The following is a 57,671-nucleotide window of genomic DNA, read 5'->3' on the forward strand; positions in this document are numbered from 1 at the left end:
CAACCTCTGAGAGAGATAAAGCGATTCATAACCCGAGAAGACACTTCAAAAAAACTGGTCTATATTCATATTGGAAAATGTGGAGGCATATCTTTATGGGAAGCTATTAAGAAAAGCAAGATCATTAATCAAAATTTTTCTAAACTCATTCGAATACATGACAGTCCACCACCCTACTATAGAAATGCAAGATATATAGTCGTCATAAGAAATCCAATTAAAAGAGCTATATCAGCATTCAATTGGCGATATAAATTAGTTGTGGAAGAAAAAGTACAAAAGAACAGATTTAAAGGTGAGTATGAAGTACTAGATAGATATCAAAGTATTAATAACTTGGCTGAGGCACTATATAGCGATAATGAGATTAACAATAAGGTCGCGAAAGACCTAATAAAAATCCATCACTTAAGAGAAAATATCGCATATTATCTGACTGATTTACTACAATGGGTTAGAGACGAACAAATCCTTTTTGTATTTGCAACTGAGACGTTAAATGATGACATAAGTAAAAACTTGGGCATAGACAAAATATCTCGCACTCATGAAAACGCATCTCTTTTACCCCAAAGCAAGAAGGAACTAAGTAGCCTAGGCTATGAAAATTTAAAGAAATTTTTAAAGTCAGACTACGATTCTGTTGAAAAAATTTTAAAAATAAAAAACTCCTCCTCAGTTGATGTAGAAACATTACTTAAGTAATTACTAGATAATTGAAGGACTAATGACTATTAGGTTACAAAAGGAATGAAAGACTTCAATCACCAAACACTTTAAAAACAAAGTCTTCAATTGAATTAGTCTCGACTTAATCTGACACTTCTTCTTGAAAAGATGAGAGTTACCCGTTTTGATAAAGGTGTCGAATCTTTAATCAAAACAAAATAGGTAACTCTCATGTTGCATACTAGCAATCCAATCATCAAACACAAAGCAGGACTGTTAAATCTGGCTGAAGAGCTGGGCAATGTATCGAAGGCCTGTAAAGTAATAGGCGTATCCCGCGACACGTTTTATCGGTATCAGTGTCCACTTCCCCTAAACTTAGACAGCTTCGATTGGAGTTCCTAGATGCCTACTTTTTTGCAATATCAACTAGGTCTGAGAAATGGCCTGGGTCTGGCGACTGGACTACTGCAAAGAAAGAACTCATGAAATTCTCGACTACCCGTCTCCGGTAACCTACCGAGCGAAATTTGAAAACTCAGCAGGCAAAGGAAGTACCTTGTCCTTTTCTAATAAACTGTAACCATACCTAATAGCTCGCCTTTCTACTTTACCTGAAACATGAAGAGCAATTTTATTTCTAAGTTTTCTTCTTTCTTCCATCCACATATCAAAATACTTATCATTAACATTTTTCTTGACATCATGATTTACAGAAATAGATTTTAATCCAAGAAAATCAAAAACTGCATCTATTTCGACCTGTGGATTCTTAACGAAATCTTCATACCTTAAAACATATACATTATTTAGCTTTTTCTTGTCTTCCATAAACACTTCATATCCCAAAACAGTATGCTCTATAAGAGACTTAACAGATGTCTTTGACCATTTTTTAGTTGCATAACTTACTGCTATAGGGTGCCTCAATATCACAATGAATTTAGAATTTGGAAATATTTTTTGAAAAAATCGAGTTCTTATAAGGTTCGGAGGGCTTTTCTCAATAAAATGCGACTTAGAATTATCGTAATACTTTCCCCACTGAGCAAGTAACAACTCTGCAGATTTTGACGTGGCAAGCGGGTGTTCTTCTGTCATTTGTGACGCTGGGTTAAATATGTATTTACCTGGCCCACCAAATTCTGTTGCAGGTTTATATACTGTCTGCAAATGCTGCCCTTCGTCTTCAGGCACACCAGTATTGGAAAATCCGCTAATTTCAGGGTGCTCTTTAAGTATCTCATGCAACAACGATGTACCACTTCTATGGTGTCCAGCTAGGAAAATAAAATTCTTATTGCACATAAAACTACTCCACTAGAAGATAGGGCAAAACTTTAATGAAATCAAATAATTAAATTTTAAAGAGTATAGTACATAGTAGATCTTCAACACAGTATGATACTACCTTTATAAAGGTGAATCGTAGTTAATCCCCTTTTCTCTAAAAATATCGAACATCGCCTTTTCTTTATGCTTTACATAGCTCAGTGTTTTAGGCGTCCAAACTGCACCAGCAACTTTTTCTGAGTTTGTCGTATTAATCTTTTTCATATTCAGAATAAAGTTAACATCATCTGCACTAAAGCCTTTTTGTATCAGAAATTCTGCCAAATCTTCGTTTAATGTCTCTTGTCTCAAGAATGTTATAGCAGGAACGTCCTTCAAATACTGCTGGTTTTCAAGATATTTATCATCTACCTTTTCCAAGGTACTCTCAGGATTATTAAAAAACATCTGTATAAACTGTACAGTCTGACTGCCAAGGTTTCCTGGAGGTCGACCTAACCTTCCATGTTCTACACCAAGTTCTGTCAAATCGACATACTCATCGAAACTTAAATCGGGGAAGTGTGGAAAGTGCTTATCTAGCAGTAGTTGTGATACAGGGGGATACTTCTTCCACCAGCCATATTTATAGGCTGAAAGAAAGCGCGTAAAGGGGTTTCTTACTACTGTCACAACTTCCCTATTCTTATAGCGACTAGGAATTTGACAGTAGCAGCCATGTTGATCACGTGGTCTTGATACGCCTTTTACTTTTATATTTGGGAGCATTAACTCCTGAATAGCAGGCTCCCTTACTTTCAGCTTTCTTAGTATTTTGCTTACAACTGGATTCTCTCTATACTTTTCACTATAAAGCTTTTGAATCGCTTCTCTGGCAAATGTACTCCCAGTTTTAGGGTAATTTAGTAAAACGAATTTTTTTGTTATAAGCACAATAAAGTCACTCCAATAACTTACTAATCGCTAATTATTAACACCATTAATCCTTTTTAGCAGAAAAACTAAAAGTAATATCTCATTTTTATTTATTCGTAAGGTCATATTAAATTATTATCTTTTGAATAGAAAAATTAACTCTTTCAAACTTTTTCGATTGAACAAAAAAGAAGTAAGCACATAAGTTAGCGCACCGATGCCAATCTGCAAAAACATATTACATATACTTACGTTACCTATAACTAATTTCATAGAAAAAATAGTAGCAACCATTACGCCCCCACAAACTATCGGCTTTATCAAACACACCCCGACAGCTTTGAGGGAAACATTTAACGCATTGCAGTTGCGCGTTACATTTATGGTATATACACATGGAAAGCTGACTAACCACGCCAACGCTAAACCCAACGCACCATAGCCTACAAGCAATAGTAAACTGATTGTTAATGCGGTCGTAGCTATCAGTGTATTGACAATAAGGTGTCCCACTTTGCGCTGACTTTTCAATGCAGGAAAGAAGAGTTCATCGCTGAATCGTAATGGCATCATAAATAAAATAATTATGCATGGGTAAATAGCATCTATCCACTTTTCTCCTAATATAATAGGTATAGCTAAATCGACAACACTCGCCAAGCCCCAAAAAATTGGTATTGTTAATGTGAAACTTAAACGCTGAACTTTTTCTACGTACCAAGCAAGTTTGGAAGTATTGTCTTGTATCTTTGAAAATGCAGGAAAGGCGATCTGTTTGAGAAGCGGTAATAACTTTTTCTGAGGCATTAGCGCAAACTGCAAACTAAGAGCGAAAAGTCCAACTTCGGCTGCAGAAAGATAACGGCCCGCGATAAAAACGTCTACATGCGTAAAAATATAAAAAATGATGCCATGAACAACAACGATGCCACCGAATTTTAAATACTCACTTGCTGCGCTTAGATCAAACCTAGGAAAAAGAAGAACGGGATTTACTGCTATAACTAGAATTGTTTTAAGGGTAATAGATAATACTTCGCCAATGACTATTGACCAGTATCCGTAATCATTCAACGCCATAAGCAACGTTGTCACTGCCGCCGTTATATTTGAGAGCGCTGAAATGATCGAGATTTTTTTAAACTGCATCTGACGCGTCAACAACGCCTGTGGGATGACGTTAAATGCCAGTATTAAAAAACACCAAGCGTTAACTTTTAGTATATCAGCAACAGCGTCCGCATTGTAATAAGACGCAACAAGGTCTGCAGAAAAGTACTGCAATAAAAATACGCTCGAATGAACAAGTAAAACCCCCCCAAAAAGCCGACTTAGCGTCAAGTTATCTATGTGTTTCGACTGAACGATGGCAGGTGAAAACAATGCGCCTACGATAAGCATTAAAAAACTGAGAAGTACGTCTGCCATTGCAACCAGCCCGTAGTCTTCTGGTGTCAGTAGTCTTATAACCCAGAAGGTCATCACCCATCGGAATACCTGAGTTAAAACTTTTCCTGCAACCACCCACTTCAAGGAGTGAAGAACAGCGACTTTAAGCTTATCTGCTTCCATTTAATCCCTTTACATACTTGCCCGGTTGGACTGTTAATGCTTCATAAGTAATACGAAGCTTTTTATCAATTCGCAGCCATTGTTGACGAAGTTAGTTGCGTTGACTGCGGCTACTGCGATTAGGTATTTATTGCTCCCATCCTTTATTTTGTTCAGATTGCTTGTCGGAAATGCCGATGATGAACGATCAATCTAAATCAGAGCCAAAACGAGCATATCAATGTTGTTCTGTGCGCCTAGCGCCCGACTGGCGGCTTCTGATATTACACGAGTGGTGAAATATGCCAATACGTGTATTACCCTTGGTCGAAGTAAAGATGCTATTTTCGTTTTTTGTTTAATAGTTATAATGATACAAATAGTTATTCAGCCGTATGCTATGACTTTTGCAAGGAACGTATACTGATGTCACTTTATCCTGGTTTATTTCGCACAGTTTTGTTGCCCGCGTTGGACCGGGTTAAAGGCAAAGGCCTTACCCCGCTTCTGAAAGAATACCAACAACACCTGAGTTGGTCGCCTGAACAAATCGAAACGCTTCAGTGGCAAAAAACCAGGGCGCTTTTAACGCATGCATTCGAAACGACAGTCTACTATCCAAAGGTTTGGGCTGAAATTGGTATTGAATCGCCAGAAGACATAAAAACTCGGGAAGATTTCACTCGCCTTCCCCTCCTAACCAAAGACCTTGTTCGCGAACATTACGATGAACTGGTTTCATCAAAGCATCCAGACAACATTAAGAAAAGCACCGGCGGCTCTACCGGTCAGCCGTTTCACTTTGAATTAAACCTCAATAGCAATACGCGTCGGGAAGCGGTTATGTGGCGTGGATATGGGTGGCTGGGCGCAGGCTTGGGAAAAAAAACAATGTACCTGTGGGGAGCAGATTTAGGGCAGCCATCACGCAATAAAAAATTGAAAGACGCGCTGTACCACGGCTTTTATAACCGTACTATGCTCAACTCCTTTAACATGACAAGTGATAATATGCCGGAGTACGTTGACCGCATTAACGCTTACAAGCCGGATGCGATGGTCTCCTACGTAAACCCTATGGTTGAATTGGCGTCATTCATCACAGATAAAAAATTAACTGTACACTCCCCAGGCGTCATCCTTACAGGTGCAGAGCCTTTGCATGAGCATCAGCGCGAAATCATAGAAAAAGCCTTTGGTTGTCCAGTACACAATACTTTCGGTTGCCGCGAGTTCATGTTGATTGCAGCAGAGTGTCGTGAAAACCAAAAGTTGCATATCAACAGCGATCACCTGGTTGTTGAAAGTCTGAACAGTCAGGGGCACCCGGTGATCCAGGAGAGTGGCGATCTCGTTATCACTGACTTGCATAATTACGGAATGCCGTTGATTCGGTATGTGAATGGAGACAAAGCAACGATGAGTGATACTCCCTGCGCTTGTGGCAACCCGTTGCCCGTCATGGAAAGTATTGACGGAAGAAAACTGGATGTAATAAAAACGCGCAGCGGGCGTATGATCGCGGGTGAACTTTTCCCTCATATGTTTAAAGAATTTAAAGCTATTCAGCGCTTTCAGGTCAGACAAAGCGATATCGACGCAGTCACCATCAAGATGATTTGCCCTGATGGACTTAATGTTCGCGACCAGGAAAAAATTAAGTCTGAAATTGATCGGTATTGTCATGGAGAGCTAACGATAAAAATTGAGTTAGTCGATAACATTCCACTCACCCAAAGTGGTAAACACAGAGTGACGATTTGTGAAGTCTAACAAGCCTCATCTACTCATTGTCACAAACCTTTATCCATTGCCGTGGGAACCAAACCGTGCCACGTTCAATCGCCAACAGTTTGCACAACTTAAAGATTCGTACTCTGTATCGATTCTTGTTCCAGTTGCATTTCCCGAGTGGTGGAGGCATAGAAAGGAAATTGAAAATACGGATAACCTGCGCTTCATCCCTCGCCTTTACCTTCCAAAACTGGGTAGGCGGCTTTACGCGTTAATGATGTGGTGGTCACTACGATGGTTTGCCGGGCGCTGGACGAAGCGCAATGCACCCGATAAGGTTTTTGCGAGCTGGGCATACCCGGATGCCGTCGCAGCACGAAAACTGGCGAAGTGGCTCAAGTGTCCTTTCTACTTTAAGGTCCATGGGAGTGATATAAACATGCATGGTGCAGTACCCGCACGCGCCAGGCAAATTACTGCTGCTGCAAACGACGCCCGGGCTATATTGTCGGTTTCACAAGCATTGAAGCATGTTATGTTAAACATGGGCATTGAGCAGAAAAAAGTGCATACAATATACAATGGCGTTGATCACGACTTGTTTTCACAGGAAACCCGCCCGCCCACTGACTCGCCATATGTTCTTTTCGTTGGCAACCTGAAACACGATAAAGGCGTGATGGAGTTGCTTCGGGGCTTTGAGCAAATTAGTGCGTTATACCCGGACTTAACACTCTATTATGCCGGCGACGGGCCGATGCGCGCTAGCCTCGAGTCCTATTGTAAAAACAGCACAACGCTGGCGGCAAACGTGACTTTTCTGGGGCAGATAAATCATAATGCATTGCCTGCCTGGATGCAGCACACCCGATGCCTGGCCTTACCTAGCTATAATGAGGGCGTACCAAACGTGGTGCTTGAAGCTATGTCTTGCGGACAACCAATTCTGGCAACAAAGGTGGGTGGCATTCCTGAAGTGGTCCCTGATTATTGTGGCGTGCTCATTGCGCCGCGCAGCCATGAGGAAGTCGCAACCGGCCTCAGGCAGGTGCTCGACACTTCGTGGAACAGTGAGCAAATCAAACGCCATGCAAGTCAATACAACTGGAAGCGAAACCGCGAACAGTTGTTGCAACTATTATCGCTTTAGGCAACACTCTGTATGCGAATTACAAGAACTGCCTGCGGCATATGAATTACGGTCTACTAAAATAAAATGGCAAGTTACAGGCTATGCTTAGCAACTTTATAACAAGAATAAGAAATGCAGTTCTTGACAGGACATTGCTTGAATTCACTGCGTCTGCAAAAAACAGATCTTTATATCTGACATTTGACGATGGGCCGTCTCCAGAGGTAACACGAAAGCTTCTCGATACTTTGGATAAGTACAACGCAAAGGCGACATTTTTTGTGATTGGACGTGAAGTAGAAAAATACCCGGATATTGCAAAACAGATTTCTGAAGCCGGCCACACTATCGGCAACCATTCATTCTCTCATCCTCCTTTTGGCAGACTTAGTCCCTCACAACAGGATGACGAAGTAGAGAAAGCTCAGCGCGCTATAGAAACACACCTGAACATCTCTTCCCCGCTTTTCCGCGTGCCACGTGGGCGTTGGTCAGTGCCAATGCTGTTACGCATGAAGAAACGTAAAATACGGTGTATTCACTGGGCTGTTGATTCTCTGGATTATGATGACAAAGACGCTGAACGAATTACTCAACGAATCATCGACAATGGCATCAAACCCGGCCAGATTTTGTTATTTCACGATGACTCACCTTTATGCCTGGAGGTTATGGACTTGCTGCTACCGAAGCTTATTACAATGAATTTTAACCTGGCAGCAATGGACTACCATCAATGAATATTCTGTTTCACCACCGGACTCGCGGTAAGGGCGCCGAAGGCGTACATATTCGCGGCGTAGTCAAAGGCCTCAGGCAGCTTGGCCATCAGGTATCAATACTTTCTCTTCCTGGGGCAGAGCCTGAGGCAGAGGAGCAACATCAAAAAACAGCGCAACAGGACTCTGGCCCAGAGAAAAAGCCTGCCGGCCGTAGTCTGGCCTCGCGACTGACAGAAGCCACCAAATATGTACCGGAATTCGTCTTTGAACTTATCGAGATCATGTTTAACCTGGTGTCATTACTGCGCATCCGAAAGGCAGTGAGAACCCATAGCTCGACCATGATTTATGAGCGCTATTCTCTGTTTTTATTTTCCACCGTGTGGTGGGCGCGGCGTCACAATATTCCCGTAGTGCTGGAGATCAATGACTCCTGTCTGGTACACCGCGTACGCCCGCTCTTTTTCAAAGGTATTGCACGCAGGTTTGAACGCTGGATTTTTCAGAATGCCACTGGCCTGGTGTTTATCTCGACGCATTTTAAACAAACTTCTGAAGACGCCTACGGCACTATCGCACCAAGTGTAGTATCGCCCAACGGGGCGGACCTTGACGCATTTCAGCCCGATACCAAGCGGCGCACGCAACTGCGTAAGGAGCTTGGCATTGATGATAAGCTTGTCTTAGGTTACGTCGGCGCCTTCGTTCACTGGCACGGCATTGACTGGTTTGTTGATGAAATCGCCGGCCAGCTCGGCGACTACCCGAATGTGGTGCTATTGCTGGTCGGCGATGGCGTTTGCTTTGAACCTATTAAAGAAGCGGTTGCGCGTAATAATATACAGAGTCAGGTGCTGTTACCGGGCCGGGTTCCTCATGAGCAAATCGCGACCTACATCGATGCTATGGACTATGGGATCCTGCCGGATTCCAACGACTATGGCTCGCCGATGAAACTGTTTGAGTTTATGGCCATGGCCAAAGGAATGGTAGTACCAGACTTCTCGCCGGTTGCAGAAGTAGTGGAAGACAATAAAACCAGCTGGTTGTTTCCCGCCAATGATCGGGAGCAATGCATTAAAACGACGCTGGAGCTGACGCAACGGCCGGATGTACTGAAAACCGTTGGCGAGAATGCCAGACGCTATATCGAAACACAGCGTCAGTGGCGGCATAATGCCGAGCAACTGATGTCACTGGTGACGACAAACCATGCTTAAACAGGACTTCACCCGCAAGCGGGAAATTTTCGCAGAAGATGGCGCTCACGTAGGTAACATCCGACTGCTTATGTCTGACGGCAGTTCAGCCAATATTTTGTACCGTGCCATGCGCTGGTGTGCAAAACGCAGGCTGTCGCCACTGAGCTACCTGTTGCAGTATATCAATAAATTACTGAATAGCTGTGTCATTGGCAACGGTGCACAGTTCGACGCTGGCTTTGTGATAATGCACCCGGTTGGCGTTGTCATTAACAGTAAAGTGCGCGGCGGACGTAACGTTACCCTTGAAAGCGGGGTTGTCATTGGTGATGAAAAAGGTAAGTCACCGGTAATTGGCAACAATGTTTTTGTGGGTGCTGGAGCTAAAATAATTGGGCCGGTGACAATTGGTGACAATGTCAAAATCGGTGCCAACGCGGTGGTCACAAAAGATGCACCCGATGGTAGTACCATGCTTGGCATCCCAGCCAGGCCGTTGCAGAAAAAGCAGGATGTAACAAACTAATGGAAGTGGTTTTCTGGCTATCACTGGTACTGATTGGATACAGCTATTTTGGTTATCCTGTTTTACTGATGCTTATTGCAAAAAACAAACCGGTTGATAAACAGGCAGACAGCCCCTCTGCACTACCTTCGGTTACCGTTGTCATTGCCGCATATAATGAAGAGTCCTGTATTGAGCAGCGTATTAACAATCTGCTGGCACTTGACTACCCGCAGGAAAAGCTCAACGTCCTGATTGGATCTGACGGCAGCACTGACGCCACTGCATCCATCCTCAATCAATTCGTTAATCACCCGGTCATCACACCTGTTGTGTTTACCCAAAATCGGGGTAAAACAAGCGTACTTAACGAACTACTGAGCATGGCCGAAGACGAAATTATTGTTATGTCAGACGCCAATACAGACTTTGCGCCTGATGTTATCCATAAACTGGTAAGGCACTTCGACGATCCTGCTGTGGGCGCTGTATGTGGTGAACTGAATCTGGTCGAGGCGCAGTCAAACAATAACAAAGACGGTATATACTGGCGTTATGAGCGTTTTCTTAAACAGAAGGAAAACCACATTGATGCGGTTCTGGGCGCCAATGGCGCCAATTATGCGCTACGAAAAAGCCTGTTTCGTCCGCTACCCGCTAACACCATTGTCGATGACTTCCAGATTGCCATGAATGTATCCCGTGCGGGCTATCGGGTTGTCTATGACGCTGATGCCAAAGCCACCGAAGAGGTTGCGCCCGATTTACGATCAGAAGAAGGTCGTCGGGTTCGCATTGGCTCTGGAAATTATCAGGCATTTTTTGCCAATTTATGGGCGCTTAACCCAACCCTGGGCTGGCGATGCGTTGCGTACATCAGTCATAAAGTACTGCGCTGGTTCGCGCCCCACCTGCTTATTATTATTGCGTTATCTAATCTGTTTTTAGTCTCCACCCCATTTTATCTGTTAACGCTTCTGGCACAGACAGGCTTTTATTTAATTGCCTGGTGGGGTATAACAAATAAAAAGCGTGGCAGGAAAGTGTCTAATATCATTGCGTTACCAGCGTTTTTCGTTGCAATGAATGTGGCACTGCTTCGTGGTTTTATTCGATTCATTTCCGCCGACTTATCAGGCACCTGGCAAAGGACTCAGCGATGACATTTCTTGTGCTGCTACTTCTTGCAGTAGCTGCTTCATGCATAGCAATCTATTTTGTACTTAAGAAAAAGCATATGACCGGTTGGATGCCGGACTATCTGCGCCAGCGCCTGGGAAAAAGGAATGACGTTGACGGCGTTACCCACGTTATTTTTTCTTTTGTTGATCATTATGAGCCGCAATGGGGTAAGCCAAACAGCCTTGAGGTAGAGCGTCAGCGGGTCGATCGCTGGATGCGGGACTACCCTGCCATGGCATCGAAACACAAAGACGCGGATGGCTTTCATCCTCAGCATACGTTCTTTTTCCCTGAAGAAGAATACCGTTTCGAGCATTTGAATAAGTTAGCAAAATTATGCCGTGATGGCTTTGGTGAAATTGAGGTGCACCTGCACCATCACGATGATAACCGTGAGAATCTGACCAGGCTTATCAACGGTTTTGTCAAAACCCTGCATGAAGACCATGGCGCAATTGGCCGCCACCCGCAAACGAATAAACTTAGCTATGCGTTTATTCATGGCAACTGGGCACTGGATAACTCAGACCCGTCTGGCAAAAACTGTGGGATCAATGATGAATTGCTGGTACTTAAAGAAACCGGATGTTTTGCTGATTTTACCTTTCCTTCTGCCCCCCACCCTACCCAGCCAGATAAGATTAATGCGATTTACTACGCTAAAGACGACCCGAACAAGCCTAAGTCGCATAATACCGGTGTTGATGTAAAAGTCGGTGGCACTGAGTGGGGCGACCTTATGCTGGTCAATGGCCCCTTGATGCTGAACTGGAAAAAGCTCAAGAAAGGAATTTTTCCTCAAATTGAAAATGCGGATATTCGCAAAGGTATGGAGCCTACTAAAGACCGGGTCGATTTGTGGGTAAATGCGAATGTACACGTAAAAGGTCGGCCGGAATGGAAATTCATTAAGGTACATACCCACGGTACCCAGGAACGAGATATGGACGTGTTACTTGGCCAGCAGACTGACGATATGTTCAGTTATCTGGAATCTGAGTACAATGACGGAAAAAAATACAAGCTGCACTATGTTAACTCACGTGAAATGTATAACATGATTAAAGCAGCGGAAGATGGCAAGGACGGCGATCCCAATCAATACCGGGATTATTTCATCACTCGTCCGGTATTTAAGGTAAAAGAGTAGTGGCAGTAACCTCATTCGGAAAACGCCTGTTATGTGAAGTCGGGCTTACGGATCTGTTATGGTCTTTACGTCCGACCGGGCTGTATTGTTTTAACTTTCATCGCATTGGCAATCGTCATGATACCGAGTTCGACCCTTGTGTATTTTCCTGCGACAGTGAACATCTCGAGCATTATCTGCGCTTTATCAATAAGCATTTCGAGATGATCGATATACCTGAGTTGCACGGCATGATACGACAAGGTAAGCCATTGAAAAAACGCTATGCACTCATCACTTTCGACGATGGTTATCGCGATAATTATGAGTTTGCCTATCCTATTCTAAAATCGCTGAATATGCGTGCAGCATTTTTCATTTCCACCAGCCTGATTGGCTCCGCAACACTGCCGTGGTGGGATGAAATAGCCTGGTATGTGAAGAAATGTGCGGGGAAAAACGTTAAGTTACCTGGTTACGATGAGCCAGTTCAGATACCGGCAACCATTACGCCGGATACCATTAAAAGTGTCCTTCAAAGTGTGAAACAAAACTTTGACAGCCTGGAATCACTGCTTGCAAACCTTCACGAGTTAGCCGGTGGCGACACGCCTTCATATCATTCAAAATCGGAACTATTTATGAACTGGCAACAGTTACAGGAACTGGTTGATGCGGGTATGACTATTGGTGCTCATTCACACTCTCACAGAATACTTTCGTACCTGTCTAATCAGGAGCTGGACTTTGAACTTTCGCACTCAAAGGCACTACTGGAATCCAAGCTTGGAATTGATGCAAATACACTGTCCTATCCAGTGGGCGGTGCACATACTTACAATGAAATCGTGTCGCGAAAAGCCAGAGAGTTAGGGTACGAATCAGCGTTTAGCTTTAGTTCTAAAATTAATCACAATATCTTTGAAAACTGTATGGAGCTTGGACGATTTTCGATTGACCGGTCATTCGACCGCACTTTTTTTAAAAAAATGTGTTTAACATCAGGGTAAATTTTACCACTTGATACTGTTTCATGATCGACTAATTAGCCGTTCACCCTATGCTTGTTACTCAGAAAAAAGGCTGTCACACACTATGTATCAACAACAAATTAAGTCGCCTTCTGAATCAACACATTTTAAAGTAGAAGCAGAGTCATCTAAGGCAACTCTGGCCTTTTTCTTTCTTGTTCTATACACCATATCGGTATTAATTCGTCCTCACGAGTTCTCTGTAGCAACTCAGAAATATATTTTTATTCAGATATTTGCCATTCTTTCTTTTATGCTCACCCTGTTGACCCTAAGACCAATCAAGCTACAACCTCAACACTGGTTGCTTATTGGTCTTACTCCGCTGATTATGCTCTCTGCATTTTTTAATGGATGGGGCACTGGCGGTATCTATCAGTCTGAGCGCTTATTTACTGCGTCCATCATCCCGTTTTTTCTTTTTACATCGCTTGTAAATACGCCAGGACGGCAGCGACTTTTGATGTGGGTTTGTCTAATCGCAGCGTGGTTCATGATTTATAACGGCCATATCCAGCAAGCGGCTTTCGATATTACACGAGGCTTCGGTATAGGTATAGGAAATAGCTTCACTGTCGGCGGCCCAGAGATGAGAATAACTTACCTGGGGTTCTTCAGTGATCCGAACGATTTAGGTATGTTTATTGTCATGTGCCTTCCCTTCTCAGTATTTCTATTTTACACCGGTAATATCATTGCTAAATTGGTAACCCTAATGACTATTGCCGCCATTATTTACGGTGTGTATATGACCGGTAGTCGTGGCACTCTGCTTGGCGCAATGAGTGTTATTGCAGCGTACTTTTTTATAAAGCGTGCCGGCGCCAAGCTTATTCTTGTAGGAGCACTGATAGCGCCGATTGCAGCAACACTTCTGGCTGCCTTCGGAGGTATAACATCAGGTGAGTCATCAGCCTACGGCAGACTGGATGCATGGTACGACGGCACACAGATGTTACTGCATAACCCTGTTTTTGGCGTCGGCATGGGTAATTTTATGGACGAGCATGGAAAAGTAGCTCACAACTCATACATACATGTTGCAGCTGAACTTGGTGTAATCGGCTATTCTCTGTGGGGTGGCGCATTAATACTTAATATGCTGGCAGGTTATGACCTGATAAAAAAACACACTGACTGGCAGGCTCCTGATGACAAGACTCAGGCGCTTTATGACAGAGAAATATTGGTTAACAAAGCACTATTTTACGCCATGATCGGATTTATGGTAACAGCCTTCTTTCTGAGCAGACAATTTACACTGACCATGTTCATTTTTATGGGAATGCAAACGGCAAGTCTGGTCAGAATCATAAGAATCCGACCAGAATTAGCATACGTATTTGAGAAGCGAAATATTTTCAAGAGTATCGGGCTGGCATGGTGCATTATCGTTGCTGTTTACCTTGCCTTGAAAGTTGGTCTTTAAAAGTATCAGATTCGCTATCGTTGATGCTGATAGATATTTAGGCAAACTATTGTTGTCTCTTATTTCTGACCGCGACTCCGCGAATTCAACTTTGAAGCGCACCACTCTCTAAATTACGACGCACAACATTAATCCAGGTACACGACGCGTTTTTTGAACCCAGCCACATTCCAAGCCTGGGGAGGCACAAAGTACAGTTGCGAACTCAATCAAGTGCTAGGTATTGTCGGTATTAATACATAATATCCTGCTAGCCGGTACCAAAACCTTTGCTACTTAATAGTAGAAATATTCTGACTCTACCGAAGGTAGGCAGATAAAGGGGTAATTAACTGCAGAACAAACGCGATTTTTCATTCTAAATTAAGTGGGCCTCGCGGCCCTTCGACAAAGTTATTAGCGTCCTTTCCCGAACAGCACAACTTCAACTGTCCTAATCAGGATAAGAATATCCAGCAATAAGCTTTGGTGCTTTACGTAGTACAAATCGAACTTCAGCTTTTCCATTGAGTCATCCACGCTTGCACCATAGGGATAATTGAGCTGTGCCCAGCCTGCCAGTCCAGGCTTCACATTATGTCGCTGGTTGTAATAGGGTACTTCGCGCACCAGCTTTTCGACAAATTCAGGGCGCTCAGGGCGAGGACCAATAAAGGCCATTTCACCTTTAAAAACGTTAAGCAATTGCGGCAGTTCATCAATGCGGTATTTACGAATGAAGTGACCAATCCGCGTGACCCGATCATCGTTCTGTGACGCCCATTTCGCCCCGTCTTTTTCCGCATCCGGGCGCATACTTCTGAATTTAATAATCTTAAACAGTTTACCGTTTAGCCCTACACGCTCCTGTTTGTAGAATACACTGGTTTTGGTTCTGCGGCCGTCATCCAGATATATAATAAGCCCGGTCATCAGCATAAATGGCCACACAAAGATAAAGATAATGAACGCCAAAAAGGCATTCAGACTGTAATCCAGCGCATCACGCAGATAATTATTACTTTGGAAGCCATTGGAATAGATAACCCAGCTTGGATACATGAGATTGACCACAATCTGGCCGGTTTCACGTTCCATAAAGTCCAGCAGATCAGTGACTTCTACACCACGCAAACGGGCCTCAAACAGCACTTCCACCGGCAAGGTCCCTCGGCGCTGGTCACAGGCAATCACCACTTCTTCGATATCATTATCAATAATGAACTGCTGGAAGCTTTCATCCACTTTCACGTGGACAATTTTTTCCTGTTTGATGCCCTCTTCCCGGTTGTCTCCCGGAATTGGCACAAAGCCCAACAGTTCAAAACCTATGCGGTCAACATCGCGGCGCATCCGCTTTTCTATAATGGAAGCACGTTCACCGGCTCCCAGCACAACAATGCGAACTTTGCCTAAGCCCAGTAAACCCAGTCGATTGGTAAAATACCGGAACGTAACCAGCGTAATGATGATGGAGCAGACAGCAACAGGTAAGAAATACCCGTCCATGACAAGTCGGTCAAAAAGCGCTCGGCTAATCACTTCCACTAAGAAGTAACTCAAGCCAACACTGACGAAGATCCTCCTGATGATTCCCCGGAAAGTTTCCCGGAGTTTAGTCTCGTAAAGCCCGACTGAGAGTGAACATAAGAGTATACAGATCGTCATCAGGCCAATATTGACGACCAGGGTTTCAACCGATACCTGTCGGGAAAGCCCCAGATGTATGAGGATGAAATGAGAGAGATACCCTATGTACGCAATCAGTAATGCTTCGGTAATAACAAGAATATTAGACCGTTTACTCTGATTTCTCTTATTTACTGCCACCCCTGGCCCCCTAAACCACAAAAAAACATGATCATCATATAGTGAATTTTTGTAATAGACTACACTTGCTGTTGGCTTTATGATGGTTTCTGCTCAACAGCACCTTTTATAATTTATAAAAAAGCACATTTACTCATAATGAGCGCAGGATGATCTCTTATGCACGGCTTGAAACGTAACCTATTAGTAATAGCAGGATTCACACTTTTTACTTTAGCTGGCTGCAGTTCCAATACTTTGCCCCAGTCTAAAACCCGCCCTTCTCTTACTACAAACGTCGATAATTACCAGTACCTGATTGGTCCCGGTGACACTCTGACTATTTTTGTCTGGCGAAACCCGGAAGTATCAGGACAATTTATTGTACGGCCTGACGGTAAAGTCACCACATCGCTGGTTGAAGACATAGAAGTTTCCGGAAGAACCCCTACGATGCTGGCGCGCGAAATTGAAGAGCAATTGTCGACGTATATCAATAACCCGCGCGTTACGGTTAGCGTAAACAACTTTAGTGGCCCACTTAGTGAGCAGGTTCGTGTTATCGGTGAAGCACTTAACCCCAGCGCCATTAATTACACAGAGAATATGACGCTACTTGATCTTATGATCGCGGTTGGCGGTTTAACTGAGTTTGCTGATGGAAATGGTGCGAAATTAGTTCGAGTGGTCGATGGAAAAGAAAAAACTTACGAAATCAACATCGATGATTTGATCAGAGACGGTGATATCACGCAAAACGTCGACATGCTACCGGGTGATATCGTCATCATTCCAGAAGCATGGTATTAATAAAGCAGTAAACGGAAGTTTTTATTCATGCAAGATTTGCAGCAAACGCTTGTTCAGGCACTTGATTACGTAAAGGGTGTCTGGATAAAAAAGCGCTACGTCATGATATTCTCATGGCTTATTTGCCCTCTGGGCTTCATTTATGTTTACTCATTGCCCGATGAGTATTCATCTGAATCAAGGGTCTACGTTGATACTCAGTCCGTGCTTCAGCCCCTGCTGAAGGGGTTAGCTATACAGAATAATCCAAGGCAAGAAATTCAGATGATGACCAGAACATTACTTAGTCGTTCTAATGTCGAGATGATTGCCCGGGAAAGTGACTTGGATCTGCAGGCCAATACATCTCAAGAATTTGATCTGCTCGTAAAAGAGTTAGGTGAAGAGATAAAGCTATCAGGTACTACCCGCAGTAACATTTACACTATATCTTATACACACCCTTCACCAACAACCGCACAAAAAGTTGTTCAGGAAACTCTAGACTTGTTAGTAGAAGGAACACTGGGTAATAGCAGGCGTGATACAGATACTGCTGAGCGGTTTATCAATGAACAAATCGCTGAGTATGAAAACCGTCTTAGTGAGGCTGAGCAAAGGCTTGCCAACTTTAAGCGACAGTATAATGATGTATTGCCACTGGCGGGCAGCTTTTACGGTCAGATACAAAAACTTGATGAGCAACTTGCAGCCACCCGCCTTGAGATTAAGCAAACGCAAAAGCAGGTGAGTTCTTTGCGTGCACAGCTATCAGGTAGCTCTTCGCCTGATAGCTTTGGCGTAACCAATAATGAAGAAGATCCAATGCTGCGTACACGTTACGATGAACGGATTCGGGCTCTTGAAGAGGAGCTTGATCGCTTGCAGTTAAGGTTCACTGACAAACATCCGGACGTAATTGAAACTAAAGCGCTGCTGGCAAGTTTAGAAGAGTCCAGGAAAAAAGAAATAAACGCTTTTTTACAGAATGATGAGAACGGCACATCACAACCAATGAACGAGCTTAGCCGGCAAATTCGGCTGGAAGTAAGCAGATTGGAATCTCTGATTGCGTCTCTGGAAGTTAAAGAAGAAGATATCATTGCTAAACGAGCTGAGCTGGAATCAAAAATCGATCTTATTCCACAGATTGAGGCTGAGTCTGCCGCACTAAACCGCGATTACAAAATTACTAAGGACAAATACGAGCAGTTGTTGTCGCGTAGAGAGTCTGCGGACCTTTCACGCCGTGCTGATGTGTCAGCTGAAGACTTCCAGTTTCGTATCATCGAACCGCCAATGCTACCTATAAAACCGTCTGGCCCTAAACGCCTCATCTTCTATACAGCGGTGCTGTTTCTAGGGTTTGGGGTTGGTATTGGTATTGCGTTTTTAGTGAGTCAGATTACGCCTGTAATTGTCCGCCCTAAGCAATTACTTCAAATTACCAATCTGCCTGTCTGGGGATCTGTCAGTCACTTAAATATTGCTTCGATTCACAGGAAGAATCGCATAAGACTGGTTTTCTTTGTGTTGTCGACCGGGATAATTTTTGCCATGTACGGTGCGTTAATGGCAGCAGAAGTGATGAATATCGATCTATTGGGGGTAATCTATGACGCGTAACACAATAGAAAAAGCCCTTCAGAAACAAAGAGAGGCCCAGGAAAAGAAACGCTTGGAACAACAAGCTGCGGGCCAGCCCAGCGAAGGAAGCGCTATTGATTCAGCTGACTCTTCGGCCATTAATGAGACCGCGACTTCCTCTTTGCGCGATGAGAGTCAAAAAAGTAACACATCCAGTGACCTTGAGCCTTTTGAAATTGATACTCAGTCGTTAAATGACAGAGGGCTTGTTGCATATGCAGGCGACAGGAAAGCGATTAATGAAGAGTTTCGTGAAATAAAAAGAAAACTGATTGGCAACGCTTTTGGAAAAATTGCGAAGACGCTGAATAACCCGAATATCGTCATGGTCTCAAGCAGTCGGCCGTCAGAAGGAAAAACTTTCACTGCAACCAACCTGGCGCTGAGTATTGCCTCAGAGCAGGACAAAACCGTGCTGTTGGTCGATGCCGATGTTCTCAGGCCTAATGTCCTCAATACACTCGGCCTTAAAGCCCGACCGGGTTTAATGGAGTACCTTACTGGCGATGTAGATGATATTTCAGATGTGCTCTATCCGACAAATATCGACAAGCTAAAAATAATACCGGCGGGTAAATCTCACCATCTTTCGACGGAGTTACTGGCTAGCCAGAAGATGCATGATACGGTCGATGAATTTGCAAACCGCTATCCCGATCGGGTGGTGATTTTCGATACACCGCCGCTCATTGGTATCAACGAATCTGCAATACTTGCCAATTTTGCCGGGCAAGCCGTGATTGTTGTCGAGGAAGGACAAACCAAGATTTCCGATATAAAGAACGCTGTCGAAGGGTTAAGTCCGGAAATTGCAATAGGTTTCGTCGTGAATAAATCCGTGCACCTAGATTCCGAAGGAACGGGCTATTATGGCTATTACTATTCGCAACGTGATGAATAACGCTAAAAAGAATAAGTGCGCGTCAGCAATTAGGGGAGCGCTGCTTCTACTATCAGTAAGTGCGTTTTATCCTGCCGTGGCGGTCGCTGACTTTCGCATTAATGCGGGCGCGTCTGCCGATGCAGTCCAACAAAACTTAAAGTCTGCAGAACAGGAGCAACGCTCGCTTAGCACATACACTGTCGAGCCATTTGTCACTGGCTCATATCGTTCGAAAACCCTGCAGGGGCTTTGGAAAGGTAAGGTCGTCTATCTTGAGCGCGATCGTGAGGACAGTAATCAGGAGGACACGTACGCCGAATATTCTTATAATGCCCGGTGGGCACCGTTTGAAAGGCTGCTGATGTTTGAAGCAAATGGTGCGTTAACTTACAGGAATGCTAACGCGGGTAATTATCTGGTCTCCGACTTTTTAACAAATTCGCAAAACCTGAGGAAAGTTCGTACCAACCGCTATGCAGGGACACTACAACTGGACCAGGGGAATTATGCAAGGGCTAACGGAACCATCGCTTATTCAAACGTAGAGTCGGAGCGGTCCCTTACAGGCTCAGGCAACAGACTTGAAAACGATACCTATCAGGCCAACGGTGTATTGCGTTACGGCGAAAAGGCGACACGTTTTTTTTGGACGCTACAGGGTAGTTACCAGCAAACGGAACGCGGTGGGGGCGAAAATGCCAACACGCAGGGCGACTTTATATCTCGCAGAGGAAGCGCGACAGCCGATGCCATACTCATAGGTGATTTTGGTCTACGGCTGAATGCAGTACATGAGGGAAATCAGGTAAGTAACCGTGAAGACACAAACAGCCGGGTACGCGAGTTTAACAGCTACGGTGCAGGTATCGTTTATCGTCAGTCTGCAGTTCGCTATATTGCTATTACCGCAAACCGCAGCGATCCAGATATCGGTGAAGAGGAGGAGTTCATTGGAGGCGAGCTACGCTGGGCCTTTAGTTCTCGCTCTAACGTTGCAGCAAGCTATGGCCGCAGGTTTTATGGCGATTCTGCCAGCGCGTCATTTAATTATAATACAAAACATTTCAGGGCGTCGTTCGGATATGATGAAGATGTGACTAATACATCCCGTATTCTTGCAAATCCCGAGAACCTTGGCGTATTTGTTTGTCCTGTCGCGACCACCGGCTTCAGCGACTGTTTCCAACCTGCAAGCCTCGACTATCAACCCGGCGCGGATGAGCAGTTGGTTGAACTGACAGTTCCTAACTTTGAGTTTGAAGATAATATAATCGTTCGTAAGAGTGGTAATGCACAGATTGGGTACTCTTTTTCACGGGTATCTATAGGTCTGTCTGTCCGTTATTCTGAAGACGACTACATTGATGCACAACGGGTTCGCCAAACCTATGCAACTGGCTTAAACATCAGTTACGCGCTGGGCAGCTATACAAATCTTGAGGCAAATATTGATTATGCGGAAATTCAACAGCAGGCTGTAAGTTTTGAAAATGGCAAAAGTGAAAACTGGAATGCCAGTATCGGTTTGTCACGGCGCATTGGCAGACATCTCACTGTCAACGTTGAAGGTAGTTACTTAGAGAAGAGTGGTAATCTAACCTCAGGTAGTCTTTTTGGTGCAGAGTACAGTGACCGAAGGGTGTCAGCAGGCATTACGTACAGATTCAATTAACAAGTAATACATCAAAAACGGTCTGTTTGTTCACATGACCGTTTTCTTGTTTTTTTCCTCACGCAACGACTACTAAGAGTATTCCGTATCGTGTTATCACGACGATGAATCAGGCGAGTTATTTCTCTGAGTTTCGCCACTATCCGTCTTAAGCCTTACATATGAGCGATACTTCTTTTTTAGTAGCTTATCAATGTACTGCGTAAGCTTTACCTTGTGCCCGATAGCATCGTCCAACGCATCAACCAGCTCAGCCAGCATGGCTTTATAGTATTCCACATCCTGGATCACGTTACCGTTTGGTGTAAGTACCTGTTGCGCAGGTCGATACGAGCCGTCCGCGGGAGCCTCGTCGCTGGCTTCCGGCTCTTCGAACTGCACAGGGGCTTCCGGCTCAAACATCTCTGTTTTCACTTCATCAATAACAGCATCAACAGCGCTTTCATCCAGCACTTCCAGTTCTTCTAAGAAGCCAAATAATAAAATCCTGTCCATCAGTGTATTTATTTTACGGGGTACACCGCGGGTAAATAAATAAATGCGCGAATAGGCCTCTTCAGAGAACAGGGTGCCGCCCTGCCAGCCGGCATGATGCATTCGGTACTCGATGTAAGAACGCACTTCCTCTTCGGTGAGCGGCGCCAGGTGACAGGACGCCACAATACGCTGCCGGAACTGCTCCATATTGGGCGCACGCAGTATAGGTTGCAGCTCTTCCTGTCCGAGCAAAAAGCTTTGCAGTAACGGCTTTCCAGCAACCTGAAAGTTCGACAGCATGCGCAGCTCTTCAATGGTTTCCAGAGGCAGGTTTTGTGCCTCATCCACCAGTAGCAGTGCCCGTTTTCCCTGCTTGCTGAGGCTTAGCAGAAACGCCTCTAATTCTTTTAAGATATCCGATTTGGTTTTCGCTGTGGTATCCAGCTCAAACTTCGACGCCACCATTTTCACCAGTTCATCCGGGGTGAGTTTGGGGGTTACAATTTGCGCGGCCGTAATGTCATCCTCTATATCCGCTAACAGACTGTTAGCCACGGTTGTCTTCCCCGTACCAATATCACCGGTGATGACGATGAAGCCTTCGGCCTGGGAAAGCCCGTACTGAAGATAAGACATTGCCCGCTTGTGCCATTTACTGGCATAGAAAAAAGCGGGATCTGGCGTAAGCTGAAAAGGTTTAGAGTTAAGTCCGTAATAACTTTCGTACATGCCAAGTACCGTATGCTGCGCGTTACGTTGAAAAAAGGACCCTTAGCTTATCTTAAAAGGGCCCTGTGCGGCTATGACAGATTGCGGCAACGTTTGCACAATGGCGGTTATCTGGCCGTAAACCTGCGCCGATTTTGTTAACTTCGTTTATGGACTTTGTGCTCGACAATCCGCTCGATGATGCCTGTGGTAGACACGCCCTCTTCGAAGTTCAGCACTTTCACTTCACCGCCATCTGCCAGGACCTCTTTCGCTCCGGCAATTGCGTCTAATGAGTAATCGCCACCTTTGACCAGAATATCAGGGAGTAATTCAGCAATGAGTCGCTGCGGCGTGTCTTCGCTAAAGGGCACTACCCAGTCGACTGACTTAAGTCCCGCCAGCACCGACATTCGGCGGTTCACGTTATTCACGGGCCGCCCCGGCCCTTTCAGTTTTGTCACCGATTCGTCGGTATTCACCGCGACAATCAGACGATCCCCAAGCGCTGCGGCTTCCTCCAGATAGCTGACATGGCCTGAGTGCAAAATATCGAAGCAGCCATTCGTCATGACCACTTTCTCGCCACGGGCATGCGACGACTCAATGGCGATAGCCAGTTGCGCTTCGGTCATGACACCGCCATCTAAGTGCAGTGACTGTTCACCCACCACCATAGCCAGTTCGGTATTGGTCACTGTGGATGTACCGAGTTTACCGACCACTACGCTGGCGGCCAGGTTCGCCAGTACACAGGCGGCCTGCACTGGCAGCTCACAGCCCATTGCCACGGCAAGCGTGGACACTACCGTGTCACCGGCACCAGTGACGTCGTACACTTCTTTTGCTTTGGCCGGCAAATGGAACTCGGTACTGTCGGCCTCAAACAACGTCATGCCATTTTCTGAGCGAGTAACCAGCAGAGCATCAAGTTCAAGTTTGTCCCGCAGCGCCTGGGTACGTTCAACCAGCTCCTGTTCGCTGCGTGTCTCGCCAGTGATGCGTGTCAGCTCCTCCATATTAGGAGTAACGAGCGTCGCCTGACGGTACTTTTCAAAATCTGATCCTTTTGGATCAACAATCACCGCTTTCCCCTTTTCTCTTGCTTTCTGAATAAGGGTCTGCGGTGACGTCAGGCAACCTTTGTCATAGTCAGACAGGACCACCACGTCGATATTATCCAGCGCGGCCTCAAACGCTGCTTCAAGGTCGGCCTTATCCACATCTGCAAAACTGCGCTCAAAGTCCATGCGCAACAGTTGCTGATTACGACTCATCACGCGTAGTTTAGTGATAGTCTCGTAGCCCTTCTGAGCAAAAAACTGACAGTCTATGTCAAAAAGTGCCAGCCGCTGACGCAGTATGCTGGCATTTTCATCTTCACCACACAGCCCAAGCAACGTTACGCTGGCGCCCAACGTCGCAGCGTTGATGGCGACATTAGCAGCGCCACCGGGTCTGTCTTCGGTGGTACTGACATTAACGACCGGAACCGGCGCTTCCGGTGAAATACGGCCAGTGCCGCCGCTCCAGTAGCGATCCAGCATCAGGTCGCCGACGATAAGAACTCTTGCCTTGCTGAAATCTGGTAATATCATTGTTATTCAACCCGTATAAAATCAGTGGTGTATAAACGTAGATGCCAATAAGTATATCAGCCATCGACGGCGATGCAGATGCACAGAAATGGTATATATACCTGATTGAGAACCGCTTGGGCCATTTGTATACCGGCATCACCTGTGACCCTGCCCGACGCATTGCCCAGCACAGAGGCCTGCGCAGGGGCGGTGCGAAAGCCCTAAGGGGAAAAGCCCCGCTTTATTTTCGCGGTGTCTTCCAGGTCGCCGGCAAGTCTGCCGCCATGCACATTGAATATCAACTCAAACAGCTGCCTGCCCGGCTGAAATGGCAGGTAATTGATAACCAGAACCTGGCGCAGACCAAGACGGTTACAATGCAGTTTTCAGACAGCGAAAATACCTTGCACAATCAGTGCAATACCAAGACTTAACGTAAAGCCCAGGCACGCCACTCCCACGTTATGCTGCTGATCGACTTCCTGCCGGAAGTTCATGCCATACAAAATGATGTATTTACTCAGCAATACAAGCAAGTGAAGCAGCACCGCCAAGGCAATACTCACAATGATCCAGCCGGTCACATTGCTGACGTACCCCGCCGGATTGTATTCCAGCAAAAAGCGCGACACAGAAACAATCATCGCCGTTCCCAACAGGTTCCCTGAATGTTCAATAGCAAGGGCCAGCTGCCCTTTTCGCAATGCGCCCTGAAACGAGTCATTCTGGTTGCCTTTCGCGTACCGCGCTTCAAGAATACGGGTCATCACCAGCAGAATGGTCAACACCACCGTAAACCCTGTCACGATGGCGATAATTGCATTCATATCGCTGCCATCCACCCATAACATAATACTGCGTAAAATAATTGCGCTGGCAATGAGGCTGGCAGCGTCCACCAGGGCAATACTGACGCTGCGATCGGATATCATGGCCATGGTATCAACGCGGTTGAGTACCAGCTTGTCATGGGCAAAACGCCCAAATTTGACCAGCAGGATCCCCACCACACCGAACTGCACCATTCCCAGCGCGGCTTCCTGAAAGCCAATACCGATATGACGCCCCACAACCGAACTCAGCACAATGCACAATGACAACATGCCACCGGCAATACTAATTCCGAAGGCAAAATTATCTTTAACGCCCAGCTCCTCTGCCACCGAGTTTTTTCTGACCATGCCGGTGAGCCACTTCATCACCAGCAGCAGTAACAAAGCTAAAAAGACATCGATGGCAAGATAACCCCATATTTCAGATGTGAGCGGTACCAGTTTTACCAGTGCATCCATTAAAAAGTCTCCCTAACCTGAGAAAGCCGTATGAGTGGGCTTTCGGTTCCGGTGTCTGGTCGGCGATGTTGAAATATGCCAGACTCAGACCAGCCGGATTAACCTCGTGAATCAAATCATTATGCCTGTAGATTACGCAAAAAACAGTAAAGTAGAGCACCGTGTCGAGACGTTATGGCAGCGATTGGAAGAAAACGCACCAGAGCCTGAAAGGCTGACGTCCCATAAGACAACCCTGTCCTGCCTGTTCGCACGTTCATCATTTGTGGCCGAGCAGTTCATTCAGCATCCACAGTGGATTGATGAGATACTCGATGACACGGCTGCACCCGTCCCTGAACCGTCGCAATATCAGGCGCTGGTCCGCCAGTCACTTAAAGAAGTCACGAATGAAGACGAATTACTGGCCAGGCTGCGACTGAGCCGGCATTTTTACATGACCCGGATTGCCTGCTGTGACTTATTAAATCAGCAGACGATCGAGGCGTCACTGTCACAGGTGTCGGCGCTGGCTGATGCCCTTATCAGCGAAGCCTACAGCTGGTACTACAGTTTTTTCGAAAAGAAATTCGGTACGCCGGAAGGGCCACACGGTAAGCAACCCATGTATATTCTGGCAATGGGTAAGCTGGGCGGCAGAGAGCTGAATTTTTCCTCCGATATAGACCTTATCTTTGCCTACCCTGTAAAAGGCAGCACCAGTGGCGGCAAAAAGTCGCTGGAAAATCAGCAGTTCTTTACCCGGCTGGCGCAAAAGCTTATAAGCAGCCTTAATAAAGTGACTGCCGACGGTCAGGTCTTCCGTGTCGATATGCGCCTTCGGCCTTTTGGCGAATCCGGACCGCTGACCATCCACTTTGCGGCACTTGAGGACTATTATCAGGAACAGGGGCGGCACTGGGAGCGCTTCGCCATGGTCAAAGCCCGCGTGGTTAATCCACAGGCCCCGGCGTATCAGGATCAGCTTGAAGAGATACTGCAGCCATTCACGTACCGGCGCTATCTGGATTTTACCACCCTTGATGCGCTGCGTGACATGAAGCGCCTGATTGCGACCGAAATCCGGCGTCGCCGTCTGGACAACAATATAAAGCTTGGCGCAGGCGGGATCCGGGAAGTGGAATTTTTCGCGCAGAGCTTTCAGCTGATACACGGTGGCCGCGAACAACAACTGCAGCAGCGCTCACTGTTAAAAACCCTTAAGGCATTAAGTACCAGCGAGTTAATTGAGCAGCAGGTGACCGACACACTGCGTGACAACTACCTTTTTTTACGCAAGGCCGAGCATACCCTGCAGCAATTTGGTGATGAGCAGACACAAACCCTGCCTGACGATCCTGTTGAGCAGCAGGCACTGGCCGATGTTATGGGCTTTGCGGACTACGACGCATTTTTGATCAGCCTGCGTGAACGCATGGCTGACATTCACGCGCATTTCAACGAACTGGTGGAAGAGTCGCATGAGTCGCATGATGCGTCAGACACACTGTTCACCGCCTGCCGTGATGCCTGGCAACTGGGTCTCGACGAGGCCGAGTTCTGCGACACACTAAGCGAATTTACCCAGCAGCAAGTAGCAAAACAGCTTCACACCGAGCTTACCGGTTTTCGGCAGCAACAGCGGGGGTACCGTACGGGCCAGCGGGGAGAAAGCATCCTCAACAAGTTAATGCCCGAATTACTGTATGTATTAATTGAGCACTCGCCCAACAAAGCGGCCATGGTGCTTAGCCGGGTACTGAAGGTGATTGATGCCATCACCGGACGCACCACGTACCTCGACCTGCTGCTGGAGAATCCGGACGTGCTGAAGCAACTGGTGCGGCTGTGTGAGCGCAGTGACTGGATTGCTAATGAGATCCGGCGTTTTCCGATTTTGCTCGACGAGTTGCTCACCCCGCTGTATTTACAGCGACAAAATACAGATATTCAGCACAGCCGGAATGAATACGAACAGGAGTTACGTCAGACGCTGCTAAGAATAGAAGCAGACGATGTTGAGCACATGATGGATGCGTGGCGACAGTTTAAGCTTTGTCAGCAGCTGCGGATCGCCGCCAGTGATATCAGTGGCTCATTACCGATTGCCAATGTCAGCGATAAGCTCACAGTACTGGCTGAAACCCTGCTTCACAGTGTGGTGCAAAGCGCCTGGCAACAGGTCACCGACCGCTTTGGTAAACCAGCCCATTTACAACCCGACACCTATGGTTTTGCTGTTATTGGTTACGGCAAGCTTGGTGGCTACGAACTTGGCTACGGCAGCGATCTGGATCTGGTGTTTGTGCACAATGCGCCGCGTGAGTCTAAAACCGACGGTGATAAATCCATTGAGGCGCAGCAGTTTTATATCAAGCTAACCCAGCGTGTGATGCATTTACTGAACACCACAACCTTATTCGGGCAGCTTTACGAAACCGATTTACGCCTTCGTCCCTCCGGCAATGCCGGTCTGCTATGCTGCCATATCAGCGGCTTTGCCCGCTATCAGCGCGAAGAGGCATGGACCTGGGAGCATCAGGCGCTGGTCAGAGCGCGTGGTGTGCTGGGTGACAAAGATCTGCTGGAAGCGTTTGAAAATGAACGCGAATATATACTGGGGTTATCTCGGAACAACAGTCAGCTACGCGAAGATGTTGTTTCTATGCGCAAAAAAATGCGTAAACATCTTCTTGCCAGTGAGCCGGAAATGGTCGATCTGAAGCAGTGTGAAGGCGGCATAACGGATATTGAGTTTCTTACCCAGTACTGGGTGCTGGGTCACGCTTGTAAGCATCCTGAAATCAGTCATTTTACTGACAACCTCAGGCTGCTTAACGTCATTTGCGAGGCCGGTATTATTCATTCAGAGCAGGCGCGTATGCTACAGGATGCGTATCTGCAGCTACGCGACCAGTATCACCAGCTGACACTGGCTGATCATAAGTTTGCCAAGGAGTCGACATCACTGAACGCGCTAAAAGAGCGGGTGCTGTCAGTATGGAATGACGTATTGGGTAATGAGGCGCCTGACCCTGAGGACGCGGCCAAGTAGTCTATGACCGCTCAGGGCTTTTCAGCACGCTCACAGTTTTGTGCGACGAACTCTGAGTCTTCTGTGGTTACCACTAACGAGCGTTGCTGCGGGCAGAGGTATGCCCTCACCTGCCCTTCAAAATTACTGTCTATGGCTGTGGCGATGCTGGCAAGCGACCCGGAGATGGTGCTGTCCATCTGAAACTGATGTTTTATGACAAAGTCCTGGTCCAGATCCCAGATAACCTGCATGCCTTCCTGCTGGGCATACTGCGAAATAGCCTCACGCAGGGTTGTGCCCGCTTTGAAGGTGCGAAACTTGTGCTCTCCGGTCCAGCGCTCACTCACCGGCCGGCTCTGACTCGACATGCTGGCCAGCTTATTATCCAGACTTTGGTCTGCGCCGCCCACATCCACCACAAAGTCGCCAACGTCTTCTTTTATAGGATCAGAAGACGACATTCTGAACTCCCGGTAAAACTCACTAAGCCCAGACGACACTGACTTATCTTTTTTCTCGCCTTCGGGCACCGGTTTTTGTTCCTGCTCCTGTTGCAGAAATATCACCACGCCAGCGACAATCACTAGTGCCAGCGCCAGGCCAATATGGCGGGCCCAGAACATCGTGCTGGAAAAACTTTTTTGCGGCATGCTGGCTCTTTCAGACCGTTTAAATTAAATGCATGTTACTTCGAATTGTTTGGCAGATTCAACTTTTCAGCATGGTCATAGCTTCATTGCCAGCGAACAGGCCGACTTGCCGCAGGGACTTCTACGATGTGCAGGCAGCAGGTGCTTTACGATTACTGATAGTAAGAGGGCATATCGGCCTGAGGGCGTGTTTTAAAACGCTTGTGCATCCACAGATAACTTTCCGGCTGCTCTTCAATCAGGCCAATGATTTCCTGATTCAGGTAAGTGAGTGCTGTTTCATTGTCCATGTCCCGAAGGTCCTGCTCAAGGGGCGGATAAAATTTAACCTTATACCCCTTGTCGGTGAACTGTGAACTTATCAATAAGGGCGTTGCCTCGGTACGGCGAATGAACATCATGGTTGCGGTGGTGGTCGCTGCATCACTCACGCCCCCAAAGGGCACAAAAATACTCTGGACGCGACCATAATCCTGATCGGGCAGATATAAACACAATTCCTTGTCATCCAGCGCTGCCAGCAACGCTTTGGCATTGCGTTTATGGATCATGTACTTGTTTGAGCGATTGCGGCCATGATACTGAAGATAGTCGACCAGCGGATTGTTATGTTTGCGGTAAAATGCAATGCTCGGATGTGTATACCCTAGGCCACGACAGGCAAACTCCAGATTCATATTATGGATAGCCATACCAAACACCCCATGTCCGCGCTGCAACGCCTGCTCGACATGCTCGTAACCTTCCACCACAAAGTGTTTTTTCACCCGCCATGTTGGCCACCACCAGCCCATCGCGGTTTCAAACAGCGCCATTCCGGTACGCCGAACATTCTCATTCACAATTTTTTCGCGCTCTGCATCACTCAGCTCAGGAAAGCAGAGTGCTATATTACGCCGGGCAACCTTCGCGCGTTTTGGCGCGGCAAGCACAATCAACCGTCCAACACCGGCGCCAAGGGCACGTATCACCGGCAATGGTAACCAGGTAATACCATACAGCACGACGACACCAAGCCAGACTCCCCAGTACTTGGGTGATAGAAAACTGATTTTAAATGAGGGAGGTGTGATTGCTGAGGACACGCTGAGGGTTCCAGGAACGTTACAAAGAGCGCTATTGTAACGATCGCACCTTGTATCTGGAACCCCAGGGAGAGATTAATACTCTTTATCTATCGCTTTTAGTTTTTTCTCAAAGCTTTCGTAATCGTCTCGGGATTCATAATCGAAGTGATACTGACTGTGAAAACCAAACGAAAGTTTAACCTTGGCATCTTCAATAAAAAGCGTATAGCCATCCAGGTCGGTAAACGCCTTGATGCCGTTTAGGTGATACTCATCGCCCTTCTTTTCGCCAAACTTTCTGATTTTGTCGAACACCTGAAGTAAATACTTTGAATCGAGTTCGTTCTTCATTACTGTCTCGTCCTTAGTTTCTTTAGAATGGGTACTCACTCACCTTTACTTTAGATTACTCCTGCATATCAGCCCGCTTGCTTAGTTAACTATTTCGCGTTAGTTAAAATTATAGCGAAAACCTATACCGACATAATGCGTGGAGAAGTCTTCCTCACCTGCCAGGTAGGTATATTCAAACCGTAGCATGCTGCGCATACCAATATTGTAGTCATAGCCAAGGCCCACCATACCTGCCACGATCCCCTCATCAAACCGGCATGCGCCGCTCTGCAGGCCACCCAGGCGACATTCCCCGGCTTCACTGGGTGCTTCACTGCCATTAATATCGGCCTTCGCTATGCCAAGTTTGTAAAACAGTTCACCCTGCAGACTACTGGCTTTGCCAAGAATAGCCAGATAGAGGGCGCCGGTCTCCATACCACTGTCTTGCGATACATCATCAAGCAATTGCAGGTAGCCAGCTTCAACATACCATTGAGGATGAAACTGGTGCCCCACGGCCAGGTTGTAGCCGGTCCCGTCAAGCGACTGCTCACTAAATTCTGAGTCGCTGTAGCCTACACCCACGGTGCCGTACATTTTTTCCGTCGCCAGCGCCTGGCCACTGAGTAACAGTGAAGCCGCTGCCACAAAGCATTTAATGTTCATAGTCATCCTTAAAAGAAGTATTCCAGTGTAAATTGCAGGTGATCATCGCGGCGAATGAAGTAGTAAGTATCGTCCGGTGTATCGGATGCAAAAAAGTACGCATCGAGACTCCAGCGCCAGTTATCCGTAATTCGACTGGATGCCTCGATAAAGGCACTGTAGGTATCGGTGTTATCAAGATCCTGAACAAAACCGGTTAATACTTCGGTTCCGTCGATGTCGTTCCAGACCCACCGCAACCCAGCCATGAGGTCGTTTTGTGCAATGGCAAAGTAGTTATTTTCACGCTCATCAAACTGATATTCCATCAGCACACCCAGGTCATACTGGGTGTCGAAAACACCTACCGTAGTATGCTCAAACCCGGCTACCAGGGCACCAAAGTCCTCCTGCTGGCCAGTCCGGTAAATGGCTTCCATTTTCCAGAGCCATGCCCCCTGCACAGTTAGCACGTCCACACCAACCTGCTCTATCTGCGCATAATACGGCCTGATTACTGGCGACTCAGTCGTTAAATCGGGCTCAAGCAGCTCGGGCTCCCGGGTGGTGCCGTCAAAGTACGACAGGCCCACTTCCCACATGCCCAGGCTGCGCTGCCAGCGAAACGCGTAGTCGATATGGCGCTCTTCGTCATCCGACTCGTACACCGCCGCACTGCCATCAATGGGTAGCGGTGGCCGCATACGCCCCTCATTATCACTGAAGGTGCGCTCACGAAAATACGGCAAAATGTAGGCAGAAAACGTACCGTAATCGTTGTACCAGCGAAGGTTTACCATGGGCTGACCCAGTTTATCTTCACCATCCACGGCTTCCACGGCATCCGTCTGGTTGATGATGTCCACCAGATGGACTGATTCTGCCTGCCCCCAGAAAACCTTGCCGATGCCAACACGGGTTTCCCAGTCGTCTGCAACATGCAGCCACATCAGCTCGCGCATATCCACGTGAGTTCGGTTATCGTCGACGGAGTCATACCGCAAAAACGGCTTGACCAGCAGACTGTCATCGCCTGAATTCCACTGCGTGTAGAATTCGGGTTCGGCAAAAACAGAAAGCTGTTTGCGCTCCTGCTCAGGATAAGCCGGATCCTGCATAAAGTAGCGGAAATCCCCGCCAGCGCGCCCGGCAAACTCTATCTCAGCAAACGCCGGCATTGCCGCCAGCATGCCAAGGCAAAAGGTTACGGTTTTGTTCACTGCTTATCGTGCTCTTCTTAAACTGTTTTTATCAAAGTCGGACTCGTCAATGCCTACATCAAAGGCCAGGGACTCAGTAATAAGTTCTGTCGATTTGTTGGTTTGCTCGTTATACATATAACTAACCATCGGCCGCCAGAATGCATCTTTATAAAGTTTAAAGTCTTTAAACTCGAGGGTCTTCAGCAAATCGCCTTTCTTGTCATAAAACTCCACTTTGTGCACGCGATAGTGCTCTTTATCCAGCCATACGCGCTGACGCGAGTAACCGGAAAACTCATAGCGGGGGAACTGGTCAAGAATAAACATATCCTGGCCATCCAGCGTTTCATCGCCCACGTATTCGTAGTCAAATTTCTCGACTTCATAAGAGGTCATGTCTTCAAACGCAAATTCACTGCCCATGAAAGGGCCGGATTTATTGCGCGAGGCGATACGCTTCACGCGTTTGAGCGCAGGCAGGTAAATCCATTGTTCGTCTGGCTCAACCACGTGGGAAAAGCTGAGAAATGCGGTACCGCTCACATCCCGGGGTGACTGAAACACCGTCATGGCTTTATCACCGTCATTCTCCACTTCGATGGTGTCGACTTTCATTTCCCGGGTCGCTTCCTGCCCCTGGGCATTGCGCAGGATCATTGTGACTTCTGAACGGGAATTGTTCCAGCCGCGATCACGGGCCTTACGCTCTTTGGCAATTTCAAGCCCTTTGGCTGTGGCATCGTCGCCCGCCGTTGTTTGATTGCCGGTCTGCGCCTGAATAGCTGACGCAAACGCGACAACGATCAGACCCGCAAAAAACTTATTGGTTAACCGCATCCGCGTGTCCCCCTGGTTGTTGTTTGTCTCTGTCCAGCCACAGTAAAAACGCTGGCAGGAATAATAAATCGATTAACAGGGCTGCAATAATGATGATCACGGTTAACAGCCCCATATGCGCATTGAGCAGGAAACTGGAGAAGGTTAACACGCCAAAGCCCGCTGCCAGTACCACTGTAGTCGTAGTTAATGCCATACCTACCGTTCTGAATGCATACCTTACACTGTCACTCACTGACTTCTGTTGCATACGCGCAGACTGGTATTTGGATAAGAAATGAACCGTGTCATCAACAATAATCCCCATGGTCATACTTAGTACGACGGACAGCGCCATATTGATTTCACCACTCACCATCCCCCAGATCCCAAAGCCAACCCCGGCCGGGATAAGGTTTGTCATCAAACTTACCAGCCCCAGTCGCCATGACCGCAGAGCTATAACTATCAGACCCGATATTAGCACCAGGGCCAGCACCGTGCCCCACACCATGCTTTTCATATTACGCTCGCCAATATGGGCGAACATCAATGGCGGGCTGGCAGCCGTAATGCGCAGGTCAGCATTCAGTGACGCAAACTTTTCTTTGGCCTCACGCTCAAAGGCGGTGAATTCCTTACTCCCCAGATTATCCAGCATAGCAACGATCCGCAGTGCTGACTTATCAATGTCCATCTGATTATTCAGATCCAGACCATAGGGTAGTGACATTTCGTACAACAGCACATACTGCGATGCCAGCTCACGGTCCTCTGGCAACCGGTAATAGCTTTGATCATCGTTGTGCATGTTCATATTCAGGCGCTTCATGGTATCGGTGAAGCTCAGCACATGATGCACAACTTCCTGTTCGCGCAACCACTGACTAAACGCTTCTACATCTTCCAGCACCTCAGGATCAGTGATGCCATACGCGGTATCGGTATAGATGACAAAATCAATATTCGACATGCCGCCCATGGTCTTCTCATGTTCATTCACCGCCTGACGGAACGTGCTACTGTCATCAAAGTAGCGCACTGCCACATCATTGAGTTCATTGTTGGTAGAGAAAAGTGTCGCCACCAGCAATACCAGCGCAGAAAATGGCAGGACACGGCGATAGTTCCGGGTCATCCACTCGCCCATACCATCGAATGCCCGGCCACTTTGTTCCCCCCCTGACGAGGCAAGGGTTGGGCCTATCATCAGCATGGCCGGCAACAGGATAAGTGAAAGCACACAGGCCAGCAGCACCCCACCTGCAGTCATATTGCCAAGGTCTGATAACACCGGCACGGCAGAGAAGTTCAGCATTAAAAAGCCTATAGCCGTTGTCACACTGGTGATCACCACCGGACGCACATTCAGCTTAAGACTGGCAATAATGGCGTCACGCTTGGCAAGCCCCTCGCGAAGGTACTGCTTCACGCCAACCAGAACATGGATACAGTCTGCCACTGCAAGGGTAGTCACCATGGTTGGCACATTGACGGTGGCGGTGCTTAAGAATAATCCGGCCCATCCGGCCATTCCCACGGTCACTGCAATAGAGATAATCACCACCACCATGGTACTTATCGACGCAAACACCGACTGTGTGATAAGCCCAATCATTACCGCAATCACCAAAAACATGAGCGGTACCAGCGTCTGCGTATCTTCCTGGGCGGCTACCGCGAACGCGTCGTTCATGATCACCATACCGGTCAGATAAATATCGTGACCCGGGTATGCCTGCTCATATTGCTGTTTTAACTCGTTGGCGAAGGTCGCAATTTGCATCACTTCCTGAGTCTGATCCCCGTCCGGTAACTGAATGGTCACATTCACGACCGCCGCTTCTCCCCCGGCCGACATCAGTCGCCCGTCAATTTCGGGGGTGTCATGGGCAATATCATGCACTTGTTGCGTGCGTTCAGCGCTCACCTCCGGCTGCGCAATCAGGTCTGTCACTATCAGATCATCCTGCTCGGCATAGGTATGCTGATAGTTCGACAGCGACTCCACCCTGGTCGACAGCGGGATCTGCCAGGCATCCTCAGTCAGACCATAAATAAGCGAAAAGGTTTTTGGCGTAAAAATATCCTTACCCTTCGGCACAATAAGAAATGCCACATTTTCACTTTTGTTGAAAATATTCTGCATTTCCTCAAATGCCATGCGCTGAGGATTGTCTTTTTCGAAGAAAACTTTGTAGTCACCACGAAAATACAGGTTTTTGCCACCGATAGCGGCCAGTACGGTAACCAGCACACACAGCGCGATAATCAGCTTGGGTGCATTCAGGCACCGGGTCATCCAGTGAGGCGTCGATTGCATGGGTGTTGTCATTTGATGAGTTTCCTGCCCAGTCTATCCGTTATTGTCAGAGTAGTATAATGATGCTGCTGCGTACATATCCCCGGCCGGCCCAATTTTTTCGGCATTTCACCGCCTTCAGCGCTTCTGTCGCGACCGCAATTATTGCCTTAAACCGTTGTAATTTGATCTTTTAAAATTTCTGTGCAATATTGTTAACACAACTGGTCAGATGAGCGGATGAGTCTTATGAGTATTAGAACGAGCTTGAAGAAAGTCTTACCTCCAATTTCGATTACAGAGCAGGAAGCACTGGATGCAGGCGACGTATGGATCGAGTCGTCGATTTATCAGGGTAAGCCTGATATGCAGGCGTTGCGTGATGTACCCCGCGCCAAACTGAGTAAAGATGAACAGGAATTCCTTGATGGCCCGGTAACAGAACTGCTGGGCATGATCGATGATTTCGAACTGGGAAATGGCAAGCATATTCCTCAGGAAATTCTGGATTTCCTTGGGAAGAATCGCTTCTTCTCAATGATTATTCCGAAAAAGTTCGGCGGGCTTGAGTTTAGCCCCTATGCCAACTCAACCATTGTTGCCACCATTGCAGCGAAAAGCGGTGCGATTGCCGTTACCGTTATGGTACCTAACTCGTTAGGCCCCGGTGAACTGCTGATGCACTATGGTACCAACGAACAACAGGATTACTGGCTGCCCCGGTTATCCGATGGCCGCGATATCCCGTGCTTTGCATTAACCAGCCCGGAAGCCGGCTCTGATGCCGGTGCCATTCCGGATGCGGCTATCGTCACCAAAGGTGAGTTCAACGGTGAAGAAGTCCTGGGTCTGCGGGTAAGCTGGGACAAGCGTTATATTACGCTTGCACCTATCGCGACCGTACTGGGTCTGGCATTTAAAGTATACGATCCTGATCACCTGATGGGCGACAAGCTGGAGCTGGGTATCACCTGTGCGCTGCTGCCTAAGTCGCACCCCGGTGTTGAACTGGGTAACCGTCACGACCCGATGGGCGTGCGTTTCTACAACGGGACTACGCGCGGTAATGATGTGTTCATTCCTATGGACTTTATTATTGGCGGGCAGAAAAATATCGGTCGTGGCTGGCAGATGCTGGTGAGCTGCTTAGGGGCAGGCCGCGGAATTTCATTGCCTGCGATGGGTGTGGCGACCGGTCAGTCTGCGCTTAAAGGTACGGCAGAATATGCCTTTATCCGTGAGCAGTTTGGCCTGCCTATCGGCCGTTTCGAAGGTATTCAGGAAAAACTGGCCGATATTGCCGGTAAAACGTTCCTGCTGGAATCCATGCGGGTACTGACCACTGAGGGACTGGGCACAGGCGTAAAACCGTCTGTCGTTACCGCGATTGCCAAATACCATATGACAGAGCTGGGCCGTGATGTGCTGAACTCTGCAATGGATGTACAGGCGGGTAAAGCGATCCAGCGCGGACCTCAAAATACACTGGCCAGTGGCTATTCGGCACTGCCCATCGCCATTACTGTGGAAGGTGCGAATATCCTGACCCGTAACCTGATGATCTTTGGTCAGGGCGCGATGCGCTGTCACCCTTACCTGAAGCAGATGGTTGACCTGATCCACAGTGATGAGTCCAGTGCAGACGGTCAGTTCAATAAAGTACTGCGCAAAACCATTGGCTTTAGTGTTGGCAATGCCATGCGCAGCATGGGTAACAGTTACCTGCCGTTTATGCGTAAAGCTGAGTCGTCGCTGCCAGAAGTACGCGGCTACGAAAAGCGCCTGAATAAGGTAGCGGCAAAACTGGCACCGCTGGCAGATTTATCGCTGGCGGTACTGGGCGGCGATCTGAAAAAAGCAGAGCTGTTGTCAGCACGTTTAGGTGACGTAATGAGTTATCTCTACGGTGCCATGGCTGCGGTGCGTTTTTACGAGCAGCGTATTGAAGATCGCAAACTGGCACTGCCGTATTTTGAATACGCGATGCAGTGGTCGCTGCAACAGGCAGAAAAGGCAATTGCTGACTTTATCAACAACTTCCCGAATGCCGGTGTGCGTGGTCTGATGCGCGTTCTGACAAACACGTATTCTAACAGTGTTCCAGGCATCAGCGACAAGCTAACACGCGAACTGGCTGTTGCTGCGATGCAGGACAACAGTGTGAAAGCTCAGCTGACCCACCTGGTTCGCCCGGTGGCCGGTGACGGAAACGACATCAACGAACAGGCATTTAAAGCCAAGCATGCGGTTTCTCACTTGCTTAAGAAGGTACAGAAAGCGCTGCGTAAAGAGCCTGTTATCCCGTTTGTCTCGTTTGAAAATGCACTGAGTAAGCTGCAGGAAAAGGGCATCATTGATGCTGACGAAGCAGCTAAACTGCATGATTACAACGAAAAACGTAAACTGGCTGTGCGTGTTGATGAATACACCTTTGATATGGAATTACTGCCTGCTGAGGAAACGCTGACAGCGGTTGAGTCAGACAGTCAGGATGCCGCCTAGCACGGCACATAATGTTTAGAGAAAGCGGTCCGTTGACCGCTTTTTTTATGCCCGTATGACATAAGTAATTTGAGGTAAGCGCCAACTTCGGGTATTTTCCGCTAATGTCGTTTTTAATCAAAACTCACTGTGGTTAAGACACTGCTGCAAAAAAACGTACTTCCTGTCTCCGTTCAGCGCGAATTGGTGGATCTGCTTTACGGAAACAACTTCACTGGCCTGTTAATGACTATGGTCGGCTTTAGTGGGCTTGTTTTTGGGTTTCACAGCCAGCCTACCTCTTCTGTTAAATTTTCGTTCTGGTTAATTATGCTGGCGATTGTGCTGGTGCGGCTTGGCGATGCGTTTTACTGGCTTAACAAACTCAAGAGTAAGCCCTATGCCCCTGTCCCCGCTCAGTTCCGTTTTGTGATGGGCTCGGTTTTTACCGGGCTGGTATGGGCAAGTTATGCACTGATACTCTATGATGTTATGACACCTGTTGAGCTGGCTTGCACCATGGTAGTGATGTCTGCGATGGCGGGCGGCGGCGCATCGGTGCTGGCATCTAATCGCGTGGCGGTGTTTTGTTACTGTACCCTTCTTATTCTGCCGCTGTCAGTCAGGGCACTTATCGATAACCAGCCTTACTTCTTTACGTTGGGTGTACTGGGGTGTATGTTCTGGCTGGCGATGCTGGCAACAGCCTCCCGTGCGAATGCCTTTTTTATTGATACAGCAATGATTAAAGCAAACAATGCCGATCTTACCGCCTCCATGGAAGCTGAGCGGCATGAAACGGCAAAAGTGAATGAGCAACTGCGTTTGTCTAATGTGAAGCTGGATGAAGTCAACGCAAACCTGGAAGCGCAAATTGAGAAACGCACAGACGATATACACCGTCTGTCCAACCGTGATCCTCTCACATCACTGCTCAATCGCAGTGGCTTTTTACGCTATCTGGAAAACTTGATAAACCAGGCGAAAGAACTGCGTAACCAGATTGCCGTGTTGTTTATTGATCTCGACGGATTTAAACAGGTTAACGACAGCCTGGGACACCAGATAGGCGACAAAGTACTGGAAGAAGTTGCCACACGCCTTACTCGCTTTTGTGAACAGGATCACCTGGCACGCTGGGGTGGCGATGAGTTTGTTATTGCCCTGCCCTACGCCAGTGTCGACACCGCAATGGCCGTGGCACAGGCTGCGCGTAGCGGTATTACGATTCCCATTAATGTGTCGGATAACCAGGTTACACTGGATGCAACTGTCGGCATAGCGATGTTCCCGGAACACGGTATGGAAGCCCAGTCGCTGATTCAGGAAGCCGACCTGACCATGTATGAACAGAAACGCGTTCAGCGCGGCTCGGTGGGCGTATTTAATGAAGATATTTACCTTGCTCTGAGAAATGAGCAACTGATGTGTGAGCATTTGCGCAGCGCCATTTCGAACGGTGAATTATTCCTGGTGTATCAGCCCATTATCAATGCGCAATCCGGCGCACTGTATGCGGTCGAAGCTCTGCTGCGCTGGCAGCATGAAGACACCCTCATTCCCCCCGATGTATTTATTCCGCTGGCCGAGCGAACAGGCCAGATGCAGGATATCGGCACCTGGGTGCTGCACCGCGCCTGTATTGATGCTGCGCAGTGGCAGTTCGCAGAGAATGTGTCGGTATCTGTGAACGTGTCCGTGATCCAGTTACTCGATGACAGCTTTATTGAAACGCTGGAACGAGTACTGTCCAGTTCCGGGCTGGCCCCAGAGCACCTGCACCTGGAAATTACCGAAAGTGTGTTCGCACGCAACAAAGAAAAAGTTGTTGCCCAGATTAATGCTATCAAGCGCCATGGTGTGTCTGTGTCGATTGACGACTTTGGCACCGGCTACTCGTCATTGAGTCAGTTACAGTCACTGCAATGCGACTACATAAAAATTGACCGTTCGTTTGTGCAGAATCCTGAGGAGGGTAGTGATACCATTATTCGTGCTACCATGCTGATTGCGCAGGAGTTTCATTGCCGCACAATTGCAGAAGGCATTGAAACTGAGGCTCAGGCCACGCGTCTCACTGACATGGGCGCCGACCTTTTGCAGGGCTACCTGTATGCGAAGCCGCTCACTAACGAGCACCTCCTGCGCTGGTACAATAACACTCAACAATAACGAATTTCATGGCACAACTTTACTTTTACTACTCTGCGATGAACGCAGGCAAGTCTACGTCGTTACTGCAGTCTGCTTATAACTACCGTGAACGCGGTATGCATATCGCCATCTATACAGCCGCACTGGATGATCGCTTTGGGGTCGGAAAAGTGACGTCCCGCATAGGGCTGCAAGCAGATGCAAAGCTGTACAGGGCCGAAGATAACCTTGAGTCGATCATTGCCAAAGACCATCAGGATCGGGCTCTGGACTGTGTATTTATTGACGAAGCGCAGTTTCTGACGAAGCAGCAGGTTCGTCAGTTAGTGGAAGTGGTGGATGAGATGGACGTTCCGGTTCTGGCTTATGGTTTGCGAACCGACTTTCTTGGTGAAACCTTTCCCGGTAGCCACTATCTGCTGGCCTGGGCTGATAAGCTATTCGAACTTAAAACCGTTTGCCACTGTGGCCGCAAAGCCAGTTTCGTGGTTCGCCTCGACGCCGATGGTAACCCGGTAAAGGGCGGCGATCAGGTTAAAATTGGCGGCAACGACTCTTACGAATCAATGTGCCGCAAGCACTTCAAACACCTTGTCTGGGATGCATGATGTTCAGAAAAACGATACTGATTACCGGCGCGAGTTCGGGTTTAGGAGAAGGTATGGCGCGCGAGTTTGCCAAAAAAGGCCACAATCTCGCGCTGTGTGCCCGACGTACCGAACGCCTGGACGCCCTCAAATGTGAGTGTCTTGAAATAAACCCTGCTATTGAAGTGTCTGTTGCCAGTCTCGATGTCAACGACGATGACGCCGTGTTCTCTGTCTTTGAGCGCTTTGCTGAGGAATTTGGCAGTATAGACAGGATCATTGTAAATGCAGGCATGGGTAAAGGGGCGTCAATTGGCACGGGGTTCTATGACGCCAATAAACAGACTGCCACCACCAACTTTATTGCGGCACTGGCGCAGTGCGAAGCCGCGATGACCATCTTTCGTCGTCAGAACAACGGTCACCTGGTGACCATTTCCTCCATCAGTGCAGTACGTGGCTTCCGCCGTGCAATGACGGTGTACGCTGCAACAAAAGCTGGCTTGTCTTCACTCTCAGAAGGGATCCGTATCGACGTGCTGAATACGCCGATTAAGGTCACCACGGTGCATCCCGGGTTTATTCGAACGCAAATTAATGAAAAAGTGAAAACTGTTCCCTTTATTGTGGATCAGCAAACCGGTTGCCGGGCAATGGTGCGTGCCATTGATAAAGAGCCCGCGAACGCCTGGGTCCCCGCGTGGCCGTGGGCCTTTTTACGTTTCGTGCTGGCAGTTGCACCTTTGTCATGGCTGAAGAAAATGAGTTAATGTGAAACCACCGGGGCGCAGATGCAGTGACAGGAACGTGACACCATGTTGCTGAAACGGGTAGCAAGGGAAGATGCGAATAAGTCTATCGCCTCTTCCCAAGCATTGTTTCAATGTTCTACCGACCACTTTAATCAATTAGAACAATCACTTTTTATAGATTTAAAAGATTAACGTTCCAGACGATGATTGCAGAGTGTTTTGTTTAACTACTCATCAGGAGTCTGTAATGTCACGTATTATTTCACTGCTTAAGCGTCAGGAAACAACCGTAACCTGCAATTATGACAATAATTATTATGGTGATCAGGTCTGTCGAATCGGAAAACTGTAAGCCCCTTCCTGCGAAGCAGACCTGACCTGACGTAAAGCAGGTCAGGTCGCGCAGCCATTCGCCTGCCATGTCTGATATAGGGCTCAAACGCAACGCATGGGACGCATCCAGCAGTCATCTGCACACCTTGTCCCGTCATCAGCTCAACACTGCCATCCAACATCTGATCCAGCACTCACATTGACTCCGGAGGTTTTAACACCCGCGCAACATCACCCTTCACATATGTCGTTTATACGCAACGCCTGAATCAATTAAGCCTGACAGTAAAAATTAAAACGGACCACCCTCAGAAGCGCGGTTAAACCTTCACTTAATCAATTAAGAAAAATTGCAACTTTTACTTGATTAATATTCGAACCCCCACTATTGTTAACAGCATGTAACCTATTTGGTTACAAATTTTGCATCATCAGGGGCACACAATATGATTACAAAACAACTATTTAAGCCGGCCTTGTTATCATTGGCCGTTTCATCAGCACTTTGTTCTGGTCAGGTATGGTCTCAACAACAGGACGCCAGTGAGGCAGAGAACGAAGACTTTGAAGTGATTCAGGTTTCCGGTATCCGTGGATCACTGATCCGCGCCCAGGCCGTGAAAATGGATAACTCGTCGATCGTCGAAGCCTTATCTGCCGAGGATATTGGTAAGTTACCAGACTCGTCGATTGCCGAGTCACTGGCGCGTTTGCCAGGTCTGTCCGGTGAGCGTGTCGGAGGCCGCACATCAGGTATCTCTGTTCGCGGTTTTAAAGAAGACTTTACCGGCACCTCACTCAACGGGCGTGAGCTGATTGGTATCGGTGATAACCGTGGTGTCGAATACGATCTGTATCCCGCTGAAATTATGACGGGGGCGACAATCTATAAAACCCCTGATGCAACACTGATGGTTCAGGGCATTGGCGGTACCGTTGATCTGCAAACCGTGCGTCCGCTGGCAGCCCAGGAGTCACTCACCCTCACCGGTGTCTTTGAACAGGGTGGTAACGACTCTGACAACCCGGAATTCGATAATAAAGGCAACCGGTATGCGCTGTCGTTCGTCGAAAAGTTCAATGATGATACCATGGGCCTCGCCCTAGCAATCGCCTCCACGGAATCGCCTCGTAACGAGAGAAAATACGGGGTGTGGGGTTATGCCGAAAACGATGATGGACAAATCCTGCCTACAGGTCTTGATACCCAGGCCATCAGCCGTGAGCTTGAGCGTGATACGATTTCGGCCATCTTTCAGTGGCGCCCTACTGAAAATCTTGACATCGTCGTAGACGCACTCGATATCGATTATTCTGATTCTGGTGTTATCCGTGGCTTTATCGAACCCTTTGCAGCCGATAATGTAGAAGGAACCGGTGTCAACAACACAGGCCGCCAGATTGGTGCTAACCCTGTACTAAGGACTGACCCGGCTCAGAAAGACGGCGAACTGCAAACCTTTGGCCTAAACCTGACCTATTATGTTAACGATGACTGGACCATGGAAGTCGACGTGGCTGACAGCCAGTCGAGTAAACGCGATCTGCGTGGTGAATCCTATGCGGGTCTGGCCCGTTCTGGGGCACTTTCTGCTGGTGAGTTTGGAACCCGCCAGTTTACGATGAGCGCTGATGGTGTCTTTTTTACCGGCAGCAACGGCCTGGGCGCTTTTTCTGACCCGTCTCAGTTACAGCTGACTGGTCCGCAGGAATGGGGTGGCGGTATGGCCAGCCTGGCCGACATGTTCGACACCAATGTCGCTAAAGCAAACGGTGAACCCTACAGTTACCTAAACGCCCAGGACGGCTTCCTTAATTACGCAGATTTCGAAGAAGAGCTGACCACGGCAAAAGTGGAGTTTTCCGGGTATGTTGACTGGAACATTGTAAATGGTGTGACATTCGGCGCTCGCTACTCTGACCGCTTCAAATCGAAAGATAACAAAGGCTTTTTCGCCACAGCTTCGTCTTACCCGCTGTCTGAAGCGATTCCTGCGGCATATCTTTACAATGGCCTTGCCGATCTGACCTGGGCCGGACTTGGTCAGGTTGTCGCCTATGATGGATTTGCGCCATACAATGACGGCGAATATCAGTTAAATGATGCAGGCTTGCTTGAGCCGGATCGCCTCGGCGATACATTCACGGTAGAAGAAGAAGTGATCACGCTGTACGCCATGGCTGACTTTGCCACTGACATCAGCGGCTTCCGCGTTACCGGTAATATTGGTGCACAATATGTGCAGACCGATCAAAGCTCAACCGGTTATCTGGGTATTGTCAGTGATAACCTGAAAGTCTGTGACGATAATAACGATGGTCAGATTGACGCAGATTGTCTTATCGAAGACGGTGATGACTACTCACACTTCCTGCCAAGCCTGAACGTCAGTATTGAACTGGCGGAAAACCGCTATCTGCGATTTGCGGCGAATAAAACTATCAGTCGTGCGCGAATTGACCAGATGAAAGCCTCAGGCTTTGTGAAATTTGATCAGAACATCGAGCTGATCGCTACACCGAATTCCGAAGCCGCAGTGCGCGAATACGGGTCGCCCTGGTCGAAGAATACCGGCAACCCGACCCTGCGTCCGCTTGAGGCGAACAACTTTGATATTTCCTTCGAAAATTATTTCGAAGACGAAGGGTATATCTCAGTGGCGCTGTTTTATAAGGATTTAGTTAACTGGACCCGCGATGGTAATCAGTTGATTGATTTCACCAATGATTCCACCAATGACGGTGCCAACTACTTTATTCCGGGCTTTCATGACCGGGTACTGGATGAGGCCGGCAACTATGGGCCGCTTGATACGCCGTATGAAGCTGGCGAGCTGCTGACACCGCCGGATCAGGGATTCTACTCGTTCTTCGAAGATGGGCTTGAAGGTGAAGTGAAAGGTGCGGAGCTCACCGCGCAGGTTCCACTTCGGATGTTTGCAGATGTGCTTGACGGTTTTGGTATAGCGGCATCAGCAACCCTGATTGACGCTGAGCTGGAAGATGGTACCGGTATTCCCGGGCAGTCTGATGAGACCTACTCGGTGACGGCCTATTACGAAATGAACGGTTTCGAATTCCGGGTAGCAGCAACCGACCGCTCTGAATACCTGACCTATCAGCGTGGCGGTTCAAATAAAATTGAAGCTGCCACCCGTGATGCGGTGACCCAGGTCGATGCACAAATCAGCTACGATTTTGAAAACAGTGGCATTAAATACCTGGAAGGTCTGCGGATCTCTTTGCAGGGGACCAACCTGACTGACGAAAAAGAAGAAACTATCAATGATGATGGGATCGTGACGCTTCGTCGGGAGTTCGGCCCGTCCTACCTGCTGAACTTTAACTACTCGTTCTACTAATCGGGTAATCACCGTATGCGCGCAGGGAAACCTGCGCGTCAAAGGCCTGGAATGCCCGTTTCAGGCCTTTTTTGTTTATTACACGTGGGGCGTCGCTACTTGATTTAGTCTATGCCAGACAATAAAGTCGCTTCCCCATGCTTTGCTAAACTCAGGAAACAGGTTTCATGACACAGCCGGTTCGTAAACTGGTCATCGCTGGCGGCGGCACCGCTGGCTGGATGGCTGCAGCACTGCTAAGAAAAGTGTTGCCACGCACACTCTCCATCACATTGGTGGAATCTGAAGAAATCGGTATCGTTGGCGTCGGCGAAGCCACGATCCCGCCGATTCAGACCTTCAATAAAGTACTAGGGCTGGATGAGAGAGAGTTCCTCCGGGAAACCCAGGGATCGGTAAAGCTGGCGATAAAGTTTGAAAACTGGCGGGTGCCTGGCGAAAGCTACTTTCACACCTTTGGCGCGCCGGGCGCAAACCTTGGCTTTGCCAGTTTTCAGCATTACTGGTTGCGGGCGCAGCAAGAAGGACTAACACGGTCTTTGTGGGACTACGACCTGAATTACATGTGCGCTACGGCCGGAAAGTTCAATAAAATGAACACACAAAACCCGCTGTATGAGATGCAATATGCCTATCATTTTGATTCGGCACGTTACGGGCAGTTTCTGCGTGGCATTGCCCAGGCGAATGGTGTTACGCGTCGTGAAGGAATAATTGCACATGTCGGTACCTGTCCTCACAGCGGTAATGTAACAGGCTTGCAGCTTAAAAGTGGCGAGCAGATAGAGGGTGATTTATTCATCGACTGCACCGGTATGCGTGGGTTGCTGCTGCAGCAGGCGCTGGGCGTAGAATTTGAAGACTGGCGCCACTGGTTACCGGCCGACACAGCACTGGCGGTGCCGTCACAGCGCCATGAACAGACAGCCCCCTATACCCGCAGTATCGCACACCGGGTTGGCTGGCAGTGGCGAATTCCGCTGACACACCGTAATGGCAATGGAATGGTGTTTGCCAGTGACTACCTGTCTGAGGAAGACGCCGAGTCAACGCTGATGCAAAACCTCGATTCAGAGGCACTGGACACCCCCAGAAAAATTCGATTCAGAACAGGCCGTACGAAACAGCAGTGGCACAAAAACGTCATAGCCATTGGCCTGTCCAGTGGTTTCCTTGAGCCGCTGGAATCTACCAGTATTCATCTGATTCAGTCTGGCATTGTGCGGTTGATGAAAATGTTCCCTAATCACGGTATTTCACAGGCAATGGTGGATGCCTACAATGCAGAATCAAAGCACGAGTTTGAAACTATTCGTGACTTTATTATCCTGCACTACCATGTGAATGAGCGGGACGATTCGGACTTCTGGCAGGACATGCAACGTATGGCTATTCCCGACCGGCTGTCACAAAAGCTCGCGGCGTTTGCCGAGACTGCCGCAATATTTAATGAGCAAAACGATATTTTTCGTGACTCGTCCTGGCTTCAGGTTATGCTGGGTCAGGGCATTGTGCCGGGAGATTTCCACCCGTCTGCATTAACGCCGGATCTCAGTACACTCATGACCACCCTTGAAAAAATCCGCACTACCAAAGCGGATCCCGTCGCGCAAATGCTTTCCCATGATGACTTCCTCAGCCGCTATACAGGAGCCTGACATGACCCGTCCCCACCAGGTTGTCATCGTTGGCGGCGGCACGGCTGGCTGGATGGCGGCAAACCTGTTCGCACACCATTTCGCGGACAGTCCTGTAGAGCTGACGCTGATTGAGTCACCGGACATTGGCACCGTAGGCGTAGGAGAAGGCTCTACCCCTACGTTAAAGCGCTTTTTTGAATGTCTTGCGATCCCCGAACATGAGTGGATGCCGGCCTGCCATGCCACCTACAAAGTGAACATCCGGTTTGATAACTGGAGTCCGGCGTCCGGCACCAACAGTTATAGCCACCCGTTTATCTCCCAGTTAGATGTGCACAGCGAACGGGCGTTTCATGTCAACTGCCTGACCCGCCGACTGGGACTGGATGTAACCACCACGCCAGATAAGTTTCTGTTTAATGGGTATCTTGCCCGGCATGCACTGGCCCCCGTCACGCCCCCCCACTTTCCTTTTCGGATGGAATACGGGTATCACTTCGATTCAGGCAAACTCGGTACGTTTTTAAAAGAGCGCGCTATTGCTCAGGGTATCAGGTACGTTCAGGATAATGTGGCTGAGGTTCACCAGCATCCCGATAACAGTATTGCCAGTGTCTTACTTGAATCCGGCCAGCAGATCGAAGGCGACTTATTCATCGACTGCACCGGTTTTCGCTCGTTGCTGTTACAGCAGACACTCAAGGTACCTTTTCAATCATTTTCAGAAAACCTGTTTAACGATGCAGCCGTGGTGATCCCGACTGCGCCGCAGCCTGTTGTTCCAGTAGAAACCCGCGCGACCGCCCTGTCTCATGGCTGGGCATGGCAGATCCCTCTGACTCACCGTACCGGCAATGGCTATGTGTACAGCAGTGCGTACTGCGATGCCACCACCGCTGAGCATACCTTGCGGCAGCATCTTGGGCTGGGTGAAAGCGATGCAGACGTACGTCACCTGTCAATGCGGGTCGGGCAGACCCAGTCTCAGTGGGCAAAGAACTGTCTGGGGCTGGGCCTGTCACAAAGTTTTATAGAGCCACTCGAAGCAACGGCTTTGCATCTGGTTCAAACCGGAATTGAGCTGTTTCTTGAGCATTACCACAAAGGTGATTTGTCTGACCGGTATCAGTCTGAGTATAACGCTACCATGCATGAACGCGTTGAGCGTGTGCGCGACTATATTGTGGCACATTATAAACTTAACAGCCGTGATGATACCGCCTACTGGCGGGACAACCGCAACAACATGGCGCTGTCAGAGTCATTATTACAACTGCTGGATGTGTGGTTTCGTAAAGGTGATCTTGTGCAGGAAATAAAACGTCAGGGCTTGCAGGCGCATTTTTCCACGTCGTCGTGGCATTGTCTGCTGGCAGGGTATGGTGCATTCCCGCCGATCAGAGCTGACCAGCCTGAAAAAGACGCACATCAGCACGATCTGTTCGCACAGCGAAACCTGGCCGCGCTATTTGATGGCTGCCGGCTGAATTTCCGCGCGCACAACAAGGTACTGAGCGGGCACAGTCGTTAACCGATGGTTTCTCCCCGGCGTAATTCGTAGGGTAGCAACTGTGCTTCTTTATTACCGCTTAGCAGTGCTTTCGCACTTAGCTCTCCCTTACGTTCACTGGACTGACAAATGGTCGCCATCAGCGGCCGTGTGCGGGACGCTTCATCGATACCGTCAAAGCCTGCAATTCTTAAGTCCTGCGGTACTCTAAGCCCCATACTCAGCGCACATTGCAGCAGCTCCAGTGCAATAATATCACTCATGCACAGGATGGTGTCAGGCCGGGGGTTACTGTTCAGTGCTTCTTTGGCCGCCTGCCGGGCGAAACTGCTATCACTTTCAGGAATGTGCCAGATCCAGTCTCCATCCACGGTCATTCCCTTTTCCTCAACTGCGCGAAGATAACCATCGAGTCGCCGGTGAGAAATAGAGCTGTCAGTGTCGAGTAACGGGCTGTCGTAGATGCGGCAGGTATTCGGTGAGTCTATCAGCCGAAGGCCAAGTATCGCCACGTGATCGCCCTCTCTGACGGCTGCCCGGGCAATCTGATAGCAGGCATCTTCATTGTCGATATTGATTGAGGGACGGGTTTCTAGATTAAAATCTACAGTTACCACTGGTTTGCTGACACGGGCCAGCTCCTCTGCGAGGACCCGGTTTCGCGGTAAACCATAACAGATAAAGCCATCCACAAAATCCACCACTTCCTGTATTGATTCTGAATCGCCAGCATACAACAACAGGTGTTTCTGCTCTGCCTGCAGTACGGTAGAGACACCTTTAATAAAGGTACTGGCCATAGGGTCGCTGACCGTATAACGAATACTGTCAGCTAACACCAGCGCAACGATTCGCGACTCGCCTTTACGTAAGATTTGCGCGGCCTTGTTGGGGCCGTGGTAACCAATTCTCTGACACGCTTCCAGAACCTGTTCACGCCGAGCAGCCGATAACTGATCGGGTCGATTAAACGCATTAGAGATGGTAGCGGTTGACACCCCGAGTTTTTGGGCAACATCTTTGAGGGTTAATTTTACTTTTTTCATTATAATGACGACCGTGCCGCTTTTACCGCCGCTTCTCCCGGATTCCTTACCGGGTTAATATCATGACGGTGCATGCCGCCAGAAAAGGCTTAAAAGCGCTTACAAAAATTAAGCTGGCTCATCTATCCCTTATATGCGCCAGGCCTTAATCGATTAACTTACCTGTTAAGTTATCATTTTATTAACATCTTACCCAGCACTTTTTATCACACGGCGACAAAAGTGGGATGTCAGGCTTGGGAAAACTCGAATACGTCTGTCGTCACTCAGCGGGTGCCAAAAATTTTGTCACCGGCATCGCCCAGTCCGGGAAGAATATAGCCTTTACTGTTGAGTCTGTCATCAATAGCAGCAGTGAAGATGTCCACATCGGGGTGAGCATTGACGACCGCTTCAATTCCCTCAGGCGCAGCGACCAGAAAAAGCCCCATAATATGCGTGCAGCCCTTTTGCTTTAGAAGATCAATGGTGGCGATGAGCGTACCGCCTGTAGCAAGCATAGGATCGACAATAAGTGCGATACGCTGATCAATGTCGGTGACGACCTTATCGAAATACGGAACTGGTTCAAGCGTTTCTTCGTTACGATACAGTCCGACAACACTGATCTTGGCATTAGGGAGAAGCTCAAGCACACCATCAAGCATGCCCAGACCTGCACGAAGAATTGGCACCACAGTGATTTTTTTGCCTTTTATTCGCTTAACACTGATTGGCTCGCCGCCCCAGCCTTCAATATCCGTGTTTTCGGTTGGCAATGTGCGCGTCGCCTCGTATGTCAGCAGGTTTCCCACTTCGCCCGCCAGTTCACGGAAATCTTTACTACTGACCGTTGCGGCTCGCATCAGTCCCAGCTTGTGCTGAATTAATGGATGGGTAATTTCATGAACGGCCATGCTGCGCTCCTTGTTAACCTGAAAAGGTATCAAAGTGTGCCGGGGACACCGCATATTGGCAAGCGCAATTACCCATTAATCGTTGTTTCCCACCTGCATAATATTACCTCCGGGCAGAGTGACCTGCACCGACAATTGACCACCGACTGCCTGAAGATAAGCGGCTGCACGATGTAATGGCACGTCCTGAATCCGCTTGGATTCCAGCTTACTTACACCAGACGCAGTGACAGACAAGGCCATTGCCACTACCTCCTGCTTCACACGGTGCTGCTTTCTGATATCGCCTAAAGTAAGTTCTCTCATGGTTATTTCCAACGTTTGGGCATAAAAAAGCCCAGATTGATAATTCATTCTGGGCATTTGCAAAACATGTTACCTGCGATGCCCAGAAGCGTGTAGCTGCCCCTGAACACCGAATGTCAGGTGCAATCAGTAGGTAAAATTATAAAAATACTGGCTGTGCATGTTTTGCGGTTGCATGGCGTAGTCCGTGCGTTAAACGTTGTAATGTAGTCTGATAGTAACCCTACCATGTTCTAAATCAATGGCAACAACTTTCCGTTCAGGAAAGTGCCGGGTCTGTCGTGCGTCTGGCACAACAGCTATTTTGCCACATGATTCTTAATGTGTATCAGTGATACACATTGCCCACCCCCGCGTAGCGATCTCTACGTCACACACTGAACAGGAGCAGGTATGCAGCCGCACCGAGCCAGAATCATGCTCGCCGCGTCACTGTATGCGGACAGCCATGCCCTCCCCTGTGCGTATCCTCATAATTCAGATCGGCGACGCGCACTGGCCGCCACGCCAGGAATTCTTGGCCAGCCATCAGTCGGGTCAACAAACATAGCAAAACAGGCCGGCGATCAGACCTATATTGGCGAACAGACCCTGCTAATGTTTGACCTTTTGCAGCGTGATGCCGTGTTTACCATCGAAACCGCAAGAAAGCAGTGGTGTGACTATATGCACAATCGTTGCAGCTATGTTGATGAGGCGTCAGCCCAGTCGCTGGCAACGTTTTCGACCCGTCCCCACGCGCTTAAGGGCAGCGACAGTGAGGACATGGCGGGTGCCGCGCGCATTGCACCGTTTGTTTACTGCATTGACGATTTAGCCGCGTTGCTTATCGCTGTTGAAGCACAAACCCGGCTTACCCACAGCCATCCAACTGTGATTGCTGCGACCCTGTTTTTAACCAAACTCGCCTACCGCGTTAAGCATGGTCAGTCATCGCTAGCGGCGATTGACGCTGAATCCGCGGCGCTGCCCAGTACCAGCCCGCTCGCGCCTTTGATTGATAGCGCCCAGCAGTCTGAACATACATCAGCACCTGACGCGATCCGGGCGCTGGGGAACACAGGCAGCGTTAGCTCGGCGTTTGCCAGCACCATGCTGTTACTGTTCCGCTATCGGGAGGATTTCTGGGAATGTCTGTCACAAAACATGCTGGCAGGTGGTCAGGTGGCGGTTCGCGGCGCACTTGCCGGCCTTATTCTGGGTGCCAGCCTGGATGAAATGCCCCGTGCCTTTATGGCGCTGAATAATTTTTCCCGCATTTTGCAAAGCCAGCCACAGGTACGGGCTCACTAGAAAGTCATGCAGACTGGTAACGTGCCCAGCATAGTTCGGGCCCGCTACCAGTAACTTTCTCTAGAGCGCTTTAAAGCGCACAGCCAGCCCGCCTGCCGCCGCCAGCCGCAGATTCAGGGCATCCCCTTTACGCACTTTTTTCGACTCAATCACCATGGCATAAGGGTTATTGCGCCAGTCAGTTTTTCTGGCATCACGGTATATCTGCGCTTCGTAGGTTACCCCTTCATCAAGAAAGGTCAGCGGCACCGCAATAGTACGCGCATCCTCATTCGTGATTGCGCCAAGATACCAGTCCCGTCCGCTATAGTGCCGGTGCTTCTTCTCCTTACGGGCAATCACCACATAGTCTCCCACTTCACCTTGCAGTGCGCGGGTCTCTTCCCAGTCTGTCGGCACGTCCTTAATAAACTGAAAAGCATCAGGCCTGGCTTCATAGTTCTCCGGCAGATCTGCCGCCATCTGAATGGGACTGTAAAGCACCACATACTCAGCCAGTTGTTTGGTCAGTGTCGATATGGGTCGCATAATGTCACCGGCCCCCGCTTCCATACCGCCGTTTTCTTCGCGGGTGTAGTCAAGATTAAAGATGCCTGGTGTGAAATCCATGGGCCCGGACAGCATACGGGTAAATGCCAGCATCGGCACGTGCTCTGCGGGATTGGGTGCCGACCAGCCAGAGTTATATTCTTGCCCCCGCGCACTTTCCCGTGCGATCCAGTTGGGATAGGTGCGGCGCAGCCCGGTGTCTTTCACGGACTCATGAGTATTGATAGATAACTCATACTTTGCAGCAGTTTTCACATTGTGCAGGAAATGATTGACTACTGGCTGGCTGTCTGTGAATTCATAGCGCATCACGCCCTTTTCATCGACCACTTTGAGGTTCTGACCGTAGTTAACATAGCCGGTTTTAATCTGCGCCACACCCCGCTTCTGATAAAGCGCAAAAGCATCTTCCATTTGTGCTTCGTAATTGGTGATACCGCCAGAGGTTTCATGGTGACCAATCAGTTTTACGCCTACCTCTTTGCCATGATCAGTGACTTTTTTCAGATCAAAGTCAGGGTAACTTTCGGTAAAAGAGAAAATCTCAGAATTAGCCATCCAGTCACCGTCCCAGCCTTTGTTCCAGCCTTCAACCAGCACACCGTCAAAACCATGTTTCGCGGCAAAATCCATGTACTCAATGGTGCGCTCCGTCGTTGCACCATGGTTCTCTCCTGAGCCCCAGCTGAATTTACTAATGTGCATGCCCCACCAGATGCCGATGTACTTACCCGGGTTTACCCAGTCAACGTTTCCAAGTTTATTCGGCTCATTCAGGTTCAGTGCAATATAACTGTTAACCAGATCAACGGCCTGATCACCAATTGTTACCGTTCGCCAGGGCGTTGTGAAGCTTCCTGATTTATGCACCAGGGTTCCGTCAGCGCGGGGCGCGAGCCTGGCCTCAAGTCGTCCCATCTCCAGCTGCTGCAAACTCATGCCGGCATAATCAACCAGTGCCGCTTCATGGATCGCCACATGTGTGCCATTGTCATACTTCACGGTAAACGGCGTGTGTGCTAAATCCACGTCACTAAGTGGCGTTTCGCGATACACATACTCATAGCGCTGCTGTGACTGTCCCGGGATCCAGTACGCTGTTGCCCGGTGTGAATCTGTCAGATGAAACTGTGTAAGCTCACGGGTAATGGCAATGTCGCCATTGTCCGGCATTTCATAACGAAAGCCTATGCCGTCATCAAACACCCGTGCCCGAACCACGAAACTGCGGTTTTTGTCGTCAGTGTGGGTAAAGCGCACGGCCAGCTCATTGTAGTGATTACGGATAACCCGCTGTTCGCCCCATGGCTGTTCCCACCGTGTGTCAAGGCTGTCCTCAGACACCTTTTCCACTCTGAAATGACGATACATCGGCTGGGCATTTTCAAAAGTAAAACCCAGCTTGCTCGGACGGATCAGCGTGTCCCCTTTGTACCGCACGGTGTAGTGTGCAAGCTGATTATTATCTGAAAATGTAAAGGTGGTTTCACCGTCCGGTGATGTGACTGAAAAGTCCTTTGCCTGCGTGGACGATACCGCGACACAGAAAAGACCAAGTACCATGGCTAATGGGCGCATCAGTAGCTCCATTAATTGTGAATGATTTGTGAAATAGTAACAGCCAATCTGAGAAGTTAAAGCACTTTCTTAATCAATTAAGATAAATTCTGCGTTAGCGGCCACTGGTCAGAGCACAGCATGACAGGATCAGTTATGATGGTCAGGCCGTATGCTTAAGAAATTCACTGAGAAAGCGGTTTATTTTCTGCAACCGGGTATGATTACTGCCTGCGATCATCGCACTAAGTTCGAGTAAGAACGCACGCGTGTTGTGCCGTTTGGCAAGCCCCCTGTCGGAACGGTAAACGTCCTGCCAGCTGGCGAAGGGGGACGGAGACGCAATCTCAGCCAGCCATGATTGCCAGAATGTCACTGGTATCGTTTCGCGCAACATTAAGTAAGCTGTTGCCCGCGCCAGCCGCTGCGGCTCGCCGTAGTGGTAAAAATGATGCTGCGATGGGTTTATCTGCCCACTCACACTCTCTGCCATTGCCTTAAGTTGCCTGTTCGACACTGCGGGATTAAGTGCCATCTGCAAATACACATCTGCGCTGTGAGCAACGGCATGTCGCCAGCCCACATCTTCGCTGAAACCCCGGTAATCTGAGAGTGTGTTTAAGTGTTTTGCGACCGTGTGAATCGCCATTTCGCGCTGCTCATCACTTAAAAACGAATTGATACGATCGGTCCTGACGACTTCTGACAGTGTCAGTACTGCAAATGGCAGATACACGTTTTTATCGCTGGGCGTGTTCACTGCAATATCGTTAACTAACTCACTGAACAACCTCTGGCGGGTCGTTTCGGTTAACTGCGTATCACGCATCCACTGACTTAGCAGGCCGTAGGCCAGTTCATCGCGAATATCAGGCTCTGGAGAGGCCAGGCAGTGCCGTAACTGCAAGGCCAGCGCCTGTTTGTCAATACTGTCGGAAGGGTCGGTTTTCAGTTTCTGCAACTTCTCCAACGGCCACTGCGCAGAGGTACATTTATTAAGATCGACACTTGCCTCCGTCGGCAGTGAAAACAGCATCGACAGAAGCAGCATCGTCGCCAGTTGTGTAGCTTTGAGGCAGGTCATATCACAGCTTACCCTGCGTCCTGATAGGCGTCATGCAGTAGTTCAAGCAACACATCATCAATTGGGTCATCTGCATTGGCTGTTATACGGTGAGTGCACATTGTGCCGAACGGGCCGGAATCAAGGAGTCGTCCGCCCACAGCACGATCAGTAAACTTTAAGCCGATATCCATGCGGCTTGTTGTCGCCGGCTTGAGCAGAGCAAACTGACGTTTGCGGCGGTACGAAACTGCCGCTTTCTTTGGCGCTTCTTCAACATCACTGCCAAAGGCCAGAATAGCCTGGCGCAATCCCTCAAATACGGGCCGTAATGCCTGCTTTTTCGCATACTGCGCCTCAATCAGTTCATCTGGTGATGTGCTACCGGCATCGGACTCTCTGAACTTCAGCGCAATAAAGTTGGCATAGCCATGTGTGATACCACATTCTTTTTTAAGAAACGCCATGATATCGCTGTGCTTATTCAATTGTTTGCTTGTTAGTATGGTTTTCCACTGCGCCAGAGTATTACCGGTTTTCTCGGGAAGGTTTTGTTCCATTGTCACGCTCCACTGTTTTTCTAACCATAACCGAGTTTTCTATTTTTGCTTTATCGATGCGATAAACACGCCGCATTTTGCTTTGGGCATAAAAAAACCGCCACAAATGTGGCGGTCCTTTTCGTGTTGTCTGTCTGCTATTTACGTTTTCGCGCAAAAAGCATTCCCAGTAACCCGGATGCCATTAAAAAGACAGGTAACGGCGCCGGTACATTGGTGGTTCCACCCTGGCCAACGATAATTTGTATATTAGTGCTTGCCAGTGCATTGTTGTTACCATCAAACGCTGTCAGGTAGAAATCATAGGTGCCGTCTACAGTTGGATCGAAAGGCGAGATAAACCAGTGAGGCTTCCATGAGTTTTGTGCAACATTGTATGTGCTGATATTCGACGCATAATCAGATGCTGCAGTAGCGGCTCCACAATTGGTTTCAATACCACTTTCGTTAGCGGTCGAGTTGGTTCCCAGAGAATGATCATAGCAGGGTGCACCGTTAATCAGATCAAACATGGTGAAACTGGTACCCATCGACGGATCCATATCCAGTCCCAGTTGATACGTCAGGTCGGATAAAACTAAGCCTGATTGCCCTTCAAAATCTGTATTGATTGACCATTCGAAGCTCCACTCTGCAGTTGGAAACGATTGAGAGGGGCCCACACCAGGGGCAAAGCTGTAAGTACCATCCCCATTGCTGTTAAATATATTCTGAGGAGCACCTGATGCATCGTGGCGAAGTTTACCGCGCAAGGCCAATTCTATACCGTTGTTACGATCAATGGTGTAGCTGCCGTTTGTATTACCGCTGCCAAAGATAGCGTCGGGTGTTGCGTCTGCGTCATAAATCAGTGCCGCATTGGCCCCGCCTGATGCAAGTAACACTGCCAAAGGTAGTATTTTTTTATAAATGCCTGCCATGTTTTTTCCTTTTTTCTTCATGTAGAGACAGCCCGCTATCTGATGACGTGTTTGATTTAGCTGTCAGATGAACCTTGGCGATCATTCTTAACGACGATTATATTAGCCAAAAGTATAAGTTTAGACTGATAAGCAAATTTCAGACCTGATATTTTATACCTAAATATCAATCACTTAAAAATTAGCGCCAGGAGCGTTGTAAAAAATACTGACACCAGTGACAGCATGAACGTGATATGCCAGTCCAGTATTCAGTGGTCTGGAGAAGTGAAATAGCATGAAAAAGCCGGTGTCCTGCTAAAACAGCGAACACTGCAAAATCCGGCCACATTGAACCATCAACCCAAAAAGCACGGACCATAAGACTGATTTGTTTGGACCAATATATCTAATTTCTAGGACCGATTTTTATTTAAACAAATAAGGAAAATATTTACATCAGTTCTATGTCTGCTTGGTTGAAACCATTCTCAAAGATACGATTTCAGCGGCAGCGGAGCTGTTCTGTAATATAAAGAGGCGATGGTACTGGATTTTTGAAGGAAGGCAGCGTTTTACTCAAAGCCACCCATATTTTTTGAGGCAACGTACTCTAGAATAGAATCTGCACCAGCCTTCCCACGCTGACGAAAAACTTCAGAGGGCGACATATCTCCAAATCCTTTTATTCGACTGGAGGTAAACCATACCCAAGCATCTAGTAGGGACTCAAACCAAGGATTGACCTCGTCCATGATCGTTATGACTGCCGATACTGTTTCGCTGTCGAGGTTTTCCTTACTTGAGCTTACCCCGATTTGAGCACAAAACTCCTGCAATGAAATGCCAAGCTGATTGGCTAATTTCTGCGCTTGCTTTTGACTGCTTGTTTTCATCGATTATAAATTGTGCTCGAAGGCCTTAATAATGATTATAGACCAACCACCCAAACACTATTACTCTCGTCTATCAATTGAATCCAAATCCATTGACAGCAAAAGACCCCATTGAATGCAAAACCCGCCGGAGCGGGTTTGGTTTCAAATCGCAGGGTCTAGCGATTGAAATCAAGGAAAGCTAAAGAGGTGTTCTATTGGCTTAGCTAAGGTTAGTGCCTCTCTATCACCAGCAACATCTAACCGATTCAGCTTTTTATGCGGCCCATACAAATCCCAGTTTCCTTGATGCATACCGACTACAATGTTCAAAGGGTGTACTTTTTGAATCGCAGATATCATTTTCAAATGCATAGCTTGTGCGCTACCACCGACAAACATTGTTGGGGCTAAGTGCAAGCCTGTATCATCTAGTGTTACGCC

47 protein-coding genes and 1 pseudogene (1 of these 48 running past the window's edge) are annotated in these 57,671 nt (G+C 48.1%); 25 read left to right on the forward strand and 23 right to left on the reverse strand.

What is annotated here, in order from left to right; translation table 11 throughout:
* On the forward strand, positions 1-705 hold a 705-nt coding region (locus IE054_RS10565), incomplete at its 5' end, for a sulfotransferase family 2 domain-containing protein (RefSeq protein WP_189406214.1).
* A gap of 195 nt (positions 706-900) precedes the next feature.
* Positions 901-1,029, forward strand: a pseudogene (locus tag IE054_RS10570) (helix-turn-helix domain-containing protein); the annotation flags it as partial.
* Between the two features lie 156 nt (positions 1,030-1,185).
* On the opposite strand, the gene IE054_RS10575 reads toward IE054_RS10570, so the two are convergent.
* The 3 genes from IE054_RS10575 to IE054_RS10585 all read right to left on the reverse strand — a co-directional run bounded on the left by IE054_RS10575 (position 1,186) and on the right by IE054_RS10585 (position 4,449).
* A complete protein-coding gene (locus IE054_RS10575) occupies positions 1,186-1,977 on the reverse strand; it encodes a sulfotransferase family protein (protein ID WP_189406216.1) in 792 nt (263 codons plus the stop codon).
* Positions 1,978-2,082: 105 nt separating this feature from the next.
* Positions 2,083-2,895, reverse strand: a complete 813-nt coding sequence (locus IE054_RS10580; protein ID WP_189406218.1) for a sulfotransferase family 2 domain-containing protein — start codon at positions 2,893-2,895, stop codon at positions 2,083-2,085.
* A 117-nt stretch (positions 2,896-3,012) separates the two neighbouring features.
* Positions 3,013-4,449 carry a lipopolysaccharide biosynthesis protein gene (locus tag IE054_RS10585; RefSeq protein ID WP_189406220.1) on the reverse strand — a complete coding sequence of 479 codons (1,437 nt, stop codon included), beginning with the start codon at positions 4,447-4,449 and terminating at the stop codon, positions 3,013-3,015.
* 405 nt (positions 4,450-4,854) lie between these two features.
* On the opposite strand from IE054_RS10585, the gene IE054_RS10590 reads away from it, so the two are divergent.
* The 9 genes from IE054_RS10590 to IE054_RS10630 all read left to right on the forward strand — a co-directional run bounded on the left by IE054_RS10590 (position 4,855) and on the right by IE054_RS10630 (position 14,494).
* Entirely contained in the window at positions 4,855-6,201 is a 1,347-nt protein-coding gene (locus tag IE054_RS10590; RefSeq protein WP_189406222.1) for a phenylacetate--CoA ligase family protein, read from the forward strand.
* Entirely contained in the window at positions 6,191-7,312 is a 1,122-nt protein-coding gene (locus IE054_RS10595; protein WP_189406224.1) for a glycosyltransferase, read from the forward strand. Before IE054_RS10590 ends, IE054_RS10595 begins: the two co-directional genes overlap by 11 nt.
* A gap of 83 nt (positions 7,313-7,395) precedes the next feature.
* A complete protein-coding gene (locus IE054_RS10600) occupies positions 7,396-8,034 on the forward strand; it encodes a polysaccharide deacetylase family protein (RefSeq protein WP_189406226.1) in 639 nt (212 codons plus the stop codon).
* Complete coding sequence (locus IE054_RS10605; protein WP_189406228.1) at positions 8,031-9,236, forward strand: glycosyltransferase family 4 protein; 1,206 nt, start codon at positions 8,031-8,033, stop codon at positions 9,234-9,236. Before IE054_RS10600 ends, IE054_RS10605 begins: the two co-directional genes overlap by 4 nt.
* Complete coding sequence (locus tag IE054_RS10610) at positions 9,229-9,744, forward strand: serine O-acetyltransferase (protein ID WP_229805083.1); 516 nt, start codon at positions 9,229-9,231, stop codon at positions 9,742-9,744. Before IE054_RS10605 ends, IE054_RS10610 begins: the two co-directional genes overlap by 8 nt.
* Complete coding sequence (locus IE054_RS10615) at positions 9,744-10,886, forward strand: glycosyltransferase family 2 protein (protein ID WP_189406230.1); 1,143 nt, start codon at positions 9,744-9,746, stop codon at positions 10,884-10,886. Before IE054_RS10610 ends, IE054_RS10615 begins: the two co-directional genes overlap by 1 nt.
* Complete coding sequence (locus tag IE054_RS10620; RefSeq protein ID WP_189406232.1) at positions 10,883-12,055, forward strand: hypothetical protein; 1,173 nt, start codon at positions 10,883-10,885, stop codon at positions 12,053-12,055. Before IE054_RS10615 ends, IE054_RS10620 begins: the two co-directional genes overlap by 4 nt.
* The gene (locus IE054_RS10625; protein ID WP_189406234.1) at positions 12,055-13,044 is read left to right on the forward strand and encodes a polysaccharide deacetylase family protein; all 990 of its coding nucleotides are present in this window, start codon (positions 12,055-12,057) and stop codon (positions 13,042-13,044) included. Before IE054_RS10620 ends, IE054_RS10625 begins: the two co-directional genes overlap by 1 nt.
* An 85-nt stretch (positions 13,045-13,129) precedes the next feature.
* The gene (locus IE054_RS10630; RefSeq protein ID WP_229805085.1) at positions 13,130-14,494 is read left to right on the forward strand and encodes an O-antigen ligase family protein; all 1,365 of its coding nucleotides are present in this window, start codon (positions 13,130-13,132) and stop codon (positions 14,492-14,494) included.
* Positions 14,495-14,890: 396 nt separating this feature from the next.
* Here the strand turns inward: IE054_RS10630 and IE054_RS10635 are convergent, their stop codons facing one another.
* On the reverse strand, positions 14,891-16,303 hold the full coding sequence (locus IE054_RS10635) for a TIGR03013 family XrtA/PEP-CTERM system glycosyltransferase (protein ID WP_189406236.1): 1,413 nt from the start codon (positions 16,301-16,303) through the stop codon (positions 14,891-14,893).
* Positions 16,304-16,462: 159 nt separating this feature from the next.
* On the opposite strand from IE054_RS10635, the gene IE054_RS10640 reads away from it, so the two are divergent.
* The 4 genes from IE054_RS10640 to IE054_RS10655 are packed head-to-tail and all read left to right on the forward strand — an operon-like array spanning position 16,463 to position 21,273.
* The gene (locus IE054_RS10640) at positions 16,463-17,092 is read left to right on the forward strand and encodes an XrtA/PEP-CTERM system exopolysaccharide export protein (RefSeq protein ID WP_189406238.1); all 630 of its coding nucleotides are present in this window, start codon (positions 16,463-16,465) and stop codon (positions 17,090-17,092) included.
* Between the two features lie 27 nt (positions 17,093-17,119).
* A complete protein-coding gene (locus IE054_RS10645) occupies positions 17,120-18,697 on the forward strand; it encodes an XrtA system polysaccharide chain length determinant (protein WP_189406240.1) in 1,578 nt (525 codons plus the stop codon).
* Positions 18,687-19,619: an XrtA-associated tyrosine autokinase gene (locus IE054_RS10650; RefSeq protein ID WP_189406242.1), complete on the forward strand. Its 933-nt coding sequence runs from the start codon at positions 18,687-18,689 to the stop codon at positions 19,617-19,619. The genes IE054_RS10645 and IE054_RS10650 overlap by 11 nt, the downstream gene beginning before the upstream one ends.
* On the forward strand, positions 19,588-21,273 hold the full coding sequence (locus tag IE054_RS10655) for a TIGR03016 family PEP-CTERM system-associated outer membrane protein (protein ID WP_189406244.1): 1,686 nt from the start codon (positions 19,588-19,590) through the stop codon (positions 21,271-21,273). The genes IE054_RS10650 and IE054_RS10655 overlap by 32 nt, the downstream gene beginning before the upstream one ends.
* Before the next feature lie 96 nt (positions 21,274-21,369).
* On the opposite strand, the gene IE054_RS10660 is transcribed toward IE054_RS10655, so the two are convergent.
* Both IE054_RS10660 and hldE read right to left on the reverse strand, forming a co-directional pair.
* Complete coding sequence (locus tag IE054_RS10660; RefSeq protein ID WP_189406247.1) at positions 21,370-22,479, reverse strand: XrtA/PEP-CTERM system-associated ATPase; 1,110 nt, start codon at positions 22,477-22,479, stop codon at positions 21,370-21,372.
* A gap of 137 nt (positions 22,480-22,616) precedes the next feature.
* Entirely contained in the window at positions 22,617-24,062 is a 1,446-nt protein-coding gene (hldE, locus tag IE054_RS10665; RefSeq protein WP_189406360.1) for a bifunctional D-glycero-beta-D-manno-heptose-7-phosphate kinase/D-glycero-beta-D-manno-heptose 1-phosphate adenylyltransferase HldE, read from the reverse strand.
* Positions 24,063-24,097: 35 nt separating this feature from the next.
* Here hldE and IE054_RS10670 point away from each other — a divergent pair, with 35 nt between their 5' ends.
* Complete coding sequence (locus tag IE054_RS10670) at positions 24,098-24,472, forward strand: GIY-YIG nuclease family protein (RefSeq protein ID WP_189406249.1); 375 nt, start codon at positions 24,098-24,100, stop codon at positions 24,470-24,472.
* Here IE054_RS10670 and IE054_RS10675 read toward each other — a convergent pair.
* Entirely contained in the window at positions 24,425-25,330 is a 906-nt protein-coding gene (locus tag IE054_RS10675; RefSeq protein WP_189406251.1) for a DUF350 domain-containing protein, read from the reverse strand. The two genes, IE054_RS10670 and IE054_RS10675, sit on opposite strands and share 48 nt — an antisense overlap.
* A 121-nt stretch (positions 25,331-25,451) precedes the next feature.
* Here IE054_RS10675 and glnE point away from each other — a divergent pair, with 121 nt between their 5' ends.
* Positions 25,452-28,364, forward strand: a complete 2,913-nt coding sequence (gene glnE / locus IE054_RS10680; RefSeq protein ID WP_189406362.1) for a bifunctional [glutamate--ammonia ligase]-adenylyl-L-tyrosine phosphorylase/[glutamate--ammonia-ligase] adenylyltransferase — start codon at positions 25,452-25,454, stop codon at positions 28,362-28,364.
* Between the two features lie 11 nt (positions 28,365-28,375).
* Here glnE and IE054_RS10685 read toward each other — a convergent pair whose 3' ends face one another.
* The 7 genes from IE054_RS10685 to IE054_RS10715 form a co-directional block, all read right to left on the reverse strand.
* Entirely contained in the window at positions 28,376-28,996 is a 621-nt protein-coding gene (locus IE054_RS10685; protein ID WP_189406253.1) for a TcpQ domain-containing protein, read from the reverse strand.
* 152 nt (positions 28,997-29,148) lie between these two features.
* Positions 29,149-30,081, reverse strand: a complete 933-nt coding sequence (gene lpxL, locus IE054_RS10690) for an LpxL/LpxP family Kdo(2)-lipid IV(A) lauroyl/palmitoleoyl acyltransferase (RefSeq protein ID WP_189406256.1) — start codon at positions 30,079-30,081, stop codon at positions 29,149-29,151.
* Between the two features lie 75 nt (positions 30,082-30,156).
* A complete protein-coding gene (locus tag IE054_RS10695; protein WP_189406258.1) occupies positions 30,157-30,414 on the reverse strand; it encodes a DUF3081 family protein in 258 nt (85 codons plus the stop codon).
* Positions 30,415-30,513: 99 nt separating this feature from the next.
* Complete coding sequence (locus IE054_RS10700) at positions 30,514-31,065, reverse strand: outer membrane beta-barrel protein (protein WP_189406260.1); 552 nt, start codon at positions 31,063-31,065, stop codon at positions 30,514-30,516.
* Between the two features lie 8 nt (positions 31,066-31,073).
* Positions 31,074-32,264, reverse strand: a complete 1,191-nt coding sequence (locus IE054_RS10705) for a hypothetical protein (protein WP_229805089.1) — start codon at positions 32,262-32,264, stop codon at positions 31,074-31,076.
* Between the two features lie 3 nt (positions 32,265-32,267).
* Positions 32,268-33,083, reverse strand: a complete 816-nt coding sequence (locus IE054_RS10710) for an outer membrane lipoprotein-sorting protein (RefSeq protein ID WP_189406262.1) — start codon at positions 33,081-33,083, stop codon at positions 32,268-32,270.
* Positions 33,067-35,397, reverse strand: coding sequence for an efflux RND transporter permease subunit (locus IE054_RS10715; RefSeq protein WP_229805091.1), 2,331 nt, complete (start codon positions 35,395-35,397; stop codon positions 33,067-33,069). Before IE054_RS10715 ends, IE054_RS10710 begins: the two co-directional genes overlap by 17 nt.
* Positions 35,398-35,613: 216 nt before the next feature.
* Here IE054_RS10715 and IE054_RS10720 point away from each other — a divergent pair, with 216 nt between their 5' ends.
* From IE054_RS10720 to IE054_RS10750, 7 genes are all read left to right on the forward strand, one after another.
* Entirely contained in the window at positions 35,614-37,866 is a 2,253-nt protein-coding gene (locus IE054_RS10720; RefSeq protein WP_189406264.1) for an acyl-CoA dehydrogenase, read from the forward strand.
* A gap of 129 nt (positions 37,867-37,995) precedes the next feature.
* On the forward strand, positions 37,996-40,017 hold the full coding sequence (locus IE054_RS10725) for a putative bifunctional diguanylate cyclase/phosphodiesterase (RefSeq protein WP_229805093.1): 2,022 nt from the start codon (positions 37,996-37,998) through the stop codon (positions 40,015-40,017).
* Between the two features lie 8 nt (positions 40,018-40,025).
* A complete protein-coding gene (locus IE054_RS10730; RefSeq protein WP_189406266.1) occupies positions 40,026-40,607 on the forward strand; it encodes a thymidine kinase in 582 nt (193 codons plus the stop codon).
* Positions 40,604-41,356, forward strand: a complete 753-nt coding sequence (locus IE054_RS10735) for an SDR family oxidoreductase (protein ID WP_189406268.1) — start codon at positions 40,604-40,606, stop codon at positions 41,354-41,356. The genes IE054_RS10730 and IE054_RS10735 overlap by 4 nt, the downstream gene beginning before the upstream one ends.
* Positions 41,357-42,117: 761 nt before the next feature.
* On the forward strand, positions 42,118-45,033 hold the full coding sequence (locus IE054_RS10740) for a TonB-dependent receptor (protein WP_189406270.1): 2,916 nt from the start codon (positions 42,118-42,120) through the stop codon (positions 45,031-45,033).
* A 167-nt stretch (positions 45,034-45,200) separates the two neighbouring features.
* Positions 45,201-46,691 carry a tryptophan halogenase family protein gene (locus IE054_RS10745; RefSeq protein ID WP_189406272.1) on the forward strand — a complete coding sequence of 497 codons (1,491 nt, stop codon included), beginning with the start codon at positions 45,201-45,203 and terminating at the stop codon, positions 46,689-46,691.
* A 1-nt stretch (position 46,692) separates the two neighbouring features.
* Positions 46,693-48,204 carry a tryptophan halogenase family protein gene (locus IE054_RS10750; RefSeq protein WP_189406274.1) on the forward strand — a complete coding sequence of 504 codons (1,512 nt, stop codon included), beginning with the start codon at positions 46,693-46,695 and terminating at the stop codon, positions 48,202-48,204.
* On the opposite strand, the gene IE054_RS10755 is transcribed toward IE054_RS10750, so the two are convergent.
* The 3 genes from IE054_RS10755 to IE054_RS10765 all read right to left on the reverse strand — a co-directional run bounded on the left by IE054_RS10755 (position 48,201) and on the right by IE054_RS10765 (position 50,431).
* The gene (locus tag IE054_RS10755; RefSeq protein WP_189406276.1) at positions 48,201-49,229 is read right to left on the reverse strand and encodes a LacI family DNA-binding transcriptional regulator; all 1,029 of its coding nucleotides are present in this window, start codon (positions 49,227-49,229) and stop codon (positions 48,201-48,203) included. The two genes, IE054_RS10750 and IE054_RS10755, sit on opposite strands and share 4 nt — an antisense overlap.
* A 266-nt stretch (positions 49,230-49,495) precedes the next feature.
* On the reverse strand, positions 49,496-50,125 hold the full coding sequence (upp, locus tag IE054_RS10760; protein WP_189406278.1) for a uracil phosphoribosyltransferase: 630 nt from the start codon (positions 50,123-50,125) through the stop codon (positions 49,496-49,498).
* A gap of 75 nt (positions 50,126-50,200) precedes the next feature.
* Positions 50,201-50,431, reverse strand: coding sequence for a helix-turn-helix domain-containing protein (locus IE054_RS10765; protein WP_189406280.1), 231 nt, complete (start codon positions 50,429-50,431; stop codon positions 50,201-50,203).
* 393 nt (positions 50,432-50,824) lie between these two features.
* Between IE054_RS10765 and IE054_RS10770 the strand changes: the two genes are divergently transcribed.
* Positions 50,825-51,724 carry an ADP-ribosylglycohydrolase family protein gene (locus IE054_RS10770; protein ID WP_189406282.1) on the forward strand — a complete coding sequence of 300 codons (900 nt, stop codon included), beginning with the start codon at positions 50,825-50,827 and terminating at the stop codon, positions 51,722-51,724.
* Positions 51,725-51,784: 60 nt separating this feature from the next.
* Here the strand turns inward: IE054_RS10770 and IE054_RS10775 are convergent, their stop codons facing one another.
* The 6 genes from IE054_RS10775 to IE054_RS10800 form a co-directional block, all read right to left on the reverse strand.
* Positions 51,785-53,851, reverse strand: a complete 2,067-nt coding sequence (locus tag IE054_RS10775; protein ID WP_189406284.1) for a glycoside hydrolase family 97 protein — start codon at positions 53,849-53,851, stop codon at positions 51,785-51,787.
* Positions 53,852-53,993: 142 nt separating this feature from the next.
* Positions 53,994-54,914: a DUF2785 domain-containing protein gene (locus tag IE054_RS10780; protein WP_189406286.1), complete on the reverse strand. Its 921-nt coding sequence runs from the start codon at positions 54,912-54,914 to the stop codon at positions 53,994-53,996.
* An 8-nt stretch (positions 54,915-54,922) separates the two neighbouring features.
* Entirely contained in the window at positions 54,923-55,453 is a 531-nt protein-coding gene (locus IE054_RS10785) for a DUF5655 domain-containing protein (protein ID WP_189406287.1), read from the reverse strand.
* Between the two features lie 137 nt (positions 55,454-55,590).
* Positions 55,591-56,373, reverse strand: a complete 783-nt coding sequence (locus IE054_RS10790; RefSeq protein ID WP_189406289.1) for a PEP-CTERM sorting domain-containing protein — start codon at positions 56,371-56,373, stop codon at positions 55,591-55,593.
* Positions 56,374-56,927: 554 nt separating this feature from the next.
* Entirely contained in the window at positions 56,928-57,248 is a 321-nt protein-coding gene (locus tag IE054_RS10795) for a hypothetical protein (RefSeq protein ID WP_189406291.1), read from the reverse strand.
* Positions 57,249-57,419: 171 nt separating this feature from the next.
* A protein-coding gene (locus IE054_RS10800) for a hypothetical protein (protein WP_189406293.1) crosses the window boundary here: on the reverse strand, positions 57,420-57,671 show its 3' end. It continues 543 nt past the right edge of the window; 252 of the gene's 795 nt are visible here — the last part of the coding sequence; the start codon falls outside the window, past its right edge; it ends in the stop codon at positions 57,420-57,422.

This window comes from Alteromonas halophila (genome assembly GCF_014651815.1).
Taxonomy (GTDB): Bacteria; Pseudomonadota; Gammaproteobacteria; order Enterobacterales; family Alteromonadaceae; genus Alteromonas; species Alteromonas halophila.

Excerpts from the sequence above, each read along its gene's own strand:
- IE054_RS10575 (WP_189406216.1), bottom strand. The coding sequence starts at position 1,977 with ATGTGCAATAAGAATTTTATTTTCCTAGCTGGACACCATAGAAGTGGT.
- IE054_RS10585 (WP_189406220.1), bottom strand. The coding sequence starts at position 4,449 with ATGGAAGCAGATAAGCTTAAAGTCGCTGTTCTTCACTCCTTGAAGTGG.
- IE054_RS10590 (WP_189406222.1), top strand. The coding sequence starts at position 4,855 with ATGTCACTTTATCCTGGTTTATTTCGCACAGTTTTGTTGCCCGCGTTG.
- IE054_RS10600 (WP_189406226.1), top strand. The coding sequence starts at position 7,396 with ATGCTTAGCAACTTTATAACAAGAATAAGAAATGCAGTTCTTGACAGG.
- IE054_RS10605 (WP_189406228.1), top strand. The coding sequence starts at position 8,031 with ATGAATATTCTGTTTCACCACCGGACTCGCGGTAAGGGCGCCGAAGGC.
- IE054_RS10610 (WP_229805083.1), top strand. The coding sequence starts at position 9,229 with ATGCTTAAACAGGACTTCACCCGCAAGCGGGAAATTTTCGCAGAAGAT.
- IE054_RS10615 (WP_189406230.1), top strand. The coding sequence starts at position 9,744 with ATGGAAGTGGTTTTCTGGCTATCACTGGTACTGATTGGATACAGCTAT.
- IE054_RS10620 (WP_189406232.1), top strand. The coding sequence starts at position 10,883 with ATGACATTTCTTGTGCTGCTACTTCTTGCAGTAGCTGCTTCATGCATA.
- IE054_RS10630 (WP_229805085.1), top strand. The coding sequence starts at position 13,130 with ATGTATCAACAACAAATTAAGTCGCCTTCTGAATCAACACATTTTAAA.
- IE054_RS10640 (WP_189406238.1), top strand. The coding sequence starts at position 16,463 with ATGCACGGCTTGAAACGTAACCTATTAGTAATAGCAGGATTCACACTT.
- IE054_RS10645 (WP_189406240.1), top strand. The coding sequence starts at position 17,120 with ATGCAAGATTTGCAGCAAACGCTTGTTCAGGCACTTGATTACGTAAAG.
- IE054_RS10650 (WP_189406242.1), top strand. The coding sequence starts at position 18,687 with ATGACGCGTAACACAATAGAAAAAGCCCTTCAGAAACAAAGAGAGGCC.
- IE054_RS10655 (WP_189406244.1), top strand. The coding sequence starts at position 19,588 with ATGGCTATTACTATTCGCAACGTGATGAATAACGCTAAAAAGAATAAG.
- IE054_RS10660 (WP_189406247.1), bottom strand. The coding sequence starts at position 22,479 with ATGTACGAAAGTTATTACGGACTTAACTCTAAACCTTTTCAGCTTACG.
- IE054_RS10670 (WP_189406249.1), top strand. The coding sequence starts at position 24,098 with ATGCCAATAAGTATATCAGCCATCGACGGCGATGCAGATGCACAGAAA.
- IE054_RS10675 (WP_189406251.1), bottom strand. The coding sequence starts at position 25,330 with ATGGATGCACTGGTAAAACTGGTACCGCTCACATCTGAAATATGGGGT.
- glnE (WP_189406362.1), top strand. The coding sequence starts at position 25,452 with ATGCCTGTAGATTACGCAAAAAACAGTAAAGTAGAGCACCGTGTCGAG.
- IE054_RS10685 (WP_189406253.1), bottom strand. The coding sequence starts at position 28,996 with ATGCCGCAAAAAAGTTTTTCCAGCACGATGTTCTGGGCCCGCCATATT.
- IE054_RS10695 (WP_189406258.1), bottom strand. The coding sequence starts at position 30,414 with ATGAAGAACGAACTCGATTCAAAGTATTTACTTCAGGTGTTCGACAAA.
- IE054_RS10700 (WP_189406260.1), bottom strand. The coding sequence starts at position 31,065 with ATGAACATTAAATGCTTTGTGGCAGCGGCTTCACTGTTACTCAGTGGC.
- IE054_RS10710 (WP_189406262.1), bottom strand. The coding sequence starts at position 33,083 with ATGCGGTTAACCAATAAGTTTTTTGCGGGTCTGATCGTTGTCGCGTTT.
- IE054_RS10715 (WP_229805091.1), bottom strand. The coding sequence starts at position 35,397 with ATGACAACACCCATGCAATCGACGCCTCACTGGATGACCCGGTGCCTG.
- IE054_RS10720 (WP_189406264.1), top strand. The coding sequence starts at position 35,614 with ATGAGTATTAGAACGAGCTTGAAGAAAGTCTTACCTCCAATTTCGATT.
- IE054_RS10730 (WP_189406266.1), top strand. The coding sequence starts at position 40,026 with ATGGCACAACTTTACTTTTACTACTCTGCGATGAACGCAGGCAAGTCT.
- IE054_RS10735 (WP_189406268.1), top strand. The coding sequence starts at position 40,604 with ATGATGTTCAGAAAAACGATACTGATTACCGGCGCGAGTTCGGGTTTA.
- IE054_RS10740 (WP_189406270.1), top strand. The coding sequence starts at position 42,118 with ATGATTACAAAACAACTATTTAAGCCGGCCTTGTTATCATTGGCCGTT.
- IE054_RS10745 (WP_189406272.1), top strand. The coding sequence starts at position 45,201 with ATGACACAGCCGGTTCGTAAACTGGTCATCGCTGGCGGCGGCACCGCT.
- IE054_RS10750 (WP_189406274.1), top strand. The coding sequence starts at position 46,693 with ATGACCCGTCCCCACCAGGTTGTCATCGTTGGCGGCGGCACGGCTGGC.
- IE054_RS10755 (WP_189406276.1), bottom strand. The coding sequence starts at position 49,229 with ATGAAAAAAGTAAAATTAACCCTCAAAGATGTTGCCCAAAAACTCGGG.
- upp (WP_189406278.1), bottom strand. The coding sequence starts at position 50,125 with ATGGCCGTTCATGAAATTACCCATCCATTAATTCAGCACAAGCTGGGA.
- IE054_RS10765 (WP_189406280.1), bottom strand. The coding sequence starts at position 50,431 with ATGAGAGAACTTACTTTAGGCGATATCAGAAAGCAGCACCGTGTGAAG.
- IE054_RS10770 (WP_189406282.1), top strand. The coding sequence starts at position 50,825 with ATGCAGCCGCACCGAGCCAGAATCATGCTCGCCGCGTCACTGTATGCG.
- IE054_RS10775 (WP_189406284.1), bottom strand. The coding sequence starts at position 53,851 with ATGCGCCCATTAGCCATGGTACTTGGTCTTTTCTGTGTCGCGGTATCG.
- IE054_RS10780 (WP_189406286.1), bottom strand. The coding sequence starts at position 54,914 with ATGACCTGCCTCAAAGCTACACAACTGGCGACGATGCTGCTTCTGTCG.
- IE054_RS10785 (WP_189406287.1), bottom strand. The coding sequence starts at position 55,453 with ATGGAACAAAACCTTCCCGAGAAAACCGGTAATACTCTGGCGCAGTGG.
- IE054_RS10790 (WP_189406289.1), bottom strand. The coding sequence starts at position 56,373 with ATGGCAGGCATTTATAAAAAAATACTACCTTTGGCAGTGTTACTTGCA.
- IE054_RS10795 (WP_189406291.1), bottom strand. The coding sequence starts at position 57,248 with ATGAAAACAAGCAGTCAAAAGCAAGCGCAGAAATTAGCCAATCAGCTT.